This is a genomic window from Taibaiella koreensis, from assembly GCF_003545715.1.
In the GTDB taxonomy this organism is placed as follows: Bacteria; Bacteroidota; Bacteroidia; order Chitinophagales; family Chitinophagaceae; genus Taibaiella; species Taibaiella koreensis.
This window is the reverse complement of record NZ_QVNU01000008.1, coordinates 114,174-171,844: the sequence shown is the minus strand read 5'-3', so window position 1 is coordinate 171,844 and position 57,671 is coordinate 114,174. Positions and strand designations below refer to the sequence as shown.

Here is a 57,671-nt window from a genome sequence, read left to right as displayed (position 1 = left end):
CAAGCGCAAAACAGTAAAGGCGGCCTGGACATCAGCTCCAATATTTATTATTTCCAGGGTGCGCTCTGGCGCAATATCCTACGGCATGAGCAGCCCAATGCAAAGCCGGTAGCCGGCGCCACGGACGGCGCGCATACCCAGATCAAACTCATCACTACCTCCGACCGCAATATGGGCAGCAGCGGCGGAACGCAGGTGATACAGATCACGCAGCAGATCGACGGCGGTATCGAATATACCCTGGCCGGTTATTCTTACGATCATATGGGCCGCCTGGTCACCAAGCAGACGCCCGCGGGCAATACGCTGCAGGAGTATAATGTACGTGGCTTCCTCAACCATATCGATGTGGCCAATGCCAATAACGATCCGGACAGTACGCACTTATTCGAAGAAAACCTATACTATGATCAGGGATTTGCCAACCGGCTGTTTAACGGCAATATTGCGGGCATCACCTGGCGCAAGGCAGGCAATAATGCACCTGTAGAGGCTTACGGTTACAGCTACGATAACCTGAACCGGCTCAGCCATGCCGAATACCGGCAAAAAAATACCCTGAACCAATGGTCCCATGCCGCCTACGATTATACCGCCTCCGGTATCGATTACGATGCCAATGGCAATATCCTGCACATGAACCAGCGGGGCATCGATCCGCCGGGGATCAATACCCCGATCGACATGGACCAACTGACCTATACTTATGCGCCGGCTAGCAATCGCCTGGTCAAAGTGCAGGATGCAGTGGCTCCATCTGCAACAGTGTCGCTGCCCGATTTCAAAGACAATGCCAACTCGAGCCAGGAGTATAGCTATGATCCCAACGGCAATATGCTCACCGATGCCAATAAAGGCATCGCCAGCCCGATCACTTACACCGATCAGAATAAGCCAGCTTTTATAGCATTGCCGCAGGGAGAAATAAGCAATGTTTACGATGCTGCAGGCAATCGCCTGAAAAAGCAGCTGAAGACCTACAGCACGGGTGTGAAGGACATGTATGATTATATTGGTAACTTCGTCTATAAGAACGATACCCTGCAGTATATCCTGAATGCCGAGGGCAGGGCACGGCCGGTAACCAACAGCTCAGGGGAAACCAAGTTTGTATACGATTATTTTGTAAAAGATCCCCTGGGCAATGTGCGCAGCACGGTTAATGCAACACCCATCGATGAAATTTACCTGGCCCGTCACGAAATAGCCCTGGCCGGTATCGAACAACTGGTCTTTGACAATATACCCACGGTGCGGGACAGTAAGCCCGGCAGCAATGATCCCGAAGACCGTATGGCCGCCAAACTGAACGGCAGCGATAAGCGGGTAGGGACGGCCATTGTGCTGAAGACCATGCCCGGCGATCGTTTTATCGTTAAATCGGATGCCTTTTATGAAGGTGATTTTGTCTCTGGAGGCGAAAGCGAACCCGAAGCATTGGTCGAATCGCTGATGAACGCCTTACTGGGCGGCAATACCTATGCCGGTGTACCAATAGCAGAGCTGCCCGAAAATGTACGGATCGTAAAAAATGCTTTGACAAATCCTTCCCTGATTGGTCAGCTCAAAAATCTGTCGGCCAACGACGATCCGGAGCGACCGAAGGCACATTTGAATGTACTGTTCTTTGACAACAAGCTGCAGCTGATGGACAAGAGTAGCAGCGTAACCCAGGTACCTTCCGGCAGCATCAACGGCTGGAATACCTTTGGGCCGATACCTGAATTTAATGGTCCCCCGGATATTGGTGTCGTAAGCAATGGTGAAGGCTATGTGCTAGTCTATGTCGACAACCAGAGCATCGGTAAAGATGTATGGTTCGACAACATCATGATTGAGCATTATACCGGAAAAGTATTGGAGGAGGATCACTATTATCCCTTCGGCCTGACGATAAATATAGACCGCGATGGGAACCATAAGGCGCAGCCGTATAAGTATAACGGTAAAGAATTGGAAAAGCATTTCGGATTGGAGCTGTATGACTATGGGGCGAGACCCTATGATCCGCAGATAGGTCGTTGGCTAAGTATCGATCCTTTGGCGGAATCTATGAGACGGTATTCTCCCTATAACTATGCGTTTAATAACCCGGTTAGGTTTATTGATCCCGATGGGATGTTAGCTACGGAGTATTTCAATAATACAGGTAAAAAGCTAGGCGAAGATGAGAATGGGAAAGACGGTAACGTACATATTGTTACGGACGACAAAGAGATAGACATGATAACGGATAATAACAGCAGTAAGGCGTCAACGAAATCCGATCTGGTGCGTTCGGGCGTTAAAACTACAAAAACTGTTTTAAAGGAATCTTTGGATGTCTTGGATAGAACAAATAAAAACGGAGGGACAGCCGAGGAAATATCGATGGTAAAAGCAGATGGAACAATCATAAGAGGAGCTAGTGGAGAAAGACAGACCAAGCCCGATGGAACAATTATATCCAGATCCAAACTTCCGGCTATAATAGACGATGAGAATAATGTTGGCATTCACTCACATGAAACGCATATCGAAGTTCCTGGACCAGGAAAATATGAAAATGTTTCACTTGCTACTGAACCAGGTACTGATGATCCAATTTTATTTAGAGCACAAAAGATAAATATTATTGTGGGAAATTTGGAAGCACCATTCCAAAGAACAAATGGTAGCACTGGAGCCAAAGAAGATGTGATGCCTAAGCAAGGCGCGGTATTTTATAGTAATGTTGGCACCCAATTACTGATAATGGAAAAGAGCGCCCTAAAAAAGATGGTAAAATAACCTAATTATGGCTAGATACGCAGTTTTTCTACTATTGCTCTTCTGCTGCCGCGCTTCGGCTCAGAATAGTTGCAATTATGTGAGTTTCATTATATCAATAGATGGTGAGATAGCTACGTATTCGCACATCAGCAAATCGATTATCATTGTAAAAGATACAATTGATAGCCAGGCCAGAGTAGACACGATCAATTTTACTTATAACACTGGAGTAGCTGTATTTGATGACAACAATTTTTCGAAATTTAAAAACTTGGGTAAGTCCAAAATTGTATCGGTAAAATTCATCTATCGCCCGGGTTCATTGCCTAACAGGGAATATGCGTATGAATTTGACATCATGGCTAAATGGCTTGACCACGGATTCTTGATTTTAAGGGTATATAATTTCGAAAACAAGAAGAATTGGGCTGAATTTGAACAACGGAAGGGATATGGGATCGAATGGCAGGCATCTGAGCGCTTAAGCATACTTACGCGTAGGCCAAGACGCGAGTAAGCTTCTCGTTGATGCAGATAAAACTGTGATGGCAGAGATTCGTCTTTAAAAACATCAATAAATTCTCATGAGATCAAAGGGTATATTACCTATCTGTATGCTCCTTGCTTTACTTAACTCTTGTGAGTACAAAGAAAAATTTGATAAAGTACTATGGAATGCCAGTACAGATCTAGCATTTCCGCTCCTAACCGAAAAAAAATGTTAGATGATCTGATGAAAAATCATAAATTAATTGGGTTAAAATACAATCAACTAATAGATTCTTTAGGTGAACCAAATTACTTGGAGGATTCAATAATATCCTATAGAATCACAGAAGATTATGGAAGCGATATAGATCCGGTCTATGTTAAAACACTACAATTTTCAATTTCAAGAGACTCAATTGTAACTTCATTTAAAATAAAAGAGTGGAAAAAGTAGTTGGGAATTCCGCATATATAATATTATTTCAAAAGTGATGTAAATGATAGAAATCGGGGTTGAGTACTCCGATTTTTATCATTTTAAAAAGGAGGAATACCAACAAGCCAACCATTGGTACAAGATAAAAAGACTAAATCTAAAGACAAAGTCTATTTAACGAGAGATGGTGAATATACTGTTCAGGATGCCAAGAACGACGAAAGTCATCAGGGTGCGCCACATTGGGAAGCAGGGAAGACTAAAAAAGATGCGAGTCAACCTGATGGATTAAATAGAAGTGGAAATAACAATAAGCCTCAGATGCAACAACCCAAAGGGAAGGCATATTATGAAACCAACTAATTAACAACTCAAATGAATAAGCCATTAAAAAGATTATTAAGAAAAAATAAGGGAAAGGCAATGTTGTCATCTTATGAAGTATTATTTATTGAATCTGGTTTTAAAAAACAGGACTTAAACCATGTCAATCTTGATGCTTCAGATGAAATTATTCAGAAGGTCCGGGCATTAATTCCAAAATTCAAATATGATAGTGAACAAATATCTGGTAAAGCTGAAAGTTTTCTTGCATCTACATTACTTAAAGCGGTTTATGATAAATATAAAAATTCAGACTGCTACATATATACAGATGCACATGAGTATTGTGGAATGTATAACGTTAGTACTGAATCTACTTTTGAATTTGCGTTCAACGTTGCTTTAAAAGATAGTCAGCACACTTGTTTTTTAATCGATAAGGAATTTAATTACACTTTTACATTAAATTACTACGATAATAGTCATAACGATAGCCCGGATACATTTGATATTCAAAGAAGGATGATAATTGATAAACAATAGATTTATGTATTGTCAAAGCCAACAATTTGATACTCCAAAACGCGGGAAAATAGTGTCTAAAATAAAGCAGCCACCAAGTAAGAACTTGTGGCCTTGGTCGAATCGCTGATGAACGCCTTGCTGGGCGGCAATACCTATGCCGGTGTACAATAGGTGCTAAAGAAGTGAATGAAGTTATTCGCTATCCTTTACGTGGAAAAGTCAGTCAATATTGGGAGAAAGGAATTCCGACAAATGGAGGAAGAGGCAGAGTTATAAATAACTCTGGATGGTCAATTGTAGATCTGAAAAAGTGAGAGGTTACAGGAATCGACTCGATCAAAAAATTAAATATATTATATGTTGATATTTAAATATGAAAACAAGAAAAAAGATAAGATTATGAGATTGACGATTTATACATCAATTATACTCTTCTTAAGTTTTACGGGATGTTATGGCCAAACCAAGTATTTCGAAGTAACAGATATTATTGATAAGACTGAAGAGCTTGCGAAGAAAGTAGAATGGACGCTCCTAAAAGACAAAGAAAGAATAGATGGCTATACAAGAGTTGGAGATTCAATTTTTGGCGGTGAAATCGCCTGTAATATATCTCCGATTAAGAATGCTGATGCCCCAACTTTTGCAGTCTATCCAGGAAGCAAATATGCAAGGGATAAAAATCGTGTTTACTATCCGATCTTGGTAAAATGCGTTGATTATGAAGATTGTGGTGTCTGCTATTATGAAAAAGTAATAGTCGAAAAGGCGAATCCATCAAATTTTCAATATTTAGGAAAAGATTATGCAAGAGATAATCAACATGCATATTTTCGAGGACAACTTATAAAAGGTGCAGACGGCAATACGTTTAAACTAGTTGAAGGACCAGAGTACTTATATTTTGCAACAGATAAGAATAGTGTTTATAGTCACAACAAAGTTTTCGAAGATGCAGACCCTTCAACCTTTTACTACAAAAAGGATAGCCGAGGAAATAATCCGTCTGAGGCCGATAGCAAATACATAATTGGCGATAAAAACACTAAATGGGAACACATCCCCCCAGACCAAATTAAAAAGCTGTGAAAGAGCAATAGAGCAATTAAGCTAATTCCCGGTATTTACTCTCTCCTAAGGCAATATCTATGCCGGTGTACCGATAGCAGAGTTGCCCGAAAATGTACGGATCGTAAAAAATGCTTTGACAAATCCTTCCCTGATTGGTCAGCTCAAAAATCTGTCGGCCAACGACGATCCGGAGCGACCGAAGGCACATTTGAATGTACTGTTCTTTGACAATAAGCTGCAGCCGGTAATGAAAATAAACCAGTATGGATATATTTATAAATAATGAAGTAAATGACCTGGTCCAGACTTTGGAGGAAGAAGCAGCACTAGAATTTGGCGCGCTCTATAAAGATAAGAATGGCAATCAATATCAATTGACAAGATATTGGTCTGATACGTTAGAAAAGGAGCTGTGTTTATTAGAGAAACTCCCTCGAAAGGAAATCCCAGACCTAATATCGATCATCTTCGATATAGATGATATTGAGAAGGTAACAGCTATTTGCTGTGAAATAGCTGATCGCAATTTTGACAGCAATAAGGAATATAGATTAGATTTTATTGAAAAGCTTGAACGGGCTTATTCAAGTGATGTAGGAGATGCCGATAAAGTAAGAATATGCATCGGAGAAACGATGCTATTTGATGCTACGAATAAAGATCCAATAGTAGGAAAATCGTATGAACAAATCGGAAATGACGCAAAATTTTACAGAGATATATCCGATAGAGCAAAGGAAATTTTAGATGCCTGTGAAAAAAAGAATAAAAAGTGATGATACCAATTGAATTTCTTTATGAGATGGGACAAATAGTATGAGCAAAAAAATAATAACTCTAAAGTGGCTGCGGATAATGCCATTTGTCATTCTGGGTGTATTGCTGATCATTTGCTGGTTTAACCTGCTAAAGAATAATATTACGCCTACGATACAGCATGATGCGGCATTGGTCTTATTCTTTCTGAACCTATTGATTTATTTTATCCGGTTCAGGCCAGGTCTTTTGCTCACCGGTATCCTGTTGCTTTTAGCAACCTTGAATATTGTAAACATTTTTGCCGAAACACTGACCGATAGTCTTTTCATTGGTCTTGGCAGACAGAAATTGGTAATGCCGCCAATAAACGGCAACTGTTTTTTACTATTGCTGGCTTATATCATAATTAACTATAGATTTTTCAAAGATCAGATAAAAACGGATAAGGCCAGGGGGCAAAAAGAAATACAATGATGCAACGGACAATTTGACCAATCTGGATGTTCTGAAAATTAATCTTGTTGAGGCCTTAAATAAAGTGAAATGAAAATGTGTTGCCAAAATTTTAAAGAGCTAATGCTAAATGCAGGTGAAAAAGGCTTTAGTGCTGTACCTCTGCATGAAAATGATTTTTTATTTTTTCTTCTTCAATATAGAAGCGAGAATGTTAAGGTAAAAGAGGGAATAATTAAAATAGCTGACATAGGCATCAAGTACTGTCCCTTTTGTGGAACGGAATTAGCGGAGATAATAAGCAACAACCAAGCCTATGTTGCTCACCTGGCTAAAAAGAATAGAAGTCTGATTCATTGACCTGTGTTGTTTTCGTTTGGCATTTACGCGGATGTAGGCTCTAACAAACTGCTGATTTCTTTTTTGTCCTATAATGTTCTGCATTATGTTACAATAGCCGCCCTTTTAAAGTTTTTTTCTGTCCCTGTGCGGTGGCCAATGCGTGAGGGATAGTAGCGGTTACCCCACAGCGAGGCACGAGCGAGGAGTAATAGCGGATAGCCCGACCACTGCCCTGCACCTACGTACATTTTTGCAGAAAGGAGCAGGGCAGGGGACACGCCCAAATGATAAACAATGTGCGCCACCACAATATGCCTAACCCAATAAAGAACCCAAAGACGACGACCATAACAACAAGCCACTGAACGGTGGGGTGGTGGGTGGGCCTGAGTTAACGGCGGAGATATATTTTATTAAATCATACTTATAATGCGTTACAAAATATAGTCTCAATCTAGTTTCTACTTTACAAATTTCATAGCATCCTTATATTTCGAATCAGAAGCAATGTTCTGTAAAGAACGCGAGGGAAATGAGATAATTAGATCTAAAACATTTGTAATGTGAGGGTCTTTTGTTTTTGATTTAAGGAAACTAGCAAGTTGTTTTAGACGTTTCTCCGGTTTGAGATAATTGAAGTCTGTAACAAATTCTGAATCGGTAAATAATTGCAGAAAATCTTTTACTTCGGCAACGGTAAATGCTTCTATGAATTTATTGTAAAATACTACGGCATTTTCATCAATGCCATCTCTGTAACCTTTACCATTACCGACATAGCATATACAAATAACTTTTACAAATAATTTTCTAACGCCGGTTGGTAATCCATTTGCAGGAATTGACTCAGAAATTGATTTTGCATGATAATATTCGTTGTAAAAGTTATTCCATTCGAAATGTACAGTTTTTAGGTTTTGAAGTTTTTCAAGCAACTCTGCTGCTAAACTATCTTCATCTTTGTATTGTTGTCCATTAACCGTTTCAAGGAATTTTTGAACTGCCTCTTTTCTATCAACATCTCCATTTTTTCTATATATCCCAAACTTAGTACCTATAGCAAATTTTGTATCTTCCGAAACAGCTGCCCAAATGTTAGGTGTAAGTCTATCTATATTTTTTCGAATGGGGGCACTTGTTCTTGGATCAATATAAATTCCAAATATCGACAACAGAAAGTCATCAATTCTTTCCTGTGGCTGTTTTACCAGGTCGGAGCCAATTATAGGGAAATCCTCAAGTGGAATTTCTTTAGTTCTAATATTGTCGAAGAGCTGTTTAAGTTGAATTACTGAATGGTCAGGTTTTGCAATGATTGCATATTTAAGACAGCTTTCAAGCAACCCTAACATTTCAATTCCTGAAATAGAATTGTCGTTAGGATGTGCTGCACTTGCATGATTTCGTAAATAATTTACATTCTCAAGCCTTTTGTAATTAATATCGCTAATTAGGCCAATTCTCCTGCTAATCTCAAGAAGATCATGATCGCTAATAGCTTCCATATCTTCAAGTGATACAAGATTTCTGTACTTATTATTTTGATTTTGAGCAATGTTTAAAAAGTATTGCAAGTCAAAATTTGCTGCTAATCTGCGTAACGCTTTAATTGTTTCGTCCCAAAGAAAATTCAATGCTCCGTCAAATAATCCAACTGATACAGCAACAGTAAATTTTGACAAATATGTCGATTTTAATCTTTCTTCAATTGGTAGAATCTCAATTGTACTTTCTAATGCAAAAATGATTTTGCGTCTTTCTTCAATTGGTGAAAGTATATTTTCAGTTGGGAGCCCAATATGAGTAAGTAAATTGGCTAATGGTTGATTAAATGCCGCTATCGAATTTTCTATATTTTCATGGGTTTCATTTTTAGGGATAAGAACTATTGGTTTTACTCCTGTTACTAATTTATCATCACTCATGGGGATATTGTTTTAGTCTGATTATTGATAGTGCGCGTCTAAAAAAAGTTTGAAACAAATCTATTGCTTCTCAATCAGCTTCTCCAACCTTGTCATCATCTCATCCTTCTCCTTCAGCATCCGCTCGTACAAGGTAATCTTCTCCTCATGCAACTTCCTTAATTCTTCAATGGGATTAATATTGAAAGTGGGAGTATGACCAGTATTCAAAAAAGCACCATTATCAAAAGTATTGGAGATAATATTCACCGCCTGCTCCTCATCAAAGTTTTGAAAAGCTTCAACCGGTATTTTCAGCACGGAGGATATTTGTTGCAATAGGGGAGCGTCAATAGTTTCTTTTTGCTCCAAGAGGGAGATTTTTTGTTGATTCCAATCGTCGCCCAGGTCGGCGGCGAGGGCATCTTGCTTAATGCCCAGCATTTCGCGAAAACGTTTTATGTTGCGGCCTTCGTGTATTTTAGGGGGCATAGTGTTTTGTGTCATAGGGCAAATTTAATTTTTTTCGACAAAGTAATTTACTCATTTCCGAGAATAAGTATTTGCCGCAAAAGCTTTGCCCAGCGCAACAACTGTTATGTATTCTTTCCCGAGATACACCTTAGCGGCAAATGGCTTGAATAAAAGAAAATAAATTTGAGGATGATTGAAACTTCATTGCAAGACTGAACCTGCTTGCTGATGGGTAAATTTTGTTCTTTTGCATTTGGGCAAAAGAACAAACAGACAACGTTCGCGCAGCGCCAGCCCGGAAAATCAGCTATTTAGGCTTTAGCCCGTAGCGAAGCGGAGACATAACGTCTAATTATAGGACAAAACGGGTTTGCAGGAACCGACCGACTTATTGTAGAGAGATTTCCGTAGATGAATTCTTTTTAGTTACCCGCAGGGCAAGCGACGCAGGAGCGCAGACATAATGTGATTATAGGAAAAAACGGTGTCTTGACAGCCAATCGTTTATGCAGAAGCTTTAACCGTTTTGTCCTATAATGGTCAAGCATTATGTTAAATATGCCGCCCTTTAAAATTTTGCTGGCTTATATGTGGGCGCGTGAGGGATAGAAGCGGAAAGCCCGCAGCGAGGAACGAGCGAGGACTTGTAGCGAATAGCCCGACCCATGCCCGCATTTATAACGCTTCCAAAATTTTACCGAAGAACAGTAGGGCAGGGGGCACGCCCAAATCATCAACAATGTGCGCCACAATGTGTCTGAACAGTGAAATGTTACCCAACCCAGCAATATACATGGGTGGCGGGCGGGCGATGAGACCACTTACGGTTACTTCTTAATGAATTTCATATCACCCGTAGCAACATCTTTCAGTATAGCTTTGGTAATTTTTTCACTATCTGTTACCCATACAAATTTCTCAACCAGGGTATCATAAACCATATGAACCCCAATAATTTTTACGCTTCCGAAATTCTCGCTTTTTATATACCCGTTCTCAAACATGTGGACATACTTATTGTCAATTAAATTATTTTCGTCGTATGGCAAGCCATCTTGCAACTGCTGAAAATTCTTTAGCCCTTCTCCCTTATCATCATAAACCCATATTTCGTAGTTCATGCCCGAAATAACAACCTTGATCGAATCTAATTTGTCTTCTGGGATATTGGCCTTGCACCATTCATAGTCTAATTCAACAGACCATTTCTTTACATTAAATCCTATTGTTTGGACGTTGGTTTTAAGCACCTTCAATCGGCCTTGCCAATCTTCGGCTTTCGGCTCTCTCAGCTCGACGAGGTTTATTCCGTAGAAGTTGGCAAATTCCTTGGCGCCTTTCTGGAAACCAACCTTGGTAACAATAATGCCGTTTGTATTTCCAATGTCGTTTAGTATACTGTTAAACGATGCAATTATGTTTTTGGAAATCCGCTTGTTATAATTTTTGCATTCTATGGCCACTTTGTGCTTTATGCCTGCAATAGCGTATTCCCAATAAATATCAACCTGATGGGTTGTAGATTTTCCCTTAACTTTTACATTATGCCTTACTTGGGTAGTCAGTCCTTCTTCTTTCAACAAACCCTGATAAATTTCTTGTGTCAGTTTCTCGTATTCGATGCCGTTGTTCATTGGTGTAGCATTGGTAAGTAAAGGGTAGAAAATTGGTGGCTTTGGTAGTACGGTTTCACTTTTTTCGTTTCCTGCTTTGTTTCTTTTTCTCTTTCAGGTATTCTTCAAACTGTTGTTTTGCATGCTGCTCTATTCTGGAATATCCTTTCCAATAGGCTTCAGAAACCTCGCCATAAAGTTTGGGCAAAAAGGGAAGGTCTTTCGATTGGCTTTCGCTTAAATCGTCAAAACTCTCGCGTAGCAAAAAACCTTTTTCTTCGGTTTCCTTATATATTCCCCGGATGATATTTATATAATAGTACTTCTCGGTGTCTTCAAACAGAACCTTGACTTCTGGGTTTAACCTTCGTTCTTTCGGTGCATAGTTTTTTATCAGATATACTGTTTCATCTAAAGGGTTTTCAATCGGCCTTCCCCAACCATTGGTTGAGAAGGGCGACTGGTACCTATGGATTTTAATCCTTACTTCCTTTTTGCCGTTTCCCGTATCGGCGGTAAATGAATAACCTTTAAATCTGCCTTCTATCTCGCGGTTCAGTTCGTAATGCTCATAGCCGGCAGTAAACTTTATAAGGATATCTTCTTCAAAGCGAATAACGAATATTGGCGACTGAATTTTTTGGCTTTTTAATATCGCTTCGACATCTGCTATATCGCCCAGCCGGTTAAGGGTAATAGTAAGCTCATATTCAATCATAGCATTAGTTAGTTCTAGTTAGCCTTTTGTCAACCAGCGCTAAATATTTCATGCCCGATTGATCAAAAGTGCTTTCTGGTTTTTCAATCTGTAGGGCCGAATGTATTGCGTTAGCAAAGCCAGGAAGTGCCAAAGCAGCCCCACCTAAAGTGCCAGCGGTTGCCAATCCAACTGAAGCCCCTACAATTCCGCAGGCAGTGCCAAAGAAAATCTTACCAAGCTTTTTTTCATTCATTTTCGCCGATAATTCTTCTTTTCTTAGCTTAAGCTCGTTTATTGTCTCTATAAACAGAGGAGTATTTTCCTCGATGCTGGAGTTCAATACAATTAATTCAATCTTGTTCTTAAAAGCCTTAAGCAAGTCGGCATGTTTATCTTTAAATTTTCTAAGTTTGGTAAGGTCTATTTCTTCGGGAAAGGGGATAAGCTCATTTAAAACCAACTCTCTTTTTTTGTTGAGCATTTTATACTCGTGAAAATCTTTTTTTGTTTCCTTAAACCTGAACCTTTTTCTTTCCTGATCAGTTGTAGGCTGATAATTGAGTTTTCCTCCTATTACTGATGCAAGAAAAGTCATAAGATCGTTGGCGGTTTGTTGCTCTACTAAAAACCATTGATCATCTTGCCGAATAGCAAGTCCCATTTGCTCTAATTGATAAAATATCTCTCCATCAAATTTATCAACATGAATTCTTGGCCCCCTTATTTCAGACTTGTCTTGATGTATTCTCCCAGATCTGCCGTTTCGAAAAAAAGCTCTTCTTTTCTTCAGTTTAAATTCCTTACTGTTTAGGTATTCGATAAATTGATGTGATACTTCCCAAGGATTATTAAGAACATGTACGGGGTTTATTGCCTCTACAAGTCCTTTGTCAATAATCTCTTTCATAAAGGGATCATACTCACCATAGGAAAAACGACATATTGACAATCAATCATTTGTATTTGCGCACACTTCGTTTTGTCCTATAATTTATATTAGTGTTAAATAAAGGTTAATTTAATCTTCAGTGAATTTTACGCAGTCGGCCATATCTTTTGAATCCTTACTAAGATAAATAATTATACCGTCAGTATCAGGAAAGGACTTCCTTGCCCTGGTTATAAGCTTTTGAATAACCTTATCATCTGAATCGCTGTCTTCCATGACAACTTTCATAAAGCCACTACCGGCTTTAACCTGTCCTAAAAACTTGTATTCATGCTTAGGAGTAACACCCCTAAAAATATAAATACCTTGTATCTGATCAACTACCGCATCGCCTTTGCCTGGTTTACAATCTTGTTTTTGGGAGTAAGAGAGTAGGGGAGAAAAGCAAAGTAATAGGAAAAATATCCTTTTCATTGTGTTAAAGTTTGTGTTTGGTAATGCAATGATAATAATTAAAAAGATAAAAAAAAAATTATCCGAAAAGGCCCGCCCAAAGCGGGCGGGCCTTAATTTAAGAAAGCCGAGGAGGAATAAAAGCATTGCGATAACATCTACCGAGATAACGCCCGGAACGCCGAGCATAAACATTAAAATATGTCCAATTTGAATACATAGACGACCGGGAAAGCCATTGAGAACAAGCATAAAGACTATGCACGTAAACCATCATACCAAGCCGATTCGATCCGGCCCAAATGACGATAGTGAAATCATTCTTATTCTTAAACTCCATTACCTACGCCTTTTTGAACGCCTTTTGTTTTTACTACCAGAACTCGCAAGCATATAAACACCACCACCAGCCAATGCCAGGATAAGCCAGGGCGACATGCCGGCAGTTTTTGGACTAGTGGCTACAATGTCCGTATTGCCTAAAGAAATAGGATTGTCACTGCTTCCAATTCCCGACATAAAACCCCCGTCTGGTGAAGTAATAGCATTTGCCTGACCAGCGGTAGCTGCAATCTTGTTCAATTTATCATTAAACGGCGCTTTCCGTATAGCCTCCGCCGCCTTCAACCTTTCATACTCCGCCATTTCGGCATCAGTAAGCGGAGGGCCACCCAAAACGGTAGCTTTAAGCTTTCGGCCCAACTCAAGATAACGCTGATTAGTATCTTTCAACATAGACTGAAAGGTTTCACCATATTGCTGCACAACATAAGCCTGTTGTGCTCGCGCAGCGGAATCTTGTGCAACCTTTGCCGCGTCTGACTTACTTTTATTGCTGAAAATGCCGCCGATAATTTTTACAATGCCCTCTGCAACCGGGGCAATCCATGATAAAGCCATATATTTTTGTATTAGATGAGTTCAAGAAAAAATACTTCAAGATGTACCCCTGGGTAACTATGATCACCAGGATTATACGGCATTGGCGAAATGTCTACATCGCCAGTAATATGAAACCCCGAAAAATCAACTGAAGAGGAATCAAATTGAAGCATCATTGAAACAAAACTTGGTGGCGATAAACGCTCACTACCCTTAAAGGGTGAAACCTGAACTATATCACCCGGCCGGTACCATAACCCATTAAGTTCAAAGGCCACCATAGGAGTACAAGAAAGGTAGATAGACGGTCTCCGAAGTTGTATAGAAGGCAGGGGAGGTGGCGCTTGACCTTCCCCGGCACCAGGGTAGACAACCGGATAACCAACAACGCGATATTTTGGATTACATGCCATTACCGAAGGTTTGAAAGAATAAGAGACTTAATCCTATTCCGGTCACTACCGGAAAGGTATTTGTTTACATCAGAAGCGAGACCAGAGCCAGAAACTGTCTTGTAAAAATCACTAGCAACTTCCGCCTGTGTTGCGGTCTGCAAACGGTTAAGCTGAGTGATAACGGTGTCTTCATCTTCTGTTGATCCACCAAACCAACTGAATTGCCAAAAGCCCGTCACATTCATAGCTGAGTAGGTCTGCGTAGCAACATCGCGGCAAAGGGTTACCTCATCAGTTGAAAGGCCCGTAGATTGCTTAATAACAGCGTTCTCCGATTGGGTAGCTATTACATTGCCAACGCTACCAGTAGCAGCTGCAAGGGGCTTTATAAGCTTAAAGCCGAGGTATACGCCGACCCCGATAACACCCCACTTTAAATAATTGTCTTTGTCTTTCTTTGTCATAAAATTGTGTTTTAAGAAATAACGCCGCCATACTGTTTAAACCATGCCTTACACTGATCATAAGAGCGGGTAGGCTGACCATATGTAGAGCCAGGAAGTGAAGCCCATTCATCATTACAACGATCAAGGGCTAGCCGCAAATCGCCAGAAAGTATAGCATCATAAGCGCCACGATTCTTTATAAGTTGAACTGCTGCCTTATCCTGGGATTCGGGAGAAAAGTCCGGTAAAGCAATCTGCTTTTTCACAACGTCCCATGTCCTAGTGAGAATTTGATAGGCACCCGCTGCGGAAGAACTGTAACCAGATTTAGTAATAACTTTCCTGGGATGATCAGCAAAGGAAGAAAACAAAGAGCCACCAAAATGCATACGATAACCATTAGGGCCAGCTGTACCTTCGCAATGCCGAATAGTCATGAGAAATGCCTTCACATTAGTGGGAGCATTGATAGTAGGAAACATATTGATACCGATTTTTGAAAGCAGACCGTAAAAAAGATTATTGACCTGGCTGATTAGTGTTATCATTTGACGAGCGTTTAAGATCGTTAATTTGACGCTGCAAATCCAGGAGATCGGATGTGTCGCCTTTACGCTTCCGATCGTTATCACGGTTCCACCTAATGATAAGAAATTGCAGAATCATAGTAGCGAGACCAACAATAGCAGCCAAAAGGCTATCCTGGTGCATAGGGCTGGTTAGTGCCGGTATCGATGTGATACCGGCAAAACCACTACCCAAACCTGAAACATACGTCGCCGTATCAGAGAGATTGATCTTCGCCATTGCCTTCCGAAACGTTTACAGGTTTGAAATCTCCGTTTACTATTTGCTCGTGCCTTTCTTTTGCCAGCTCGATAAGCTCTAAGGCAACGACAGCGTAAAGGAGTATTTTTGACAGCTTGCCGATACCACCGACAAGTGAAGGTGAAAAAGTAGCCATAGTGTTTAGCGTTTTTTACCGAAACGGCCGCAGTAGCCACCGTTAGCAGCTTTGGGGTTAATAACGATGCCCAACTCACTAATCACAACCTTTTGAGAGGTTCGATCATACAGGCAAGAACATAGGCGTGAATTGCCATCACCAAAGGTGATTTTGCATGTCCAATTTTCCCAATCCCGGCCGCTGCCCGAAGTAGTGACATGGGTACCCTTATTAGGACCACAGATATAGGTTATGAGACCATAACGACGAGTAGCACGCCAGCCACGAACATACGGACGGGTGTTGTCTCCCTTTGAATACCCGAATTTCGCGCCACTACGCTTTTTCTGTTGACGTTGCTCATACTGCTGGTTATAGCCACCGCCTGACGACTGACGCCACCGACCGTACCCAAAACCACGACCCCAATTATTATTATTCTGGTACATAGAAAGTGATTTTAGTAGGCCCTGCGCTTAGTGCCTTTGTTAAAGATGAATTTCCTTGCGACCAGGACGGCAACGCCGCCCAAAATCACAATAGGAGCATACGTTTTAACCGCATTCAATACCGCGGTACCCGTTACACCTGTTTTGAAAGAATCTGCCATGTTGGTAGAATTTGAAGAATTAGAAGATGAATTTTGAAACGCTTCCGCAGCGCTACCCGCTGCCTGAGCCATACGGTTTAAATATTCCTCGTTAGTTTCCCCTTCCTTTAGCTTCATAGTACCGGTACCAAAATGACCGCCTGTAAGACTAGAAACAGCATCGCGGATGGCATTCCCAACCACGGTACCGCCCGGTTTGGGATCAAAAAGACCAGATACAGAGGGGGCAGGGGAGACCGGAATATTAATTACAGGTACAGGAGTTACAATGGGATTCTTTTTGACGGCAACGCCCTTTATATTGTTGACAGCCGTTAAGAGTTGTGGAGGCATAAAACGAAATTTAAAAGTAGCGTTACGGCGCTACCATGTTGAACTACACAAAGGCAACCTGAGACAAAAGGTAATAGCTGGACTTCGAAGTAAGCAGCAATTCACCGCGATATGCTTGGTTTACATCGATAGCGTTCCAGTTCACCGAACGGTACATCCGGCCATCAAGATCATGTATGAAATCAGATGTGGCCAACTGCATATTAGCAATGTCATTAGTCTTCAACTCCAAGCTATCGCCAGCTTTAGAATCGAGCCTAACCTTATCAGTGGCAGCAGGCAAAACGAGCATGTAATTACGCTCACAATCGAAAGCAGTCGTTTGGTTTTCCTGAGCGCTCAGGGTATCAATACGAATGCATTCGCTATAGGCCATGTATGACCCTATAGAATCAATAGTAGTCTTGGTAACTACATTGCTGGCGGGGTTGGTGTATTCAAAAACAACAAACTCGCTTTTGTCAGCGCGAACAGCGCCGGCGTTGCTCAGGGTAAGAACGAAAGTACTCGCATACCTGAGACTGGCCTCAGTAGGCCCGGAAATACGCCGATGATAAACATAAGACTTACCGAAGGCTGAAATTTCCATAAGCGCAGACATCGGAACATTGGAAACGATATTAGTCTGACCGCTTTTAGAATAGCGGGTAACACTGACAAGACCGGGAAGGCTCGAAAGAATGGCGGCCAGAACGTCACGATCTTGCAAATCGCTAGGGTAGCCGCTCTCTGGCTTTTGATGGGTCGTTTCTATGGTAAGAACCAAACAACTCGTATTTGTCTGAACCTCGACACGTTGGGGTGTTCCATCAGCGTTAAAACTTTTCAGAAACATAATTGCTTTTTTTAGGTTAGAAATAATTGCGAGAACAAAGATTGCACAGCGCATAACCCACACTTATTAACTTTTGTGAACAATTGTTATTAATTGTGAATTTTTGTTACTTTTGATAAACCTTTAGCGATTAATTTCGTCTACAGTAAAGCCGTTCAATTGACAAAACAGCGCGACCGTGATCCGCTGAATACCGGACGACTTTCGATCTTTTTTAATGTATGTGCATGCCGTGTTATAATGCACTTTTAATATTTGGGCATAATCCTTAGCCCGTAAAATCGTAGTGGGAGTGTACATTATCTGCAATTGAGGGGTTAGTTTTTAAATAGGAGAATCTGTTGGCCAAGAACAGTCTCGGGAGGCCGGTAATCGGGTAGTATGTGTTGTGGATACTTTCGCGAAAACCACAGATGCAGATAATGTACATGAACCATCTCAGATAAAAAGTAATTCAACCCCTCATACATCCTTTCCTTTTCCTCAGCATTCATCGATCCAAGACGCTTTACAATACGCTTTATTTGGGATTTCGTATGTATGTGCGAATCCTTTTTATCACTTAATTCTTGTTGAATAAATGCATTTTCAGCAAGATTGAACAGCCGCACAGGAGTACACCGCTGGAGACGTGAATTATCATTCTCAACTACACGGAAATGCCGCAGGTAGTAAGAACGAAAAACTCGCTGGAGATTGTCAGCATCCAGCAATGAGAGATCGGTCTTATTGATAACCTCGCCGGTCTGATGGTCGATAAAATCCTCCTTAAGCTTAATAGAAAATTCAAGCCGGTAAACATCCTGCGACGTGTCAAAATTGACAATATCCCAAGCCTGCTTTATATATGGCTTAAATTTGCGCTGCCGCATTTCCATGCTTTTATTATACATGACGATGTACACCGGCGACCTGCGGGAGCCGAAAGTAAGCTGGCGAATCTTACGACCACGCGAAACGACATCTTGATCATCACGGAAAGGGCTTCCTACCTGCTTATGAGACCTCATTTTAAACGATCGCGTAGCGATTTTTTCGAAAAAATCGTGTGGTGCCATATCAGGCCGCATAGCAAAGCGTTGAAAATCCAAAGCGAGATCAAGACGGCTCACGTACCGAAACGTAAGGTCCAACTCATTTAGAAGCGTCTCAACATAGTACTTCAACTCCTTAGAGTAAAGAAATCTGTTGGCGATCTTAACAATGACAGTACCAGGAGGGATAAATTTAGGACGTGGTTCCGCTTGAACCTCTGCAAACACCTCGTCAAGTTGTTCAATGTGACGAACACGGTAGAGTTTATTAAAACGCTGGGTACCATGTTCGGCTTGCTCAAGCGTAAGCAGAAATTTAGGAGTGTCGACAAAGTTACGGCGAGCCAGGGCCGTGAAGGAAAGCCAATCGCAATTTATCAAGTGGCTTTGGCCTGGTGGTAACTTTGTGTCCCTTATAGTTAAGGGACACTTTCTCCCATATTGAGGGAAATAGAGAGGTTGGGTAATCATGTTGTGAATGATTGATCTCAGTACGAACCGGCCAAGGAATCGCAATGAGAGGATAAAAAAATCAACGTAAACGACGAACGACCATAAAATTTTTCTTCCTAAAATAAAGATTGACATAACCGCGATGATTTCGCGCTGAACGACTTCGACGAAATAAACGAACCATCATCATCAGACTATGGTAGTGATCACGCTCTAAAAAAACATGCCTAAGACAGTGGCGGCGAAACGGTCGCAAAAAAAGTGGTCTACTCATATTTGGGTGTATTTAAAAGTGAATCTTTAACCTTAGTGATTGCACGCAAAACAGCAACGTTGCGCCGAATCAACATAGAACGCAAGCGGCCCGGCATATGCCCAGGCATCATGGATTGCATCCGGTCAACGCGTCGAGAAATCGATCCTTCATACTTTTGTAACTTTTCAAGGATTACACGCTCATCCGTTTTATTCCAAGAATTAACTCTTGCATCATTTTTTTTCATCATATAGAACATTAAGGATTTATATTATTCAACAAACGTAATTAACACGCTGTTTTCAACTAAAGCAAATGTAATGTCCTATAATTTATATTATGTTAAGTAAAAATTCTACGCAATCACTTTAAACCCTATCTTCATTATTCAATCCAACTTTGTAAATCAACTTCCACTCATGAAAAGAATCATCTTAGCGGCTGCCCTGCTCAGCTTCTCCCTCGGTGTACAGGCCGAAGGCTTTTTTCACCTGGTCAAAAAGAACGGCAGCGCCAACGGCTTCAACAAGATCGATCAGCTGACTGATGCCAAAGGCAATACCGAAATGACCTGTAACGAACCGGGAGCTATGCCAGCCGAGTTCGTCAAGGCGCCAAATTCCAACGATAATACGGACTACAATAAGATTATCCATTACGTGGACGATGCGATCACTGCGGGCAAGAGTTCAGGCAAAACGACTGTCGAAGGTCGTATGGTACAATGGAAAGGTTCGGACGCTTATAACTACGAGCTTACTGTTGCCGCACTAAAAAAATAAAGAGATTACGCCCTATTATAGAGAGCGACCGCCCTGCTTCCAGCGGCGGTCACTTTATTTTAAACGCTTGCCCAATCGATGCGGGCTGCGCCCGATTACCCGGCTGTCTTGCTGCTCTAAACACCCCAAATACCGCCTGTGTTCTACAGCAGCGCTCAAGACCTTTCCTGATCCTGATAAGATCGCACGGATGTTGCGCTATCATGATCTGCGCCATGCCGCCGGCCGGCACTTTCGCCTGGTGACAGAAGGCTCCCTCTCCGCCAGAACGATTACTGAATGTGGATTCTTTATCCTTCAGTTGGGTCCTCATACGGAAAAATGCTGTCTTGCCTCCGCCGTCTCACGGCGCAACCCGTGCTTACCTTTGCCTTTCCAAACAACCAAACACCTTAACTATGATCACTTTATGCTCTATTGCAGCGCTTAAGGCCTATACTGGTCCCGATGAGATCGTCCGGGTGATGGGCTACCATTGCCTTAACGACGGCGGCGGCGGTACTTTTGTCTGGCGACGGAGGACTTCCCTTCCTACCGGCGCAATTACTGATGAGGGCATCTTCTTTTCTTCTTCCGGTAAGACTTCAAATAACTCACTTAATCAAGGGCTTTGGGAACGTCTAGACCAGGACCAGGTGAGTGCAAAGTGGTATGGCGCCCGGGGCGATGGGATTGCTGATGATAACTCTGCGATACAATCGGCTCTGAACTGCGGCGCCTTGCGGATCTACCTGCCTTATACGCCGGATGGCTATTGTATCAGCGGCCTTACGCTGCCCGCCGGCGTTTCCCTCATTGGTACGGACAGCCGGCGGCTAAGGACCGGCCTAGCCCGGTACCCTGTGCTAAAAATCATTCCTGGCCAGGGCAATTATGGTATCCGTAGTTTGCCCGATGCCACCGGCGGCTCACTGGAACAGCTTGTGATCGCAGGCACAACCGGCCTTGCTTTCGGACTGGCCGCCACGGCTGCTGATTTTCGGACCGTGGACGTCTCGATCTATGGCTTCAGAGATGCGCCCGGCCTGCTGATCGACCGGGGCCGGCGATCGGTGCATACCCGCCTGCATATCTATGACTGCTGCTGCGGACTGCAGTTTACAGGCCGGCCGGAAATGGGCTCCGATACTGTTTTCAATAGCCTCCGGCATATGCTTCGTGCTCCGCCATCATCTCCCCCGTCTTCCCATGAAATTAAAAAGGGTCTTTGGCGATCCTCGGCATCGGCCACCGGTCTAAAGCGGACTAGCCGGCGTCGTTATAAGGATGATAAAGTTTTATTTGATCAAATATAGAATAGCAATATTTAGCTTTTAAAATACTGGTTTAAAAGTTATAGTGAAATATACTTGAACCTTTTTAATAATTATTGTTTCTACCCTCCTACCCTTTTTCATAGCTAACCAATTGATAATTAATGTTATGCGAAAATTGATCTATTTTAAACTCCAAACTAAAAGAAACTTTATAATTTTAATTTTGTGATTAATAATATATTATAGTTATTATTGAAACAAAAAAATAGATACTTTCTATAATTAAAGTCTGATACTGCTTCGCTTTTGTAGACCAGCGGTTAGGAATAAAAAGGACTGACTATACCGATATAGAAAACATTGGTCAAATTCGTCTTGATAACGGTTGCTGAGCGCGTCGAAGCACCATTTATAGCTGTCCTTTGCCTTCGGTGAGATAAGTTCGACATGCTTAAGGACCGGAGATAGTTTTGTTTCCCATATTTGGATAGCCACGCAAAAAAATTCCGGCACAATAGGCCGGAATTTTTTAATAGGAAAATTAACTTAATAGGACATTCATCGCTGAATCTCCAGTTTTCTGGCTACCCGTCCTTTATCGGTATTGATCTCGATGGTATACAATCCACCCGCAAATCCGCCGAGTGACAGCATATGTTTGTCCTTACTGTCGGCGGCGGCCTGATATACCAGTTGTCCCAGTACATTATACACCGCGATATGCTCCATTTTCAGGCTTCCTTTATTCAGGATCGTAGCGCTGGTTTTTGCAGGATTGGGATAAACGCTCAGCTCATCGTTACTTACTGTCAGCGGCTTGATGCCTACGATATTGGCCGAGGTAGAATCAACCAGGAAGCCACAGCTGCTACTAAGCTTGAGCACTACAATATAGCTGGCCGGATTAACATCGTAACTATGTGTGGGTGATTGCTGGTAGCTGGGTGGCGAGCCATCCCCGAAATCCCAGATATAACCGATTACATTTTGCGGATTCACCGCGGTAAATTTGAAGGTATTGATCCCGTTGTTGGAAATGTTTATCCCGTCTACGTGCGGCAGCTCGCCTGCCGTATTGACCTGGATCGTGTCCGATTTGATACAGCCCAGGTTATTGGTCACAAATACAGCGTAGGCGCCTGCTCCGCTTACCGTGAGCAACTGGGTGGTAGCACCGGTATTCCAGAAGTAGCTGATGCCATCGGGGCCGCCATTAAGCGTCAGTGAAGCGCCGTTGCAGATCGAAGTATCATTGCCCAGGTTCACGATGGGATTATCGCGTAGAATGACGTTAATGGTATCAAAACCCACACAGGTAAACTCGTTGGTCACCTTCACGTAATAGGTGCCGCTTTCTTTTACGCCTCTTACCTGGCTGATGCTGCCATTGTCCCATACGTATTGCGGGCTGTGCGGGAGCACGCCGGCGTCGAGCACCAATTGTGCTCCTGTATCCACGCATTCGTTAATGTCGTTGCCCAAGTCTACGGGCAAGGGCAGTACATTGACGGCGATCACGTTTGTCGTGTCTTTTTCCCCGCTGTTGGCGCAGGTAACAACGCAGCGGTATTGCAGGTTTTGTATTACCGGTTGTGAGGCCTGCGTCGATGCATTGCCGCCAAAATCGGTCCAGACGCCATTGAGCCCGTATTGCCATTGATAATTGATGCCAAGGCCTATGGTGCTGCCCGTTATGGTCATCATCGTCGTCTGGTTACATTCGACCACAGGCATGGCGGCCGCGAGGTTGCCTGCCGTAGGCGTACCGGCGCATTGCGGACTGATGGTAAGCTCTCCGAGCTCCAGGGGAAGGTCTTCCTGGTCTGCCGTCTGGAAAAAATAAGTTTGCCCCGGCACGGCATTTGCAGTGGGTTTGATCACCCATTCCATTTCGGTTTTTTCGCCGTCATTCAACGACATCGGCGTTAGGGAAGGCGTCGTGACAATGCGCCCCGGCACAAAGGTGCCTGCAGTCCCTGGTGGCATCTGGAGGGTCGTAGCCGCGCCATTGTTCACAAAAGTGCTCGTGGTATAGGCAAAGGCATTGGTGGGCGCTCCGTTGATGGTGGTCCAGGTAATGCCATCGATAGAATATTGGAGGTTTTCGGAAAGCACCGAACTGAATGCAGCACCATTGTCATTGTCAAACTCCAGGCGCAGCCGGACCGATGTGGTGGTGCTGAGGATGGTGACAGGCGTATTCTGCGGAGCCATCCAGGTAGCGGTGGTTTCATTACCGTCGTCATTGCGCCAGCGGTACTTGGTTTGCCGCAAAGAGGCATGCAGCTCGGCAACACTAACCAGAAGCAGACAGAAAAGTAGCAGTTTTTTCATGGGCTGTTTTTGTGTGGTGAAACAATCGTTTAGCAATGAAAAATACCAGGCCTATCCAGGCGAGGCAAATGATCCATGGTTTGAAATCCGAGTAGAAGGTAGTAAAATTATTTCCATTTAACAAAACCTTCGATACATACCCGCCTGAATATGCGGGTAACTGCTCTACCTGTCCCGAGGCGTCTACTTTACCCGATATGCCCATATTGCTGTTAACCGCCATATCTTTGCGTACCTCTACAGCACGTAAGCGTGCATTGTAAAAATGCTGATTGACCAGGTACGGGATCCCGCTGAACCATCCATCGTTGCTGATGTTCACCAGGAACGTGGCGCCATTGTGTATCAGGTCAATAGCGGCATCATCTACAGTAGCTTCGTTACATATTAAGACACCGGCTTTCCCCTTATTCGTTGGCAAAGGCAGAGCTTCTTCTCCCTCCCGGGCATAAAAGCCGTCGGTACTGAGAAAAGGCAGCGCATAGGTACCCAATGGCCGCTCTACCAGGGCAAGGAGAAAGCGCTTGTCGTAACGTCCTGCCACCTTTCCATCGGGCTGAAGGCAATAGGCCGAATTGAACACGACTTCATCTTTATAATCGGTATTGATGCCTATGATATGGGTAATACCCAAGGGCGAAGAGGTTTTGATCACTTCTTTGACAAAGGGATCATCCGGCGAATAGGTCCAGGGCACTGCCGATTCTGTCCATACGGCGATATCGGGTTTGAGCGCTGTCATACGGGCATTCAGCGCCAGCATCTGCCGCGCCATGAAGTCCCCGTTTGCCTGGTCCCATTTTACGTCGGGCGGCGTATTCTCACACAACAGGGCTACGGAAAAAGGCACTGTGCTGTTCCCCTTCTCTTTTTCGGTGAACCGGTAGTAGATACCGTAGCCGGCCAGCTGATAAGCCAGGATCAGCAATGCCGGTAGGGCCAATCGTTTCCATTGTTCTGTCCTGATAAAATGTGCGGCCAGGAAATTGACCAGCACCACAAAAAAGCTCATCAGCAATACACCGCCGAGCGCAGCAAATTGTATCGCGTAAAGATCGCGCGACAGCATGTTACCGGTATGAAAGCCGAACCAGGGCATGCCTTTGAAGGTAGACAGGATCCATTCGCCGCAGATCCAAACGGTCGCTGCCAGCAATGCCTGCGCCCAGCCCTGCCCCAGCCCCTTTTTCAAGGTAACCAGTAACAGTATCAGGATACCGAAATACAAGGCGGTAAACAAAAGCGCCACCAGGTAGGCGGCGATGCCAAACAGCATAGACCCACCCGTAAACTGCGCCACTACGCCAGGCATCCAGTAGCATAGCAAAGCCCCGGCCACCAGTCCGAAGAGTGCGCCGTCGGCAAAAGCCTGCCTGCCTTTACGCCCGTCGAGTGCATAGAAGAGCGGGATAAGACATATCCAGGCCAGGTAGAACTGAACAAAGATGATAGCAACAGCAAACAATACGGCGGAAAGAAGCATCCATAAACGGGGCTTATTGGCATAATGAGGCATAAGCAAATATATAAGGAATTTGCTTTAGTCCGAAGCCACTACACCACAAGCCGCTATACCTTATTGAAACTGATGATCCGGCAGGCTTAAGCTATGGTCTGTTCGGCTGCTACCGCCTGCGCCACCGCAGCCAGCCATTGCTGGTGAAGGCGGTCTTCAATAGCACAAATATCATCGGCAATAGGCTGCCACCCGGGATCAAAAGCTTCCAGCATACGTGTCATCTCTTCCAGGTGGCCGGCTTCCTCGAGAATAATGGATTTGACATTCACCCTGGAACCTGCCGTAGTTAAGGCTTGCTGATACATATCATATAGCTCATCGGCCCGCACTTCAATGGCATAAGTGACCAGGATGTAAGCGGCATCGTGAAGTGCACGGCCTTTTTTGCCCGTAGCCGCCAGGTAGCGGCAGGTTTCGAGGTCAAGCTGCCGCAGGTAATGATAGCTGTGCGCCGGCGCCAGCAGGAAAGGAAAGCTGTAGTCGGGACATAAGTCATCGCCCAGCTTTGTGATCTGTTTTTTCAGATAATAGGCATGCCTGGCCTCTTCCGCAGCATGCTTTAATACGGTGAGGCTTGTGTATACCGGATGTTCGTACCGCGCTATTTTACGTGCGCCTGTATTCTCCATCAGAGACAGGGAGTTGAGCCAGCGGGCATGCAGGTTATCGTCCGATACGATCTGCGCCAGCAGATCGGGAAAAGAAATTGGCATTGTAGATATGATCTTTATAAAACAGCGAACAGTCCGTCAATCGCTTCATAGACTTGTTCCAACTGTTCCGGAGTGATACAATAAGGTGGTAGTAAATAGAGCACATTTCCCAGGGGACGCAGGAGTATTTTCCGTTCCAGGAAAAAGTGGTACATAAAATCCCGGCGTTGGTCGAGGTAGCCGCCCGCAGCACCGGTATCCAGCTCCAGCGCCAATATGGTGCCACATTGCCGTATATCCCTGAGCGCGCCTCGGTCCTGCCATCGCTTTGCGACTGCGCGATGTGCCCCTGCGATGGCGTCGATCTGCTTGCGGCATGCCGGCGCCAGCAACAGATCGAGGCTGGCAAGGCCCGCGGCGCAGGCAATGGGGTTGGCGGTAAAGGAATGTCCGTGGTACAGCGTATGCCGGTGATCGTCGCTGAGGAATGCCTCATATATTTCCTGCGTACAGGCCGTGACACCCAGCGGTACCGTGCCGCCGGTAAGGCCTTTGGAGAGGCAAACGATATCGGGGGCAACACCGGGCGCCTGATCGCAGGCAAACCAGGTACCGGTACGGCCAAAGCCGGTCATGACCTCGTCGGCGATTGCCAGACAACCATATGTATGACAAAGGCGGATCATTTGCTCCAGGACAGCGGGAGCATACATCCGCATGCCCGCTGCACCCTGCACCAGGGGCTCGATAATAAGCGCCGCCGCATCTTCCTGCTGCAACAGGGTTTCCAGCGCTTGTAAGGTATCCTCTTCCCTGCCAGGATGGGGAAAGGGAATAAAGGAAACATCGAACAGCAGCGCATCGAATGGCCGGGTAAAAAGACTACGGCCGCTTACCGACATGGCGCCGAAGGTATCGCCGTGATAAGCGCCTTCCAGCGCGATCAGGCGACGTCTGCCGGCTTGCCGGTTATCGTGGTATTGCCAGGCCATTTTGAGGGCTACTTCCACTGCGGTAGAGCCATTGTCGGAATAAAAGATCCTGGCCATATTGCCGGGTAGCAGCGGCAGCAACCTTTCGGCCAATGCTACAGCAGGCTCGTGGGTAAAGCCGGCAAATATGCAATGCTCCAGCGTTAACAGTTGCTTGCTTAAATATTGCGCGATATAGGGATGACTATGTCCGTGCAGGTTGACCCACCAGGAAGCGATGGCGTCGATATAGCGGTTACTGGCTTCGTCGATAAGAAAGACGCCCTCCCCTTTTACAATCCCTATGGCTCCCGGCGCCAGCTGCATTTGCGTATAGGGATGCCAGATAACGGCGCTATCCCTTTGGCTGATATTGTTCATATAAAAACGATAAAGGTGAAACAGCTTTTAGCCATTGCGCCGCAAGGCTTATCTGTTCCGGTGTAAGTTCATTCAGCTGCTCTGTATAGATCACCGGGCTGCTACCCGCATAAGGGACTATAAATGCTTCCGAAGCCTCGTCCCTGGGACCGTTCACCACCAGGCAAAGCAAAGGGATACCCCGTTGCTTCATGAGCTCCAGGCACAGCAAGGTATGGTTGATGCTGCCCAGGTAGTGCCGGGTGACGAGGATCGCCGGCATCTGGTGGTATTGAATGAAATCAGCCACGGTATGCCTGGCGTCTACAGGCGACATGAGGCCGCCTGCGGTTTCCACCAGCAGCAGATTATCTGTAAGGGGAAATTGGAATTCCCGGCAATCGTATGTTTTGTTTTCACAAGCTGCCGCATGATGCGGCGATGCCGCGAGCTTAAGACGTATGGCCTCAGGGTGGCACCGGCTTACCGGGTTGCTCACCAATTGCTGTACGGTCATCAGGTCGGTTTGATCGGGTGCACCGGCCTGTACCGGCTTCCAATAATCGGCCTGCAGTGCCTCTGTCAATATCGCGGCCACGATCGTCTTGCCGATATCGGTGTGTATCCCCGCTATAGCGATGGGTTGGATTGCAGCCATTGTTCCAGTGTATGATGTAGCATTAATATATCGTTTTCCGTATTGAAAGCATGCAGGCAAATTCTTATCCGCGCCGTACCCGCAGGAACGGTAGGCGGCAATATCGCTGCTGCTTTTATGTTGTGATTGCTTAGATGGTGAGCAATGTTACGCGCCTGTCCGTTGTCGCCCAGCACAAGTCCCTGGATGGCTGTCTCGCTGTGTATCCAGCGGATGCCCGGGCCTTCTTTACACTGTTTCCTGAAAAAAGTGATACGATCGTGCAGCTGCTGTCGTACACCGTCATTCTGCTCCAGCCACTCATAGGCATGCCGTATCGTCATCACCGCCTGTACCGGCAGTGCCGTTGTATAAATAAAAGACCGCGCATGGTTGACCAGGTAGTCGCGGAGCAGTACGCTTCCCAGAACAACAGCGCCATGACAGCCCATGGCTTTGCCGAAAGTATGGACGCGGGCAAATACCTGCTCCTCCAGGCCTAAAGCGGCGACGAGTCCTGCGCCTTTGGGGCCGGTAACACCGGTGCTGTGCGCTTCATCTACGATCAGCGCCGCATCGTACCCTGCGGTCAGGGAGGCTAGTGCTTCGAGGGGTGCAGTATCGCCTTCCATGGAATAAACAGCCTCTGCGATAACGATCAGCGGACCCGTTCCGGAATACTTCTGCAGCTTTTGCTCCAGGTCATGCATATCATTGTGGCGGAACCGGAATGCCTGGCGGGCATGGCTTAGCCTGATGCCATCGATGATGCTGGCATGTACATATTCATCGTACAGGATCGTCGTATGGCGATGGGCCAAAGCCGTAATAAGGCCCAGGTTGGCATCATAGCCCGAGTTGAAGAGCAAAGCCGTCTGTGCCCCATGGTAAGCTGCCAGGTATTGCTCCAGCGCTCCGGCCTCATTACTGTTGCCAGAAAGCAATCGTGAGCCCGTAGCGCCGTAGGCGTAATGCCTGCCGTCCTTGTCCAGGACCCTGTTTGTCGCTATTCCCAGGTAATCGTTGGAAAAAAAATCGATCCCGCTACTCCTTACAGACAAGCTACGTAAGGCACCCGCTGCCTCGCGCTGCTGCAATTGCCGGTTCAGATAGGCTTCGAGCAGCTCAGGCATGGATCGCGTCCTTTTCTTTGGGTCTCATTTCCGGCTTGTCGGCAAAGGCCGCTTTAGGTTTTAGTCCCAGTATACCGAACATCTCAAGATCACTGTTGAACTCGGGATTAGGTGTGGTCAGCAGTTTATCGCCTGCAAAAATCGAATTGGCTCCGGCGAGAAAGCACATTCCCTGTTCGGCCAGCGACAGCTCCAGGCGACCAGCCGAAAGCCTGGCGGCAGCCGCAGGCATTACCAGCCTCACTGTGGCGATCATGCGCACAAGATCGTAAAAAGGTATTCTTTGCGATTCGCCCAGCGGTGTACCTTCAACCGGCACCAGGGCATTAATGGGAACCGATTCCGGGTGCTTGGGCAAAGTAGCCAGGGTATGCAGCATCGCAATACGGTCCTCGTCCGTCTCCCCCATCCCGATAATGCCACCACTGCACACCGTAATACCGGCTTTGCGTACATGAGATAACGTGTCGATACGGTCGCCGAACTGCCGTGTTTGTATAATATTATTATAGTAGTCTTCCGATGTATCGATATTATGATTGTAAGCGTACAAGCCTGCTTCGGCCAGGCGGGCGGCCTGGCTTTCGGTAAGCATACCCAGGGTGCAGCATACTTCCATATCCAGCTCGTTCACGGCCTTTACCATTTCCAGCACACGGTCAAAGTCGCGGTTGTCCCTCACCTCGCGCCAGGCGGCGCCCATGCAAAACCGGGAAGCGCCACCGTCTTTGGCTTCCTGCGCTTTTTCAACCACTTCTGCTATTTTCATCAACGCTTGGACCTTTACCCCGGTATGATAACGGGCGGCCTGGGGACAATAAGCACAATCTTCGGAGCAACCTCCTGTTTTGATCGACAGCAGGCTGCTCACCTGCACTTCGCCGAAAGTATGGTGCCGGCGGTGCATATCGGCCGCCTCAAGTACCAGCTGCAGTAGCGGCCGGTGGTAAATATCGCTGATCTCTTCCCTGGTCCAGTTGTTACGGATATCGTTCATTGTGTTGTTGTTAAAAAAACCGCTAAGGTAACCGATATTACTACTATGGATCAACTACATGTACTGGGAGAATTGCCAATTAGTGTTAAATTATCAGTAAAAACAGATCCTAAACGGCCCATGCTAATTGAAGACAATGCCGGAAATGTTATTGTCCTATTTTGTTTATCAAAATATAAGCACTTTTGTCCGCGGCGTATCCCTTAAACATTCCTGCTCCCAACCGCGATTTCTTGCCTTTTTCGTTAAAGAAAAGTAGAGCTAAGAAAGCAATCGTGTGAATATCGTAACTTGATCCTATGCTGAACCACCGACCAACGCCGCTATTACAATGGCTGCTCTTGCCATTGTTTATGATAGCGCCGTGTTTACTGTCTGCGCAAACAGGAAATACAGTAAATACGCCCGACAGTCTGAACCGGCTGCTACAGGCCAATCCTGGTCCTGCCGTACAAATGAAGTTATTGCACGGATTATCGGATTACTGGCGATCGCGGGATGCCCGCAAGGCCATAACCTACGCCCGCCAGCTCCGGAACCTGGCACAAGACCAACACAACAAGCTCTATATTGCTATCGCTTTCATGCTGGAAGGCAATGCACGGAACGGTCTTGACCAACTGGATAGCGCAGAGGAGCAATACGGGCAGGCACTTGCACTGCTGACACCCCTTAAAGACCGGGAGGCGTTGCGTTACCAGGCAAGGGTATGGAACAACAAAGGCATTATCCTGCAGAAGAAGGACAGCAATGAGCAATACCTGCGCGTGCTCCTGTACACAGTGATCCCCCTGGCGCAAAAGATAGCGGACAGCCCAATGCTGGCGCATACCTATGCCAATGTGACCTCGCTAATGGTCAATTCGGGGCAGCATGACCAGGCGCTGCCTTATTTCGATGCTATCGTCAGTACTTACCGGAAATTTCTCACGCCGGAAATGGAGGCTTCAGCTTACCTCACCTTTATTCGTGGTACGCTATTCAGCACAGTGCCCGATATGCCTTCGGCGCGAAAGTATTTGTCGCAGGCGCGTGCTTTACTGGCCCGGGATACCACCTCGCGGGTATGGGTCGTTTACTATGGCATGGCGGGAAGTATCGCTTTCAACGACCTGAATTTTACCAAGGCCCTGCAATGCTTTGATTCCGGTCTGGTGCTGAATGCCCGTTGGAAAGTTGGATACGATGCGCTTACCCTTGTCTGGGGAAAGGCGGAGACCTATTATAAACTGAACCGGCTGAAAGAAGCGAAGGAAGCCATGTATGAGCTGGATAAATTTGTCAGTATTTATAATAGAAAAGCGGACCGCCTCGCCCTGTTACGAAAGCTTTCCATCCTTGAAGAAGCCACGGGCAACTATCCTGCAGCTTACAGGAAGCTGAAGGAATATGTGCTTCATATGGATACGGCCAATGTGTTAAAAGCAAATGTGGCGCTTCTCGATCTTGAGGAAAAATACCAGAATGTGCAAAAGGAGCATGAAATAGAACGGCTGCAAAGCACCGCCTTATTTAATCGTTACCTCACATTACTGTTCATTACCCTCACCCTGTTGCTCATATTACTGCTGTTCCAGTTTCGCTACCGCTACCGGGCACGTAAAAAGGCCGCGGAACAGGAAGCCTTGTTTCTACAGCAAAAAATAGCACAGCAGGAGCAGCGGCAGCAGTACGAAGTAGCCAAGGCCTTGCTGGAAGGAGAAGAACGTGAACGTCGCCGCCTCGCCGGCGATCTGCACGACGGACTGGGTGGCATGCTGGCAACTGCCCGCATGAACCTGACCGGTCTCGCTTTTCAGCAAGGCGAAACGTCGCCGGAGCTGGATAAAGTGATCGGTCAGCTGGACCAATCTGTAAGCGAGCTGCGGCGCATTGCCCGAAACATGATGCCCGAAGCGTTGCTCCGGTCGGGCCTGGAAGTGGCATTGACCGAGCTCTGTATGTCGCTCCCTTCCGATAGGATCCATGCAGACTACCAGATGATCGGCATTCCGGAAAAGTCGCCCGGACAACAGGAACTGATCCTCTATCGTATTGTGCAGGAACTGCTCGCCAATGTGCTCCGGCATGCCGAAGCCACCGAAGTATTTGTGCAGTGCAGCCAGCACAGCGATATCTTTCATGTTACCGTCGAAGACAATGGTAAAGGATGGGATAGCGCGCATCCCACACAACGCAGTGGGATCGGTCTTGATAATGTCCGCAACCGCGTGGAATTCCTGAGGGGAAAAATGGACATCAGGTCTACGCCCGGTAAGGGTACAGCTGTAGATGTCGAACTGAATTTGTCCTGAAAGCGGCGCCCTGCCCTGCCGGCGGAAATTCCCTCAAATTTCGGTACCTTTGCAGCCTTTAACTGAAGGGATGAAAAGTAGAACTATAAAGCAGAATAAAGTTAATATCATTACCCTGGGCTGCTCTAAAAACCTGGTGGACAGCGAGGTGCTGAGCGGGCAGCTGCGGGCCAACGAGATCGCAGTAGCGCACGAGAACGAGAAATTCGATCACAATATAGTGGTGGTCAATACCTGTGGCTTTATCGACAAAGCCAAGGAGGAGTCCATCAATACCATACTGGAGCAGGTGGCCTATAAAGAGGCCGGCCGGCTCGATAAGGTATATGTCACCGGTTGCCTGAGCGAACGCTACCGTGGCGATCTGGCCAAAGAAATACCGGAAGTGGACGCCTGGTTTGGCACATTGGAGTTGCCTTTCATTCTGAAAGAGCTGAATGCCGACTTCAAAAAAGAGCTGTTGGGCGAAAGAATGCTAAGCACGCCGAAGCATTATGCTTACCTGAAAATATCGGAAGGCTGCAACCGTACCTGCTCTTTCTGCGCTATTCCGCTGATGCGTGGCGGACATGTATCCAAGACCATAGAAGAGATCGTGACTGAAGCAAAACACCTGGTGCGGAACGGAGTGAAGGAGGTGATGCTGATCGCACAGGAGCTCACGTATTACGGACTGGATATTTATAAGAAAAGAATGCTGCCCGACTTGCTAAAGCATTTGTCGGATGTACCGGGTCTGGAATGGATCCGCCTGCATTATGCCTATCCGTCCAAATTTCCTATGGAGATATTGGATGTGATGAAGGAGCGCGACAACATTTGCAATTACCTGGATATGCCGCTGCAGCATTGCAGCGATGCAATGCTGAAAGCTATGAAGCGCCAGATCAGCAAGCAGGAGATGTACGATCTTATAGCAGCGATACGGGACAAAGTGCCTGGCATGGCTTTGCGCACCACTATGATCACAGGCTTCCCCGGCGAGACCCGCGACGATGTGGAAGAGCTGAAAGCTTTTCTTGAAGAGATCCGCTTCGAACGGGTGGGCATCTTCACTTATTCTCACGAAGAGAACACATCGGCTTACGATCTCGAGGATACCCTTTCGTCCGAAGAGAAAGAAGCAAGGGCGCAGGAGATCATGGAAGTGCAGCAAGAGATTTCCTACGAGAAGAACCAGGATCTGATCGGCCGTGAGTTTAAAGTGATCATTGATAAGATAGAGGCTGGCCGCTACATTGGCCGTACAGAGTACGACAGCGTAGAAGTAGACAACGAAGTGATCATTCACTCGGAGCAGGAGCTTCCCGTCGGCGATTTTGTGCAGGCCCGTATTACCAAAGCTTTTGACTACGATCTTGAAGCCGAAGTAATCTAATGAGAGGATTCAAAATAGTCGTTGGCTCGTGTCTCTTGTTTCTCCTGGGAACAGCGATCTACTTTCTGATCACTGACGGCTATACCGAGGCCAATATAAGTACAGCAAAAGGGATGAAAGAGGGACAGCGGCTAAATGGCGTAGCGATATTATATCTTTTCCTGGTCTTAGGCGGCATGTATCTTTATGCTATTTATACCGACAAGTACAAGGATAAGAAAACGAAATACAAAAAATAACCATTACGTATCAGATGATTCAACCAGGAAATTCAGAACTTTTGTTCTGGATTTTTTGGCTTTAAAATTTGAATTCTCGATTTTAGATTTTTGATTTTTGAATTTGAAATTTGTTTTTGACTATTGAATGTTGACTTATGGTTTATAAAGTAATCGGGTTGATGTCAGGAAGCTCGTTGGATGGGCTGGATATTGCCTATACGGAGCTGACAGAGATCAGCGGTAAGTGGCAATACGAGATCATGGCGGCCGAATGCCTGCCCTATCCCGCTGTGCTGGCCGCCGAGCTGAAGCGCGCGCATAGCCTTACCGTACCCGAATTCCTGCGGCTGCATACCAGCTATGGTCACTACCTGGGCGAGCAGGTCAACCACTTTATCAAGCGGCACAGCCTGCAACATAAAGTGCACTTTATTGCTTCGCACGGCCATACAGTATGGCATGAGCCTGCCGCCAGAACAACGGCGCAGATCGGCGATGGCGCTGCCATTGCCGGCTGGACCCTGCTCCCCGTGATCAGCGACCTGCGCCATATGGATGTCGCGCTGGGCGGACAAGGTGCGCCTATCGTACCTATAGCCGACAAGATGCTCTTTTCGGAGTACGACTTTTGCCTTAACCTCGGCGGCATTGCCAACGTTACGGTCAATGGCCCTGAGCCGCTGGCCTTCGATATATGTCCGGCCAACCAGCTGCTGAACCATTTTGCGCTCCGGCTGGAAAAGGAATTTGACGACAAAGGCGCTATGGCCCGGCTGGGCAGCAACAATGAAACCGTGCTGGAGAAGATCAACCAGGTAGCCTTTTACGACATGCGTACGCCGAAATCGCTGCACAATGGTTTTGTAACGGAAGAAGTGCTGCCGCATTTCGAGGTGCTGGACAACATGAACGATGCCTTGTATACTTCGACCCGCCATATCGCCACACAGATCGGCCGTGCCTTACTACCCTACCTCAATCCTTTGCAGGAGCAAACCATGCTCGTGACCGGTGGCGGCGCCTTCAACGATTTCCTGGTAGAGCTGATACAGGAAGAGCTGAACCGTAACGGGAATGTACGGGTAGTGATCCCCGGAGAAGCTACTATCATACACAAGGAAGCGGTGGCCATGGCCCTTATCGGTACCTTGCGCTGGCGCGAGGAGCACAATGTGTTGCATTCCGTTACCGGTGCAGCGCGCAGCAGCGTAGGCGGCGCACTATGGCTGCCTCCCGTTGATTGATAATTTAGGAACAGACACCGGGTTTCAGATATTTGCGTAATAATGTTTAGCTCATATGGTGCCTAAATCCTTATATCCTTATCCGTTGGTTCCGCGCCCTTCAATCTCCTAGCTAAATCTTTAAAGTCTAACGTCTATCCAGTGGAATATAATTTTCAGCAAATTGAGCAAAGCGCCAAAGCCTTCTGGGCGGCGCAGCAAGCTTACAAAGTAAAAAATGACAGTACCCGGCCCAAATATTATGTGCTGGATATGTTTCCCTACCCGAGCGGCGCCGGTCTCCATGTCGGTCATCCGCTGGGTTATATCGCCTCAGATATCTTTGCGCGCTACAAAGTAATGAAAGGCTTTAATGTGCTGCACCCGATGGGTTTCGATGCCTTTGGCCTGCCTGCAGAGCAATATGCGCTCGAGACCGGTCAGCACCCGGCAGTAACGACCGAGAAGAACATTAAACGTTATAAAGAGCAGCTGGACAATATCGGCTTCAACTACGACTGGAACCGCGAGGTGCGCACCAGCGATCCGCAATACTATCGCTGGACCCAATGGATCTTCCTGCAATTGTTCCAAAGCTGGTTCAATCGCGAGAGCCGTAAGGCTGAGCCACTGAGCACACTGACTGCCCGGCTGGAACAGGAAGGCAATAAAGGCTGCCCTGCGCCCGGCGATGAAACGCTGCGGTTTACGGCAGAGGAATGGAAAGCGATGAGCGAACCGGAGCAAAGGAGCGTGTTGATGCAGTATCGCCTGGCCTATCTCGATCATGCGGAAGTATGGTGGTGCGAGGCACTGGGCACCGTACTCGCCAATGACGAAGTAGTCAATGGTGTGAGTGAGCGTGGTGGTCATCCCGTAGAGCGCAAAAAAATGCGGCAATGGTTTTTGCGGATCACAGAGTACGCCGACCGGCTTATCGACAGCCTCGACAACCTGGAATGGAGTGAGGCCATGAAAGAGATGCAGCGCAACTGGATCGGCCGTAGCGAAGGCGCATCGGTACACTTTGCTGTAGAGAACCATAAAGGCAGCATCGAGGTGTTCACCACCCGGCCCGATACCATCTTCGGCGTGGACTTTATGGTGTTGGCCCCGGAGCATGCGCTCGTAGACCTGATCACTACTGATGTGCAAAAAGAAGCGGTGGTCCAATATGTGGGCTATGTGAAAAGCCGTAGCGAAAGAGAGCGTATGGCGGAGAAAAAGATTAGCGGTTGCTTTACCGGCGCTTATGCACTGCACCCTTTTAGCGGCAAACAGATACCGGTGTGGATATCGGAATATGTATTGGCCGGCTATGGCACCGGCGCCATTATGGCCGTGCCTTCAGGCGATGATCGCGACCATGCTTTTGCCCGTCACTTCGGCATCGAGATCACCAATATCTTCGGTGCGCAGTATACAGGCGAGAGCGCTGTGAGCGATAAGAATGTAACCATCGAGCAAAGCGGCTTTGTAAGCGGCAAGAGCGTGAAAGAAGCCGCAAGCCTGGTGCTGGAGGCGCTTGAAACCAAAGGGATCGGCGCCCGGAAGATCAACTATCGCTTGCGGGATGCGGGCTTTAGCCGCCAGCGCTATTGGGGTGAGCCCTTCCCTATCGTGTACAAGAACAATATTCCCTATGCGGTGAACGAGGCCGGCGCCAACCTGCCGGAAGCGTTGCAGCAACTGCCTGTCACGTTGCCGTACATCGAAAACTACAAGCCCGGACCCGAGGGGGAAGGCCCGCTGGCCAATATTGCCGAATGGGTAATGGTGCAAAACAACGATGGCGACTTGCTGAAGCGCGAAACCAATACCATGCCCGGCTATGCCGGCAGCAGCTGGTATTTCCTGCGGTATATGGACCCTGGCAATGCCGATGCCTTTGCCGATCCCAAAGCAACCGATTACTGGAAACAAGTAGACTTGTATATAGGCGGTACGGAGCATGCTGTAGGCCATTTGCTTTATAGCCGTATGTGGACCAAGGCCCTGCACGACCTGGGTTACCTCTCATTTGATGAGCCTTTCAAGAGGCTGGTAAATCAAGGAATGATTGGCGGCAGCTCGAGACTGGTCTATCGAATTAGTGGTACCAATCAATTTGTGTCAGCCGGTCTAAAAGATGCATACCAGACGGACGAGATACATGTCGACGTCAATATTGTAGATGGTGTTGAGCTGGATGTCGCACAGTTTAAGCAATGGAGGGAGGAATATTATAATGCCGAATTCATTCTTGAAGAAGGTAAATACATTTGCGGCGCCCAGTTGGAGAAAATGAGCAAGCGCTATCACAACGTGGTAAACCCCGATGATATTGTAAGACAATACGGCGCCGATACCTTCCGCATGTATGAAATGTTCCTTGGCCCTATCGAAATGAGCAAGCCCTGGGATACCAAAGGCATCGAAGGCGTACACCGTTTCCTGAAGAAGTTCTGGCGCTTGTTCTACGATGAGCAGCAGGGCTGGATTGTGACTGATGAAGCGCCTGCCGACGCAGAGCTGAAGGCATTGCACAAAACGATCAAAAAGATCGAAAGCGATACAGAACGCTTCTCCTTCAACACGGCCGTAAGCCAGTTCATGATCTGCCTGAATGAACTTACTGACCTGAATTGCCACAAACGGGCGATACTCGATCCGCTGGTGCGCTTACTCACGCCCTATGCACCGCATGTAGCAGAAACCTTGTGGAAACAGCTGGGACATGATGGCTCTGTGATCCATGCAGCCTATCCCGAATGGGAAGAAAAGTATACAGTGGACAACAGCAAGGTATACCCGGTAGCCGTTAACGGAAAGCCCCGCGTAGAACTGGAATTTGCGCTCGATGCGGAACAAGCCTTTATCGAAAAGGAAGTGCTGTCCAATGAAGTGATCCAAAAATGGCTCGAAGGCAAAGAGCCTAAAAAATTCATCTATGTCAAAGGACGGATGATCAATGTAGTGGTATAAATATTACAATATCGTCAGTATAAAGAAGTCAAGTTTTGAAAACTTGACTTCTTTGCTTTATCCCAGTCTGCCAGGCTGGTACTGTGTGCTTTTGAAATATTCTACCGCTTTTAGCAGCTGCTTCTTCTTTAAAGCCGTCTGTATCTTCGCAACGAGCGCTGTAATGGGAGAAAGCACGAATATAGCGGTGATGAGGATACGGCTGAACAGCTTGATCACGGGCTTTCTTTCCGCGGCGCCCGGGCCGCCCTTATCACGAGCCTTCTTCGCCCATTTAGGGAACTGGCTCACCCCTCTTTTCTCCAGCACGATCAGGTTGGGGCGCAGGTGTATGGCTCCTAGGTGCAGCAGGTCCTGTTGCAGCGCTTCGGTTTGCCCCTCTTTAATATGGCGCAGGATCGGCTTGCCATAGCGCTGCGTATCGCGTATATCCCGGTCCGATACACCGGCGTCGGGTAAACGTTTTGAGGCTTCTTTTTGTCCCTTGAACAACCAGCGGATAATCGTCAACGTGGAGGTCATGTTGCCGTGTTTATCTTCAAGCACAATATTGCCGATATGATTTGCGCCCAGGCGTTGCAACTGTGCTTTTACCTTTTCCTGCGCATTGAGCCACATATTACGGCAACCGATCACCGTGATCACCGGCTTGTCGCGCAGCGCCACGGCCCATTCACTTTGCAGGAAGCTATTGGCCGGTATGGAAGGATGAAGGAACCAGGGCTGATAGCCGAAGAGCACGAGATCATAATCTTTGTCCATGATTGCCGGCATAGGCTGTATTGCCGCCGGTACCTGAAGGACGCTTTCGGGCATAGCATCAAAAAAAGTAGCAGAACTCCAGGGAAAAGGGAACGGCTGAACGAGCCTGATCTCTGCAAAATCAATCTCCGCCTCCTGCTTCATATCCTGTACTATATTATCGAGAATGCCTTTCAGCTGGCCGCTCTGTGTAAAATACACGACTAAGATCTTCATGAGCCAAAGATAATCGTATTACGCAACATACCGTAGCCGTTCTGCATGCCAGTGTTAAGAAATGGGTATGTTATACAAGCTGTTAAAAAAAGAATCATGTCCGAAAAATCCCTTTTTTTCTCCATTATGTCCTATCGGCGGGAAGTGCAGTAAGGATACTTTTGTCAAAACAAATAACAAATGAAGAGACCAATTATTCTAACAAGCGTTGTGCTATGCGGCATGTATCTTATCCTGGGCAGCAATGCGGCAGGACCTGCAACCGCCGGCAACGGTATCCGTAACGGCGGCCCCGGCAGCAGCGGTACCTGTGCCTCCTGCCACGGTGGCGGCAGCGGCACGACTACGGCAGCGATTACCCTGAAAGTAAAAGCAACCGGTGCGGCCGTGACCGGCAGCTATGTACCAGGCACCGTATATACCCTTACCCTTACCGGCAACAACCCCGGCCTGGACTTCTTCGGCTTCCAGGTCACTGCCAGCAAAGGTACCAGCCAGGCCGGCAGCTTCAGCAACCTGGGCAGCGACAAGCACGCAGCCAGTATCGGTGGCCTCCAGGTGATCGAGCACAGCACTTCACTGGCCAAATCAGGCGGCGTATACACGGTCAGCTTCGACTGGACCGCACCTGCGGCTGGAACCGGAACTGTCACCTTCAACGGTATTATCAATGGCGTTAATCATGACGGCGGAACCAGTGGCGATAAGACAAGCGATGTGGTAACGGTTAACCTTACCGAAACACCATCGGTGGGTATCGCGGAGGAAGGTATCTGGAAGAACCTGAACATGTCGCCCGTACCGGCTTCCGATATGCTGAACATTAGCGGTGAAGGAATTACCCCCGGCAGCTATCAGCTCACTGTATTTGACCTCAATGGTAAAGCACTGTGGCAATCTACCGTTAATAATCAAAGTGGTAAACTGCAGGCAAGCGTTCCCGTACATCAGCTTGCAAGCGGCACCTATTTCCTTAACATTAAGGGTAAGAGTCAGGTAAGCCGTATGTTCATCAAACAATAACCATTGTAACAACCAATAAGACCAGCCATACAGATGCACGAATGTATTTTTTTCTAAAGACGAAAGGCAATGCTACGGGACTTTATTCCTGATCTCCCGTTGTGCCTGTCGTTCCAACAATGTTTTGACGTCAAACAGTATATTTTCCTAACTACTAAACATTAAAAATTATGAGAAAAAAATCAGTTCGTTTCTTGTTGGCCGGAATGTCTTTGTTTATGCCCGTTGCCGGTATTCTGCTCTCGCCAACCGGCGTTTCGGCGCAAGCGCAGCAAGCACCTTCTGCGTCGTATAATGCGACAGCACAAGCCATCGAAATCAGCTTCCCGTATCAACCAGCCTATGGTGCTGCCGCAGCCAAGGTGAAGGTTACGGGGTCTGATGGTACCGTACATGCCAGCATGACAAGGTTTATTGCGCCTGCCGGTCCGAATCATTTCTTTGTAAAGAAATTTCCGATGCAGAATTTCCCGAGCGGTGTCTATACGGTAAGTGTCAGGACAACTAATAACATCGACATATTAATGACGACTGTTATTGTTCCTTAAACATAGCAATGATTTCCCGGGCTGTCCTGTTTTTACAGGGCAGCCTCTTTTTAAACAGTATGATGTCTTGCAAATAATGTCTTAAACGTTAAGCGTAAACGGGAAAAGGAAAATCGAACCAATCTTTGTAAAAAAGGGCTGTCCATAGTTTTTGGACAGCCCTTCCTGTATTCGGTTACCTGTCGGAGAGCCAGGTGTATTCATTTGCTTTTGGACATCTCCTTTTTGTCTTTCCCGGCATTTCCGGGAATATTCATTCTTTACTATTTCCTGACCTCGAATTTCCGGGTGATAATGCCCTTATCTGTAAGGATCCTTATCGTATACATTCCCGAAGCCAATTGCGTTACCGGTAATTGATGGTTCCTGTCGCTGGTCGTCTTTTGGGAATAAACCAGCTTACCCAATGTATTGTATACGCTCACCTGCTCCATCTGGATCTTATCGCTCTTGTTATCGATCGTAATATAATCCCTGGAAGGATTGGGGAAAAGCACAACATCGGCCATCTGAAGGTCTGGTGTAACAACGCCCGTCGTCAGATCTACATTGATGGTCTGGCTGATCGAGAAATCACCACAGCCATTGGATACCTTCAGCGTGACTGTGAAGAATCCTCCCATAGTGTAAATATGAGTTGGATTTACCTCAGTGCTCCTGGGACTACCATCGCCAAAATCCCATTCGTAAGCCTGGACATGTTCCGGCTGCAGCGCGGTGAAGCTCACTTTTCCGAGATTTTCATAGAATAAAGGAATAAAGTTAAAGCCCTCCACCGCGGGTGCAGGCAGATAAGCGATATGCTTGCTATCGGTGAATTTGCAGCCGTAAGGCGAAGTAATGGCTACGGAATAGGTGCCTGAATCAGCGGCATTGATCGTTTGCGTAGTCGCACCGCTGTTCCAGAGATAAGTGCTACCGGTATTACCGGCATCCAACACGATAGTTGCGCCGTTACAGATACTGGTATCGTTGCCCAGCGCTGCCACAGGCAGAGGCCGCATCACAACATCGGTGCTGCTGTTGATCTTGCAACCATTGATACTTATGACCGATACGGCATACGTGCCGCCGGCGGTAACGGCGATCGTTTGCGTAGTGGCACCACCAGGCGTCCAGCTGAAAGTGCTGCCGGCATTGCCTGCATTAAGTGTAGCAGTAGCGCCGGAACAGAGATCAAGCGTTGCCGGAAGTGTATTTACCGGGACAATACCCATGGTGATGTTGATGGCATCGGAGCCACTACAGCTATGAGCGTCGGTTACCGCCACAGAGTAGGTTCCCGCTGTGTTAACGGTAATAACCGATGTGCTGGCGCCGGTATTCCATGCGTACGTAGCACCGGGGTTACCGGCATTAAGCGTGTAGGTAATGCCCGGGCAAATGGTGGTATCGTTGCCGATGTTTACCACAGGAACGGCAGCAATGGTGGCAACGATGGGCTGGCGCGGGCTTTCACAATTACCTGCTGCCGCTGCAATATAATAGGTTGTACTGGCCGTAAGTGAACCTGTTGTATACACATTACCGGTATATAGCGCGGTGCCACCGGTAGATGCCGCATACCATTTGATGCTGCCGCCTGCAGATGCCGCTGCTTTCAGCACTACAGCGCCTTGCCCGCAATGGAAACTATCTGTCGTGGAGACAATTGTTGGTGCAGTGACACAAGCGGTAGCAAAATTGGTTACCGGCGACCAAACGCTGGTATCGCCGGCGCCGCATATGGTACGAACATAATAATCATAAGAGGTAGCGGGTGTCAGCGAGCCTAAGGCGTAAGGTTTTGAATTGGTATAGATGCCGGTTCCGGCGGTATTTACATTAAAGCCGGCGGGACCATATTTGATCTGCCATTGTGCTGTTGTACCTGCCTGTACCCAGTCGAGCGACGCCGTGGTCGTTGTGATGCTTGTTACTGTAGGATTTGTGGGGGCTACGCAGGGTGGCGGACCGGTAATATTGAGGTTATCGATACCGATGTCGGTAGAGCCATAGTCGGCCCTGGCCCTGAAGCGGATGATCGCGTTGGGCGCAAAAGCCGTTGTGCTCAATGATACCGGGCTCCAGGCGGCGGCCAGGGCTTTGCTGCCCAATAAGGTCCATGTAGCGCCGCCGTCTGCAGAAAGTTCTACGAACAAGCTGTCGGTACCGCTGGTATTGATATAGTCGAAGGCGATCTGTTTGGTACCATTGGATCCCAGGTTGATATAAAGATCCATGATGCCGAGCAAACCATCGGTGCTATAGCCGGAGTGGAAGCGGGCCGAATGGCTGCCTGCCGTGAACACAGGTGTATAAACATAATTAGTCACATTACCCCAGCTCGCCGAAGCGCCCTGGTCGTCGCGGCGCCAGGAATTGTTGCCGTTGGCAGGGAAGGTAAGCCAGCTGGCGCCCGCCCGGTCGGTAGTCGAGCAGCCATTGATCCAGGTCTCGAAGGACTCGGTATAAGGAAGCGTCGCAACTGTCGGGGTTGGCCCGGTTACAGTGATGGTTACGGTATTGCTGGTGGCCGTTTGCGCAGAAGCGGTACAGGTTACCTTGGCCCGGTAAGAGACTGTTGACGAGAGATTGGGTGTAATATAGGTTGCAGCAGTGGCGCCGGCTACCGGCGACCAGGTGGTACCATTGGCCGATGATTCCCATTGGATCGTAACGCCGCCCGCAACCGTATAGCCGCTGAGGCTCAGCGTGTCGGTACCGCTGCAAATGCTGGTCGCAGTGGCAGTTGCCGTTCCGGCGACAGGCGTACCCGTACAAGGACCACTAACATTGAGGTTGTCGATACCAATGTCGGTAGAACCATAATCGGCCCTGGCCCTGAAGCGGATGATCGCATTCGCTGCAGTGGATGCCGTGCTGAATGCCACTGGTGTCCAAGCCGCCGCCAGTGCCTTGTTACCCAATTGGGTCCAGGTGGTACCGCCATCAGCCGAAAGCTCAACATACAGGCTGTCGCTGCCGCTGGTATTGATATAGTCGAAGGCGATTTGCTTGGCGCCGGCAGGGCTCAGGTCTATGTAAAGATCCATAATGCCGAGCAAACCATCGGTGCTATAGCCGGAGTGGAAGCGGGCCGAGTGGCTGCCGGTTGTGAACACGGGCGAATAAATATAATCGGTCACATTGCCCCAACTGGCCGAAGCACCCTGGTCGTCGCGGCGCCAGGAATTGTTGCCGTTGGCAGGGAAGCTAAGCCAGCTGACGCCCGGCCGGTCGGTAGTTGAGCAGCTGTTGATCCAGGTCTCGAAAGACTCGGTATAAGGAAGCGTCGCAACTGTCGGCGTTGGCGCCGTAACGGTGATCGTTATGACATTGCTGGTGGCCGTTTGCGCAGAAGCGGTACAAGTTACCTTGGCCCGGTAAGAGACCGTTGATGAAAGATTAGGGGTGATATAGGTCGCATCAGTGGCGCCGCTTACCGGCGACCAGGTGGTACCATTGGCCGATGATTCCCATTGGATCGTAACACCGCCTGCAACTGTATAGCCACTGAGGCTCAGCGTGTCGGTACCGCTGCAAATGCTGGTCGCAGTAGCCGCTGCCGTTCCGGCGACAGGCGTACCTGTACAAGGACCACTAACATTGAGGTTATCGATACCGATGTCGGTAGCGCCGTAATCGGCCCTGGCCCTGAAGCGGATGATCGCATTCGCTGCGGTGGATGCCGTGCTGAAAGCCACTGGCGTCCATGCCGCCGCCAGCGCTTTGCTGCCTAGTTGTGTCCAGGTGGTACCACCATCAGCCGAAAGCTCAACATACAGGCTGTCGCTGCCGCTGGTATTGATATAGTCGAAGGCGATTTGCTTGGCGCCGGCAGGGCTCAGGTCGATATAAAGATCCATAATGCCCAGCAGACCATTGGTGCTATAGCCAGAATGGAATCGGGCCGAATGGCTGCCGGTTGTAAACACGGGCGAATAAATATAATCGGCCACATTGCCCCAGCTCGCCGAAGCGCCCTGGTCGTCGCGGCGCCAGGAATTGTTGCCGTTGGCAGGGAAGCTAAGCCAGCTGACGCCCGGCCGGTCGGTAGTTGAGCAGCTATTGATCCAGGTCTCGAAAGATTCGGTATAAGGAAGTGTCGCGACCGTCGGCGTTGGTGCGGTCAAAGTGATCGTTACCGCATTACTGGTGGCTGTTTGCGCAGAAGCGGTACAGGTTACTTTAGCCCGGTAAGAGACCGTTGATGAAAGATTAGGGGTAATATAGGTGGCAGCAGTGGCGCCGGCTACCGGCGACCAGGTGGTGCCGTTGACCGAAGATTCCCACTGGATCGTAAGACCACTGGCATTACTATAACCGGTAAGGTTAAGGGTATCTGCGCCGCTGCAAATGCTGGTAGCAGTGGCCGCTGCCGTACCGGCTACCGGTGTCCCGCTGCAGGGCACAGGCGGTGTAAACTTATAGACCTGATCAGTAGCGGGCTTGGCGTCTATGCCTGTCGTGAATGTGGTGGATGAAGGCGACGGGGCCGCAGTAGCATTGTTCAGACTAAGATAGCCCGATATGCCCTGCCCGTCGCCGATGGCGATGGTAGCGCCGGGTGTGCCATTGATCTGCGCTGTTTCCCGCTTGTATCTGAACTCGATCACATTGGTCGTTTCGTAGAGCTTGACCTGGAACGAAATAACGGGATCGGATGCATTGTAATTCCATTTCCAGTTTTTCCATTCCATCGTGAATATCCTGTTGGGCGCCGCACCCTCCGTAAGATAGGTAGCCGTACCGCCTGCACCGCTAAGATCATCCCATAGCGCCATCAGTCCGGGCTTAAGCCCATCGTTAAGATTGCCCAGATCGTTGCCGGCGTAAGTGCTGGTACCCGCGGTATTAAAGGATAGCCATCCATTGGAAGAAACATTGGCCTGTGTATAATTAACGCCGCAGTATTGAAACGTAAAACCGATGGGTACGATGTCGACCTCATCATCGTCTTGTATAGCGGTCACAGCAGTACCGCCTGTAATGCCGGTATAAGTACCCGTAAGTGCCGAGAAGCTGTAAGAAGGTGCGGTTTGTGCAAAAGTCTCAGCCTTTTGTAAGCTCAGGAATAAGAGTGTAAGTGCAAGAGAAATGATGTGCCTGCCGAAGGGATGAAGCAATCCGGATGTCTTTTCCATTAACGATCTGATAATTCTTTGTTGTCAATTAAGGGTTTCGAAATTACCGCATATTTTAACGCAACAATTGACGTTCGTTATGTTTTCTCCAGTATTTTTTATGCTAAAGTATAAACCAAGATGCCTTTGTCTGGTATAGATGTATCATATACGCTATATCCATTGTATCATCCTAAATGTTGCTCATTTTTTTATGACATTAAAACATACTTATATGCAATAAGGCGCATAGTGTCCACCCTGGCCTGCCTTTCTTGCCTGTATCGCTGTCTGCAGGCAAAAGCTTTTTACAGATCAACAGGATAAAGGCAGGGACATAGCAATATCGCCGATGTGAGCCCGATGGGTTAGGCAATGAGGAAAATAAAGTGGTGGGTGGTTTGTGTGTGATGATCAGTTCAGCTCCTTATGCCACAGCAGGCATCCATCGCCATAGCTGAGAAACCGGAAGCCCTGCTCCAGCGCATAATCGTAAATATCGCGCCAGGCTGTTCCTACCAGGGCAGATACCAGCAGTAATAAGGTCGATTGGGGCTGATGAAAATTAGTAATAAGACCCTTGATCACTCTGAACCGGTAACCCGGAGCAATGATGATGCGCGTACGGGTCACCAGCTTATTGGTCTTATGGCGGTGAAGATAATCCGACAGGGCTTCCAGGGCCGTAATAGGATCAGTAATGGTCTCCTGCTCATAGGGATACCATTGCGGCACGGCTACACCGGCTGAGGGTACAAAATCCGGGTTCTGCAGCAGCTGTACACCTATCCAGTACAGGCTTTCCAATGTACGGGCCGAAGTGGTGCCTACGGCTACCACCGGTAAGCCCCGCCTGAGCCGGTCGATCAACTGCTGCAATACCAGCGGATCTGCCTCTATCCATTCTGCATGCATATCGTGCCCTTCCATAGTATCGCTCTTCACCGGCTTAAAAGTGCCGGCGCCAACGTGCAGGGTCACCAGGCCCGTATCGATATTCCGCCCCGGCAGTTCCGCCAGTATAGCTTCCGTAAAATGCAGCGCGGCCGTAGGCGCCGCCACACTACCCTCTTCTTTGGCAAATATAGTCTGGTACCGCTGCTCGTCGCTTTCTTCTGCTTCCCGGTTCAGGTAAGGAGGCAATGGCACACGACCGGCCAGCTGCAAGGCTTCGGCAAAGGTCATGGCCGGTTCCCAACTCAGCTCCAGGATAAAGTAACCTTCTCTTTTTTCCGCTACCGCAGCCTTCATGGCAAGCTGTTCGTTTACCTCAAGCGAAAGGACTTGTCCCTCCTTCCATTTGGCTGCACCGCCCACCAGGCATTTCCAGTATACCGATCCTTTCTGCAGCATAGCCTGCTGCACTTCAGCATAGCGTTCATCGGGTTCCAGGCAAAAAACTTCTATGCGGCCGCCGGTAGGCTTTTGGAACAGCAAACGCGCATAGATCACCTTGGTCTGGTTAAAGATCAACAGTGTACCGGCAGGCAATTGCTGCGCAATATCCCGGTACCGGCTCTCGCTAAGTTGCCCGTCGCGGAATACCAATAGCCGTGATTGGTCCCGTTGGGGCAAAGGATAGCGGGCAATGCGGTCCTCGGGTAGTTCGTAGGTAAAATCTTTTATCTGTAGCCGGGAAGGGTGCATGCTGGGTAAAGAATTGTTGTTGCCGCACGCAAGGCATGTTCCGATGCGGGTGCAGCGATAATTTCAGGCAAAGACCTGACTTGCCTTTATTGGTTCAGGAAAAAACAGAATACTTCTTTGGGACCATGCACACCGGTAACCAGGGTCTTCTCTATATCGGCCGTACGGCTGGGGCCGGTATTGAGGCTGATCATCGAGGGTAGCTGGTCATTGTATTTTTGTCTGAGCAATTTTAGACCGTCGGCAATATCCGGCACTACCTGGTGTGGCTGTACCACGATAATATGTATGGGAAAATAGACCGGGGCAACCCTGCCATGGTTCTGCCTGCTGCTGAACAGGAAGCTGCCCGTACGGGCCACTGCTGCTTCACAGTCGGTAATGCATACCTGGGCTTGCTCATGACTGGGATTGAATTCCCTAACAAAAGAGAGCTTATTGTTGACCAGGAAAGAAAACAATGATTTGTGGGCGCACAGTACTTCGGTCCAGCCCCTGCTCTCGGCCAGCAGCTTCAGATTGGCCAGCAGCTCATCCTGGTTGTTGCAAAAAACGAAGTGTCCCCCGATATGGGAAAATTCTGCGGCAAAGGTTTCCTCCGGTGTACCTTCCGATAGCGCGCTGAATACCGAAGATACCGCTACTTTCTCTGCTTCCGGAAACGGCATGGGAACGGCCTCTTCCTGCAGGGCCATCCTGATCTTCCTCAGGACGTTTTCCCTGGCCTTTGATGTCTTATATGTCTGCATAATGATCTTCCTGCAATTCGATGGCGAAGGTACAGAAGTTATCGGTTATGGAAGCGTGGGTGGTATTTTTCCAGGGTCTGCCTCAGGAAGCCCCTGTCGAGGTGCGTATAGATCTCGGTAGTGGTAATGCTTTCGTGGCCCAGCATTTCCTGCACGGCTCTCAGATCGGCGCCGCCTTCCACCAGGTGCGTGGCAAAGCTATGCCGCAACGTATGCGGGTGGATATTTTTGGTAATACCGGCACGCTGCGCCGCTTCCTTAATGATATAAAATATCATGACACGGGAAAGCCCGCTGCCTCTCCGGTTGAGGAACAGGATGTTTTCCTGTCCCTTTTTGGGTACAATGTGATTGCGGATGTGCTCCCGGTAAAGTTCGATATACTTTACGGCTTCGTCGCCTATGGGTACCAGGCGTTCCTTGTTCCCTTTCCCGATCACGCGAATAAAGCCTACATCGAGATAAAGATTGGTAAGCTCCAGGGCAATCAGCTCGCTGACGCGCAGGCCTGAGCTGTACATGGTTTCCAGTATTGCGCGGTTGCGCTGCCCTTCGGGCGTGCTGTGGTCGAGGCCGCTAAAGAGCTGCTCTACCTCGGTAACCCCCAGCACATCAGGCAGCTTTCGCTTCAGCTTAGGGGCTTCCAGCAGTTCCGTGGGGTTTTGTGCGATCACCTCTTCAGCAATCAGGTAATGAAAAAAGGCTTTTACCCCCGAGATGATCCTGGCCTGGGAAGCCGCAGCCAGCTCCTGCTCATGTATCGATTGGAGAAATTGCTGCAGGTGTTGCAGTTTGATGTCCTCAAAAGCAATGGCCGCATGGTGTTGCTCCAGGAAGCGCGCCAGCAGCTGCACATCGTGCAGGTACGCGTCGACCGAATGCCGGGACAATGATTTCTCCAGCTGTAAAAAGGCCTTAAAGCCTTTGATATAGGCACTCCACATATTAAGTTTGGAAAAAGGGGCAAGGTTAGTCTTTATCGCAGCCACAGCCGGGCTCCTGCTCCCTGATCTTATCCAGCCAGTCGCCCATCAGCCTTGCTTCCTCTTCATTCATGGCACAGGCCATTTGCTTATAAGCATCAATAGCCATGGTGTCGGTACTGTTGACCAGGTCGAGTCCTTCGCTCGTAAGCCGTACGTCGATCATACGCCGGTTAACCGGGCTGCTCTCGCGGGTAACTAGGTTCTTCTCTACCAATTTTTCCAGGATGCGGGTTACATTGGAGGTGCGGTGGATCATCCGTTCCTGTATCGCGAAAGCGCTCATGGGCTTTCCTTTCTGACCTCTTAAAATGCGTAAAACGTTGAATTGGGGCGTGGTGATGTTGTAATGCTTCAATCGCTGTTGCATGGAGGTCTCCATCCAGCTGGCCGTAAAAATAATGTTTAAATAGGCTCTTTGGAAATTATCCGTAAATTGTTGCATTTTTAATTCGTCTTCAAGTCTCATGGCAGGCGTTTATAATAAACAGTACATAGGTATGTGATCGGGGCTTAAATGATCGCCTGGCCGGTGGCCTGCCAGACCATAGGCTCGTTAGCGCCAGGCGGCTGATGCCGCTAATCATTTTATTTGTATGGCAACGAAAGTAAAACAAATTAGCAATAAATATTGGAGAATTTTGGTGGATGCAGCAACCGGTTTTGCTGACGATAAAGGCATGAAGCTCAGCTCAGCACTGGCCTACAGCACCATTTTTTCGCTCCCCCCCATGCTGTTGCTCATCATCATTTTCGGTGGCGCTGTTTATGGGCAGGATGCTATACAGGGCCGTATTTTTACCGAGCTAAAAGATGTGCTGGGCCAGGCGACAGCCAAGCAGGTACAGGATGTGATCAGGGCATTGCAATCGCAAAAGAACAGCCTGACGGCTACCATTATCGGCGCGATAGCGCTGGTGATCGGCGCTACGGGTATTTTCGTGGAAATACAGGATTCCCTCAACATGATATGGGGCGTACGCCCCAGAGCCAAGAAGGGCTTTATCAAGCTACTGCTCAACCGGGCGCTTTCTTTTTCGATGATCATAGGGCTGGGTTTTCTATTGATCGTTTCGCTCATTGTCAACGCGTTGCTGATCGCCATGAGCACTTACCTGCTCCGGCTGCTGCCCGATCTGCCGATCAATGTACTAAGCCTGATCAATACCACCGTAATCTTTTTCGTGATCAGCTTCCTGTTTTCGGTCATTTTTAAAATGCTGCCCGACGTGCGTATCCGCTGGAAACAGGTATGGCCGGGTGCCTTCGTTACTTCTGCCTTGTTCATGATCGGCAAGTTCCTCATCGGCCTATACATCAGCAAAACCAATACGGTAAGCCTTTATGGGGCAGCCAGCTCTGTTATCGTGCTGCTGCTATGGATCTATTTTTCTGCTGCTATTCTCTACTTCGGCGCCGAGTTTACCCGGGCTTATATTGAATACCACGGCAAACGTATTATTCCCAGCAGCTATGCCGAGTACAGTGACAAACGGTTGCTCAAACACCTGAAGGAAGAACATAAATTATAGGTAATCCACTAAGTCGCTACACCGGGCAGGGCGCATAAAGGGTAGCAACCCGTCTTTATGCCTGATACAAAACAGACAATAAAGTCCGGAATATCATGCTTATCGACCCGGTGATTCGAGCAAGGACAGGCTGCAGTTGTATGCCAGATCAGCCTGATATTGCGGCTAATATTTAATTGGATGATTGTACTTAAATTACGCATAGCGTATGGTTCGTTTTAGCTTATTTAGGATGTAATTTTACCGAAGCTTATTTCAACCAATTACGCGTTTCTTTTGACCCCGGACCTGGCGTTCAATCATTGCTAACAATTTATTGCCCCCGATTTTTGTTATTCACGATTGTAAAACCAAAACCAATTTTATGAAAAAGAAAACTGCTAAAAAGCTGATGCTTTCGAAATCAACCATATCTCCTCTGCAACCAGACGCTCAAAAAGCGGTGCAAGGCGGAGAAAGTTTTTTGGGCATCGCCTGCATTACTAACGGGGCTTGCCACACCCGTACGCCCATCTGTATCGGTGTACTGTCTGTTGTTGTCTGCATCACCACCATTACCCAGGGAGGCTAGCACCAAGCCTTAAAAAGCAACCAGTGTTCTTAGGTTCGGGGCTTTTTTAATCAACATACCTGTTTCGTATTTGTAGAATAAGCTAATGGATTAAAGGAGATCATTAAAGCATTTGTATTATCCTTTACGCCATAAATGAATAGAAAGCTATTTTCCTTTTTGGAAGATAGCTTTCTTTTTGTCCGGTGGCTAAATTTGGGCTACAGGCATTTTGCTCCTACGGAGCAATTACAAGGTTGCTTGTATTTGTCTACAAACATTTTGCTCCTACGGAGCAATGGCAAGGTTGCTTGTATTTGTCTACAGACATTTTGCTCCTACGGAGCAATTGCAAGGTTGCTTGTATTTGTCTACAGACATGTTGCTCCTACGGAGCAATTGCAAGTTGCTTGTATTTGTCTACAGACATGTTGCTCCTACGGAGCAATGTCAGGCATGCTTTATGGAATTCCGGTACCGCGAAGTCTCATGATAAAGCAAAGATTATGGCAGAGCTATTGATCACTGCCGGACGGGGACGCCGGCAAAGAAGCAATCCGCGTATCGATCTCACCCCTATGGTAGACCTGGGCTTTCTCCTCATCACTTTCTTTATGCTGACAACGACTATGACAAAGCCCAAAGCTATGGATATCCAGATGCCCTTTACGCCGGCAAAGAGCACCACGGCTTTCTACGAGTCATCGGCGATTACCCTGATGCCCGCCAAGGACCACCGGATCTATTATTATGAGGGGCTATTTCAACCGGGAACGCCCCTTAAAGAAGTACATACTGAGGCCACCTTGCGCTCACTGCTCCAGCATAAGCAACAGGCGCTCCGTACCAGACCCGTAGCAAGCGAACGGCAGCTACAGGTCCTGATCAAGGCGCATAGCACGGCCACGGTAGCCGATATTATAGGTTTATTCGACGAAATGAATATCCTTGGGGTACGGCAGGTAGGAATGGTCGATATCGGCCCCGAAGAAGCCGCGGTAATCAATACAGCGCTCCGGTAACATGGTTGCGCATCTTATTTTTTACCCAGGAATACTGGCATCACACCCAGCAGCATACCCGAGCCCACGAGTATGGAAAAGGATTTGAAAATGCCGCTCCAGCCATTGTTACGGAGGATTACCTCGTTTACCCCTTCAAGGCTCCAGTGCAAAGGAGAAAACAACGCAATCTTCTTCATCGCCTCCGGCAATATCTCGATAGGTACCCATACGCCGCCGATAGCAGAGAACAGCACGATGGAAATGGCGCCGAAGGGCATGGCCTGGTTGGCCGTTTTGAAAATGCTGCCGATAAAATAGCCATAGTTCACGGCAGCAAAAGATATGGCAAAGGCCATCGGGATCAGGTTGAGTGCATGTTGCCCCAGCGTAAGCCGCTGCAGGCCGAAGAATGGCAGAATAAAGATGCCTACCAGCATCATGACGAAAAACTGGAGCATGCACACCAGGATGTAAAAGACGATCTTGCCCAGCCCTACTCTTTTATTGGCCGTGGGTATAAGCCGTATGCGCAGGGCGCTGCCCTCATCCCGCTCACGGATCATATTGCCCGAAATAGGCACTACGATGAGGAACATACCAAAGATAGCCCAGGCCGGCACATTGTGCTGGGTCGAGTTCATGGAAGGATTGACCGCAGGGCCATCGTCCAGGCTTTTTTCGGCTACGGCCAGCACGTTCATACTTTCCAGGTCGATATGCTTGTCGCCGGTACCGCCATTGACCCGGCTCAGCCGCTGCAGCAGGATCTCAGTCTTCACCTGCGTCAGGTACTGGTTAAGGGCAAAGCCAAGAGCGCTGCGGAACGAAGGCTTTACCACGGGATCAAACAGCAGCTGGATCGCAGCGCTGTCCTGGCGCTCCTGCACCGGCAATCCTGCGGGAAGACCCATGGCGCCGGCCATTTCGTTGGCCAGCTTATTGGAAGTATTGACCAGGGAAGCGGTGGCCTCTTTCGGGATCACAATGCCCATCTTGTATTTTCCGTTGCGCAGGGCGGCTTTAAGCTGCATATCGCTTACTGCCCTGCCGTCCAGCCTGTCGACGACAATAAAGCTTTTATTCTTCTTCAAACCTTCAATAAGCCGCGTGCCTGTATTTCCCTTATCCTTGTTGGCCACCAGTATCTCAAACTTCATTTCCTGGTAATCCCGGTATGGCGCATCCTGCACCACAGCCATAACAATGATAAGCGCCGCCGGCATCAATACCAGCAGGAGCAGACCGCCCGGGTCGCGCAGGAGTAACAAAAGTTCTTTTCGAAGGGTAGCAAACACGATTTTCCGGTTGAAGTGACCCACACCTGGCGATTTGCCTGGCTGATCATAAAAAAAAGAGTGGTGGCAAAGATACCACCACTCTTTTGAAAAAATGATATATGCTTCATAAACATCCGCATATAGGAAACCAATTATTTCCGGCCCTTGAGCCTGTCGAAAGGGCAACAATGCAATGATGCCTTGACAGGCTCAGCAACCGCAAAGAAAGGCAGGCTGATCCAATGTTTCCTATATACGGACAGTCAGCTCTGCTTATTTAAACTCGCTTTCTTTCACGCCGCTGTTGGCTTTTGCAGTCGCTACCTTTTCGCCGCCGCCGGTCAGGCTCTTGGTTTCAAAAGGAATTTTGAAGCCGTTGCCATTTTTTACCTCGCGGTAATCGGAAAGGACCTTGATCTCCACTTTGGACTTAACGCCTTCGTTAGTACTTACCACTTCTTTGAACAGTAATCCTGTAGCGGCATCGTAGGACTGTACCGTCTTTTTGTGTCCGTCATTTTCGATACGCTCTACACTGTAGGCTTCTTTGCCATCGACCATTTCCTTACCTAGCAGGGTAAAAGAAACGCCAAGTTGCGTGGGATGCAGCAGCATTTGCAGATCAGCATCGGGCTTGAATTCCTTTATGGCTTCTGCAGGAAGATTTTGCCTTTGGCCGCCGCCTTCCACATATCCACTCTCGCCATTGATCACCGCTTTCTGCATCACCTGTCCATCAACCGACATAGTTTGCTTGATACGGCCGGGAGAAAGCACCACTACACTCTGGGTATATTCCCGTCCGCCATCGTTAACGGCCGAAACCACAGAGAGGTCTTTCAGGCCTTCGATGGCCGCTTTACCACCAATTGCGTTGATGTATTTGTCCAGCACCTGGTCGATGCCCACGCCGTCGATCACTTTGGACTCGGTAACGGTAGTGGGATTGCCGTAATTGTCATAGAATTTTACTTCACCAAATTTCTTCAGCTTGGGTATTTCGCTTTTATTACCCACCACAACAATATGTGCATTCCCGGGCTTCAGGTATTTCTGGGCGGTTGTCTGTATATCGCCTGTAGTGGTGGCGCTCACGTTCTTCAGGTAATTCTTGTAGTAATCCTTCGGCATTTTATAGCGCTCGATATTGATCGCGTACTGGGCTATGGTCTGCGGATTTTCCAGGCCGAGGGCAAATACGCCGCTGATGAAGTTAACGGCACCTTGCAGCTCGTCCTGCGTCAGTGGTGTGCTGCGCATGGTCTCCATCTCTTTCATCATCTCAACAATTGAGCTGTCGGTTACTTCATTACGGCATTGTACATTCACATCTACATTACCCACAATGTCGTCGGATGAGATCGACGAATTGGAGCCATAGGTCCAGGCGTGGGTTTCGCGCAGGTTGTGGTCGAGGCGCTGGAAGCTGCCGCCAAGCACCTGGTTCATTACACGGGTCTTGATCACATCGGGTGTGCCTATCATAAGGTCGACCGGGTAAGTAATGCTTACAGTGCTCTGAACGGCGCCGTCGCGGGGTACGAAGTCTACCTGGGTTTTGGCCGGCGCTGTAACAGATGGATATTCGCTGCGGGGCACCTCACCTTTCTGCCATTTACTAAAATATTTCTCGGCCATTTCCTTTGCTTTCGCCAGGTTGATATCGCCTACGATAGCCATGTAAGCCACATTGGGCCTGAAATATTTCTTATAATAGCCGTTGCAGTCGGCCAGCGTAATGTTGTTGATCGTTTCTTCGGTAGTCACCTGTCCGTAAGGATGGTTGGTACCGTAATTCACCACGCTGCTTACATTGTGTAGCATATCATCGGGATCGGTCTTGCTTACGTCCAGGCCTGAAAGCGCCCTTTTTTTAAGGTTCTCCAGCTCTTTCTGCTGAAAATTGGCATTCAGCAGGGCATCGCTCATAAGGTCCAGCATCTGGTCCTGGTATTTGGTGAGCGAGCGGCCATAGATGCTTTCGTTGCTGGCGCCGATGTTGGCGCTGATCATATCGGTCTCTTCGTCAAACTTGTCTTTGGAACGGCCCTGGGTGCCGCTGGTGATCAGCTCACCCACCATATCATGCATGCCGCTTTTATTTCCTTCAGACTCGGGATGTATGTCAAGGATGATGGAATAGGTAACAGCGGGCAGCTTATGGTTTTCTACCACAAATACTTTCAGCCCGTTGTCCAGGGTAAACGTTTCCGCGTCGCCCAGCTTGATCTCCGGTGCGATGCCCGGCTTCGGGCGAATGCTTCTGTCCAGCTTCTGCGCCTGCACGGCAGTGAACAGCGATAAAGCGGCTATAGAGAAAAATATCTTTTTCATTTTTAAAGGATCATTTTTTAAAATATAAGGGAAGGATGCATTCCTGTTTTCCCCCTGATTCTGATATATCGGTTGCTTATCGCGCTTACTGTCCTTTCGGCACATATTGAAGCACCACGCAATTATCTTTGGTTAAGTATTTTCCCGCTACCCTCTTCAGGTCCTCGCGCGTGATCTTCTGATAACGGCCCAACTCGGTATTGATAAGATTGGCATCGTGGAAATAAGTATAATTGGTGGCCAGCGATTCGGCAATGCCGGAGATGCGGGCATTCTGCGATACAAAGCCGTTTTCGGCCTGGTTCTGCAGCTTCTTGAATTCCGCTTCGCTGATCAGGTTTTCCCTTACTTTATCGATCTCGTTTTTCATCGCCTTTTCCAGGTCGGAGGCGTCTACGCCCTGCGCGGCGATGCCCAGGGTAATCACCAGGCCCGGATCTTCCAGCGGGAAGTTAAAGGCAGCCACCTGTACAGCTTTGTGATCCTTATCTACTACCTGTTTCTGCAGACGGGAGCTGGCGCCCTGCGACAGCAATTGGTTCAGCAGCTCGAGCGCATACATATCGTCTGTGCCCATTTTAGGAGCGTGGTAAGCCAGCACCACCATCGGCAACTGTACATTGGCATTGTAACGCACACGCTTCTCCTTGGTCTGCTGCGGTTCCACTGCGGTGGGACGGGGTATGGTACCGGTGCCTTTGGGAATATCGCTGAAGTATTTACCGATCCATTCTTTGGCCTGCTCGGGCTTAATGTCGCCGGCAATTACCAGTACGGCATTATTGGGTACATAAAACGTTTTATAGAAATCCATGAACTCGCTGGCCTTCGCCTGGTCGATGTATTGCTCCTTGCCTATGGGTGTCCAGCGGTAGGGATGCTTGGTATAAGCGTTCTCGAATATCAGCGATTGCCACATACCGTACGGGCTGTTGTCGTAGCGCATCTTTTTTTCCTCTTTCACTACTTTACGTTGCGTCTCGATGCCGGTGCTGTCGATCTTGGCATGCAGCATACGCTCCGATTCCATCCACAGGCCCAGCTCCAGCTGGTTGGAAGGCAACACTTCGAAGTAGTAGGTCCTGTCCTGGGAAGTATTGGCGTTCAGTACCCCGCCGTTGTTCTGGACCAGCTTGCTGTATTCTCCCCGCTGTATGTTTTCGGAGCCCTCAAAAAGCAGGTGCTCAAAAAAGTGGGCGAACCCGGTACGGGAAGGGTCTTCGTTCTTGGAGCCTACGTGGTACATCACCGATACCGATACAATGGGCACCGTATGATCCTCGTGCAGGATCACGTGCAGCCCGTTGGGCAGATCGTACTCGGTGAACTTGATATTCCCCTCTTGCGCAGAGGCCGAGAACGTGCCGGCCGCGAGAAGAACAGCACTGAAGAAAAAACGTTTCATGTAATTTGATTTTGTTTTAATTCACGCAAAGATAACAGAATAAGGAAATTAAGCTTCACACCGTTTTATTGAATTCAAGGGTGTAGGATTCTTTATTTGCACTAATTAACAAATTGGCCGTAATACAATGAAAAATGCTGCTTTCCCTAACGGAAAACAGCATCAGCTTCTTTAGTATTGTACAGACAGGGTATGGTATAAACGTTACTTGACGGAAAGCAACGATACAAATGACTGGATCCTTTCGGGACATCCGTATTTATTGCGGGAGGAAGCGCAGGATTGCATCATCAAACATAACAGGGCACCCACTATGGCCGCGCTCCAGAATTTGTTCATTTTTTTCATTTCCAGAATAATTTTATATAAAATTGTTGTTGGTACTTTGCTGCAATAATAAATAAAAATCCCGTTTAGGTAAACGGTTATTATTTTTGCACG

54 protein-coding genes (1 of these 54 only partly in view) are annotated in these 57,671 nt (G+C 47.6%); 22 read left to right on the top strand and 32 right to left on the bottom strand.

Features of this window, described 5'->3' with window-relative positions:
* From DZK30_RS22955 to DZK30_RS22910, 10 genes are all read left to right on the top strand, one after another.
* A protein-coding gene (locus tag DZK30_RS22955; protein WP_205529542.1) for a DUF6443 domain-containing protein crosses the window boundary here: on the top strand, positions 1-2,769 show its 3' portion. It extends 1,500 nt beyond the left edge of the window; 2,769 of the gene's 4,269 nt are visible here — the last part of the coding sequence; its start codon lies beyond the left edge, outside the window; it ends in the stop codon at positions 2,767-2,769.
* A gap of 7 nt (positions 2,770-2,776) precedes the next feature.
* On the top strand, positions 2,777-3,268 hold the full coding sequence (locus tag DZK30_RS22950) for a hypothetical protein (RefSeq protein WP_162903364.1): 492 nt from the start codon (positions 2,777-2,779) through the stop codon (positions 3,266-3,268).
* A 201-nt stretch (positions 3,269-3,469) separates the two neighbouring features.
* Positions 3,470-3,694 carry a hypothetical protein gene (locus DZK30_RS22945; RefSeq protein WP_118976528.1) on the top strand — a complete coding sequence of 75 codons (225 nt, stop codon included), beginning with the start codon at positions 3,470-3,472 and terminating at the stop codon, positions 3,692-3,694.
* 114 nt (positions 3,695-3,808) lie between these two features.
* Complete coding sequence (locus DZK30_RS22940; protein WP_118976527.1) at positions 3,809-4,039, top strand: hypothetical protein; 231 nt, start codon at positions 3,809-3,811, stop codon at positions 4,037-4,039.
* A gap of 12 nt (positions 4,040-4,051) precedes the next feature.
* Positions 4,052-4,543, top strand: a complete 492-nt coding sequence (locus DZK30_RS22935; RefSeq protein WP_118976526.1) for a hypothetical protein — start codon at positions 4,052-4,054, stop codon at positions 4,541-4,543.
* Between the two features lie 339 nt (positions 4,544-4,882).
* Positions 4,883-5,614 (top strand): DKNYY domain-containing protein, encoded by a 732-nt coding sequence (locus DZK30_RS22930; protein ID WP_118976525.1) that lies wholly within the window; start codon positions 4,883-4,885, stop codon positions 5,612-5,614.
* 115 nt (positions 5,615-5,729) lie between these two features.
* Positions 5,730-5,879, top strand: a complete 150-nt coding sequence (locus tag DZK30_RS22925) for a hypothetical protein (RefSeq protein ID WP_162903362.1) — start codon at positions 5,730-5,732, stop codon at positions 5,877-5,879.
* Positions 5,860-6,372: a hypothetical protein gene (locus tag DZK30_RS22920; protein ID WP_118976523.1), complete on the top strand. Its 513-nt coding sequence runs from the start codon at positions 5,860-5,862 to the stop codon at positions 6,370-6,372. The genes DZK30_RS22925 and DZK30_RS22920 overlap by 20 nt, the downstream gene beginning before the upstream one ends.
* A gap of 79 nt (positions 6,373-6,451) precedes the next feature.
* Entirely contained in the window at positions 6,452-6,829 is a 378-nt protein-coding gene (locus DZK30_RS22915; RefSeq protein WP_162903361.1) for a hypothetical protein, read from the top strand.
* A gap of 69 nt (positions 6,830-6,898) precedes the next feature.
* The gene (locus tag DZK30_RS22910; RefSeq protein ID WP_118976521.1) at positions 6,899-7,168 is read left to right on the top strand and encodes a hypothetical protein; all 270 of its coding nucleotides are present in this window, start codon (positions 6,899-6,901) and stop codon (positions 7,166-7,168) included.
* Positions 7,169-7,611: 443 nt separating this feature from the next.
* On the opposite strand, the gene DZK30_RS22905 is transcribed toward DZK30_RS22910, so the two are convergent.
* The 16 genes from DZK30_RS22905 to DZK30_RS22830 form a co-directional block, all read right to left on the bottom strand.
* Positions 7,612-9,075 carry a hypothetical protein gene (locus DZK30_RS22905; protein WP_118976520.1) on the bottom strand — a complete coding sequence of 488 codons (1,464 nt, stop codon included), beginning with the start codon at positions 9,073-9,075 and terminating at the stop codon, positions 7,612-7,614.
* 60 nt (positions 9,076-9,135) lie between these two features.
* Positions 9,136-9,561: a helix-turn-helix domain-containing protein gene (locus tag DZK30_RS22900; protein WP_240432976.1), complete on the bottom strand. Its 426-nt coding sequence runs from the start codon at positions 9,559-9,561 to the stop codon at positions 9,136-9,138.
* Between the two features lie 794 nt (positions 9,562-10,355).
* Positions 10,356-11,162 carry a restriction endonuclease gene (locus tag DZK30_RS22895; protein WP_118976519.1) on the bottom strand — a complete coding sequence of 269 codons (807 nt, stop codon included), beginning with the start codon at positions 11,160-11,162 and terminating at the stop codon, positions 10,356-10,358.
* A gap of 55 nt (positions 11,163-11,217) precedes the next feature.
* Positions 11,218-11,859, bottom strand: coding sequence for a hypothetical protein (locus tag DZK30_RS22890; RefSeq protein ID WP_118976518.1), 642 nt, complete (start codon positions 11,857-11,859; stop codon positions 11,218-11,220).
* 4 nt (positions 11,860-11,863) lie between these two features.
* Positions 11,864-12,748 (bottom strand): kinase, encoded by an 885-nt coding sequence (locus DZK30_RS22885; protein ID WP_118976517.1) that lies wholly within the window; start codon positions 12,746-12,748, stop codon positions 11,864-11,866.
* Between the two features lie 111 nt (positions 12,749-12,859).
* On the bottom strand, positions 12,860-13,435 hold the full coding sequence (locus DZK30_RS26095) for a hypothetical protein (protein ID WP_162903360.1): 576 nt from the start codon (positions 13,433-13,435) through the stop codon (positions 12,860-12,862).
* An 87-nt stretch (positions 13,436-13,522) separates the two neighbouring features.
* Positions 13,523-14,083, bottom strand: coding sequence for a hypothetical protein (locus DZK30_RS22870; RefSeq protein ID WP_118976514.1), 561 nt, complete (start codon positions 14,081-14,083; stop codon positions 13,523-13,525).
* An 11-nt stretch (positions 14,084-14,094) separates the two neighbouring features.
* Positions 14,095-14,478 carry a hypothetical protein gene (locus tag DZK30_RS26090; protein WP_162903359.1) on the bottom strand — a complete coding sequence of 128 codons (384 nt, stop codon included), beginning with the start codon at positions 14,476-14,478 and terminating at the stop codon, positions 14,095-14,097.
* Entirely contained in the window at positions 14,478-14,924 is a 447-nt protein-coding gene (locus tag DZK30_RS22865; RefSeq protein WP_118976513.1) for a hypothetical protein, read from the bottom strand. Before DZK30_RS22865 ends, DZK30_RS26090 begins: the two co-directional genes overlap by 1 nt.
* A gap of 11 nt (positions 14,925-14,935) precedes the next feature.
* Positions 14,936-15,454 carry a glycoside hydrolase family 24 protein gene (locus DZK30_RS22860; RefSeq protein WP_205529541.1) on the bottom strand — a complete coding sequence of 173 codons (519 nt, stop codon included), beginning with the start codon at positions 15,452-15,454 and terminating at the stop codon, positions 14,936-14,938.
* 236 nt (positions 15,455-15,690) lie between these two features.
* A complete protein-coding gene (locus DZK30_RS22850; protein WP_118976511.1) occupies positions 15,691-15,870 on the bottom strand; it encodes a hypothetical protein in 180 nt (59 codons plus the stop codon).
* Positions 15,871-15,875: 5 nt separating this feature from the next.
* On the bottom strand, positions 15,876-16,301 hold the full coding sequence (locus tag DZK30_RS26085; RefSeq protein WP_162903357.1) for a hypothetical protein: 426 nt from the start codon (positions 16,299-16,301) through the stop codon (positions 15,876-15,878).
* 11 nt (positions 16,302-16,312) lie between these two features.
* Positions 16,313-16,795, bottom strand: coding sequence for a hypothetical protein (locus tag DZK30_RS22845; RefSeq protein WP_118976510.1), 483 nt, complete (start codon positions 16,793-16,795; stop codon positions 16,313-16,315).
* A 43-nt stretch (positions 16,796-16,838) separates the two neighbouring features.
* Positions 16,839-17,684: a hypothetical protein gene (locus DZK30_RS22840; protein WP_118976509.1), complete on the bottom strand. Its 846-nt coding sequence runs from the start codon at positions 17,682-17,684 to the stop codon at positions 16,839-16,841.
* Between the two features lie 263 nt (positions 17,685-17,947).
* Positions 17,948-19,135 carry a hypothetical protein gene (locus tag DZK30_RS22835; RefSeq protein ID WP_162903356.1) on the bottom strand — a complete coding sequence of 396 codons (1,188 nt, stop codon included), beginning with the start codon at positions 19,133-19,135 and terminating at the stop codon, positions 17,948-17,950.
* 248 nt (positions 19,136-19,383) lie between these two features.
* Entirely contained in the window at positions 19,384-19,623 is a 240-nt protein-coding gene (locus DZK30_RS22830) for a hypothetical protein (RefSeq protein WP_162903355.1), read from the bottom strand.
* 169 nt (positions 19,624-19,792) lie between these two features.
* Here DZK30_RS22830 and DZK30_RS22825 point away from each other — a divergent pair, with 169 nt between their 5' ends.
* The gene (locus tag DZK30_RS22825; RefSeq protein ID WP_118976506.1) at positions 19,793-20,155 is read left to right on the top strand and encodes a hypothetical protein; all 363 of its coding nucleotides are present in this window, start codon (positions 19,793-19,795) and stop codon (positions 20,153-20,155) included.
* A gap of 398 nt (positions 20,156-20,553) precedes the next feature.
* The gene (locus DZK30_RS22815) at positions 20,554-21,450 is read left to right on the top strand and encodes a hypothetical protein (RefSeq protein WP_118976504.1); all 897 of its coding nucleotides are present in this window, start codon (positions 20,554-20,556) and stop codon (positions 21,448-21,450) included.
* A gap of 519 nt (positions 21,451-21,969) precedes the next feature.
* Here DZK30_RS22815 and DZK30_RS22810 read toward each other — a convergent pair.
* The 7 genes from DZK30_RS22810 to bioB form a co-directional block, all read right to left on the bottom strand.
* Positions 21,970-23,745 carry a T9SS type A sorting domain-containing protein gene (locus DZK30_RS22810; RefSeq protein ID WP_118976503.1) on the bottom strand — a complete coding sequence of 592 codons (1,776 nt, stop codon included), beginning with the start codon at positions 23,743-23,745 and terminating at the stop codon, positions 21,970-21,972.
* On the bottom strand, positions 23,708-25,261 hold the full coding sequence (gene lnt, locus DZK30_RS22805; RefSeq protein WP_118976502.1) for an apolipoprotein N-acyltransferase: 1,554 nt from the start codon (positions 25,259-25,261) through the stop codon (positions 23,708-23,710). The genes DZK30_RS22810 and lnt overlap by 38 nt, the downstream gene beginning before the upstream one ends.
* An 86-nt stretch (positions 25,262-25,347) precedes the next feature.
* Positions 25,348-25,977 (bottom strand): hypothetical protein, encoded by a 630-nt coding sequence (locus DZK30_RS22800; RefSeq protein ID WP_118976501.1) that lies wholly within the window; start codon positions 25,975-25,977, stop codon positions 25,348-25,350.
* A gap of 14 nt (positions 25,978-25,991) precedes the next feature.
* The gene (locus tag DZK30_RS22795) at positions 25,992-27,269 is read right to left on the bottom strand and encodes an adenosylmethionine--8-amino-7-oxononanoate transaminase (protein WP_118976500.1); all 1,278 of its coding nucleotides are present in this window, start codon (positions 27,267-27,269) and stop codon (positions 25,992-25,994) included.
* Positions 27,244-27,906: a dethiobiotin synthase gene (gene bioD, locus DZK30_RS22790; RefSeq protein WP_205529540.1), complete on the bottom strand. Its 663-nt coding sequence runs from the start codon at positions 27,904-27,906 to the stop codon at positions 27,244-27,246. The genes DZK30_RS22795 and bioD overlap by 26 nt, the downstream gene beginning before the upstream one ends.
* Entirely contained in the window at positions 27,879-29,018 is a 1,140-nt protein-coding gene (locus tag DZK30_RS22785; RefSeq protein WP_118976499.1) for an aminotransferase class I/II-fold pyridoxal phosphate-dependent enzyme, read from the bottom strand. Before DZK30_RS22785 ends, bioD begins: the two co-directional genes overlap by 28 nt.
* Complete coding sequence (bioB, locus tag DZK30_RS22780) at positions 29,011-30,015, bottom strand: biotin synthase BioB (protein ID WP_118976498.1); 1,005 nt, start codon at positions 30,013-30,015, stop codon at positions 29,011-29,013. The genes DZK30_RS22785 and bioB overlap by 8 nt, the downstream gene beginning before the upstream one ends.
* A gap of 299 nt (positions 30,016-30,314) precedes the next feature.
* Between bioB and DZK30_RS22775 the strand changes: the two genes are divergently transcribed.
* The 5 genes from DZK30_RS22775 (at position 30,315) to leuS (ending at position 38,095) form a co-directional block, all read left to right on the top strand.
* The gene (locus DZK30_RS22775; protein WP_118976497.1) at positions 30,315-32,309 is read left to right on the top strand and encodes a sensor histidine kinase; all 1,995 of its coding nucleotides are present in this window, start codon (positions 30,315-30,317) and stop codon (positions 32,307-32,309) included.
* A 70-nt stretch (positions 32,310-32,379) separates the two neighbouring features.
* Positions 32,380-33,687, top strand: coding sequence for a 30S ribosomal protein S12 methylthiotransferase RimO (rimO, locus tag DZK30_RS22770; RefSeq protein ID WP_118976496.1), 1,308 nt, complete (start codon positions 32,380-32,382; stop codon positions 33,685-33,687).
* Positions 33,687-33,926 carry a hypothetical protein gene (locus tag DZK30_RS22765; RefSeq protein ID WP_118976495.1) on the top strand — a complete coding sequence of 80 codons (240 nt, stop codon included), beginning with the start codon at positions 33,687-33,689 and terminating at the stop codon, positions 33,924-33,926. Before rimO ends, DZK30_RS22765 begins: the two co-directional genes overlap by 1 nt.
* A gap of 137 nt (positions 33,927-34,063) precedes the next feature.
* On the top strand, positions 34,064-35,152 hold the full coding sequence (locus DZK30_RS22760) for an anhydro-N-acetylmuramic acid kinase (RefSeq protein WP_118976494.1): 1,089 nt from the start codon (positions 34,064-34,066) through the stop codon (positions 35,150-35,152).
* Between the two features lie 141 nt (positions 35,153-35,293).
* A complete protein-coding gene (gene leuS, locus DZK30_RS22755) occupies positions 35,294-38,095 on the top strand; it encodes a leucine--tRNA ligase (RefSeq protein ID WP_118976493.1) in 2,802 nt (933 codons plus the stop codon).
* 57 nt (positions 38,096-38,152) lie between these two features.
* Here leuS and DZK30_RS22750 read toward each other — a convergent pair whose 3' ends face one another.
* Positions 38,153-39,073, bottom strand: a complete 921-nt coding sequence (locus DZK30_RS22750; RefSeq protein WP_118976492.1) for an NADPH-dependent FMN reductase family protein — start codon at positions 39,071-39,073, stop codon at positions 38,153-38,155.
* A 180-nt stretch (positions 39,074-39,253) separates the two neighbouring features.
* Between DZK30_RS22750 and DZK30_RS22745 the strand changes: the two genes are divergently transcribed.
* Positions 39,254-40,096 (top strand): choice-of-anchor V domain-containing protein, encoded by an 843-nt coding sequence (locus DZK30_RS22745; RefSeq protein WP_118976491.1) that lies wholly within the window; start codon positions 39,254-39,256, stop codon positions 40,094-40,096.
* A 170-nt stretch (positions 40,097-40,266) separates the two neighbouring features.
* On the top strand, positions 40,267-40,644 hold the full coding sequence (locus tag DZK30_RS22740) for a hypothetical protein (RefSeq protein WP_162903354.1): 378 nt from the start codon (positions 40,267-40,269) through the stop codon (positions 40,642-40,644).
* Positions 40,645-40,907: 263 nt separating this feature from the next.
* Here DZK30_RS22740 and DZK30_RS22735 read toward each other — a convergent pair whose 3' ends face one another.
* The 5 genes from DZK30_RS22735 to DZK30_RS22715 form a co-directional block, all read right to left on the bottom strand.
* Positions 40,908-45,770 (bottom strand): Ig-like domain-containing protein, encoded by a 4,863-nt coding sequence (locus DZK30_RS22735; protein ID WP_118976489.1) that lies wholly within the window; start codon positions 45,768-45,770, stop codon positions 40,908-40,910.
* A gap of 393 nt (positions 45,771-46,163) precedes the next feature.
* Positions 46,164-47,396 (bottom strand): S-adenosylmethionine:tRNA ribosyltransferase-isomerase, encoded by a 1,233-nt coding sequence (locus DZK30_RS22730; RefSeq protein WP_118976488.1) that lies wholly within the window; start codon positions 47,394-47,396, stop codon positions 46,164-46,166.
* Positions 47,397-47,482: 86 nt separating this feature from the next.
* Entirely contained in the window at positions 47,483-48,145 is a 663-nt protein-coding gene (locus DZK30_RS22725; RefSeq protein ID WP_118976487.1) for a LutC/YkgG family protein, read from the bottom strand.
* Positions 48,146-48,183: 38 nt separating this feature from the next.
* Positions 48,184-49,089, bottom strand: coding sequence for a site-specific tyrosine recombinase XerD (xerD, locus tag DZK30_RS22720; protein ID WP_118976486.1), 906 nt, complete (start codon positions 49,087-49,089; stop codon positions 48,184-48,186).
* Between the two features lie 25 nt (positions 49,090-49,114).
* On the bottom strand, positions 49,115-49,597 hold the full coding sequence (locus tag DZK30_RS22715) for a MarR family winged helix-turn-helix transcriptional regulator (RefSeq protein WP_118976485.1): 483 nt from the start codon (positions 49,595-49,597) through the stop codon (positions 49,115-49,117).
* 175 nt (positions 49,598-49,772) lie between these two features.
* On the opposite strand from DZK30_RS22715, the gene DZK30_RS22710 reads away from it, so the two are divergent.
* From DZK30_RS22710 to DZK30_RS22700, 3 genes are all read left to right on the top strand, one after another.
* The gene (locus DZK30_RS22710) at positions 49,773-50,660 is read left to right on the top strand and encodes a YihY/virulence factor BrkB family protein (protein WP_240432978.1); all 888 of its coding nucleotides are present in this window, start codon (positions 49,773-49,775) and stop codon (positions 50,658-50,660) included.
* Between the two features lie 364 nt (positions 50,661-51,024).
* On the top strand, positions 51,025-51,231 hold the full coding sequence (locus DZK30_RS22705) for a class I lanthipeptide (protein ID WP_118976483.1): 207 nt from the start codon (positions 51,025-51,027) through the stop codon (positions 51,229-51,231).
* Positions 51,232-51,716: 485 nt separating this feature from the next.
* Positions 51,717-52,232, top strand: coding sequence for an ExbD/TolR family protein (locus tag DZK30_RS22700; protein WP_162903353.1), 516 nt, complete (start codon positions 51,717-51,719; stop codon positions 52,230-52,232).
* Between the two features lie 14 nt (positions 52,233-52,246).
* Here DZK30_RS22700 and DZK30_RS22695 read toward each other — a convergent pair whose 3' ends face one another.
* The 3 genes from DZK30_RS22695 to DZK30_RS22685 all read right to left on the bottom strand — a co-directional run bounded on the left by DZK30_RS22695 (position 52,247) and on the right by DZK30_RS22685 (position 57,230).
* Positions 52,247-53,533 carry an ABC transporter permease gene (locus tag DZK30_RS22695; protein WP_162903352.1) on the bottom strand — a complete coding sequence of 429 codons (1,287 nt, stop codon included), beginning with the start codon at positions 53,531-53,533 and terminating at the stop codon, positions 52,247-52,249.
* A gap of 231 nt (positions 53,534-53,764) precedes the next feature.
* Positions 53,765-55,825, bottom strand: a complete 2,061-nt coding sequence (locus tag DZK30_RS22690) for a M16 family metallopeptidase (RefSeq protein ID WP_162903351.1) — start codon at positions 55,823-55,825, stop codon at positions 53,765-53,767.
* Between the two features lie 85 nt (positions 55,826-55,910).
* The gene (locus DZK30_RS22685) at positions 55,911-57,230 is read right to left on the bottom strand and encodes a M16 family metallopeptidase (RefSeq protein ID WP_118976479.1); all 1,320 of its coding nucleotides are present in this window, start codon (positions 57,228-57,230) and stop codon (positions 55,911-55,913) included.
* Between the last annotated feature and the right edge of the window lie 441 nt (positions 57,231-57,671).

Bases quoted from the DNA above. Each gene is read 5' to 3' on its own strand.
- DZK30_RS22950 (WP_162903364.1), top strand. From the start codon at position 2,777: ATGGCTAGATACGCAGTTTTTCTACTATTGCTCTTCTGCTGCCGCGCT.
- DZK30_RS22945 (WP_118976528.1), top strand. From the start codon at position 3,470: ATGTTAGATGATCTGATGAAAAATCATAAATTAATTGGGTTAAAATAC.
- DZK30_RS22935 (WP_118976526.1), top strand. From the start codon at position 4,052: ATGAATAAGCCATTAAAAAGATTATTAAGAAAAAATAAGGGAAAGGCA.
- DZK30_RS22930 (WP_118976525.1), top strand. From the start codon at position 4,883: ATGTTGATATTTAAATATGAAAACAAGAAAAAAGATAAGATTATGAGA.
- DZK30_RS22920 (WP_118976523.1), top strand. From the start codon at position 5,860: ATGGATATATTTATAAATAATGAAGTAAATGACCTGGTCCAGACTTTG.
- DZK30_RS22915 (WP_162903361.1), top strand. From the start codon at position 6,452: ATGCCATTTGTCATTCTGGGTGTATTGCTGATCATTTGCTGGTTTAAC.
- DZK30_RS22910 (WP_118976521.1), top strand. From the start codon at position 6,899: ATGAAAATGTGTTGCCAAAATTTTAAAGAGCTAATGCTAAATGCAGGT.
- DZK30_RS22905 (WP_118976520.1), bottom strand. From the start codon at position 9,075: ATGAGTGATGATAAATTAGTAACAGGAGTAAAACCAATAGTTCTTATC.
- DZK30_RS22900 (WP_240432976.1), bottom strand. From the start codon at position 9,561: ATGACACAAAACACTATGCCCCCTAAAATACACGAAGGCCGCAACATA.
- DZK30_RS22895 (WP_118976519.1), bottom strand. From the start codon at position 11,162: ATGAACAACGGCATCGAATACGAGAAACTGACACAAGAAATTTATCAG.
- DZK30_RS22890 (WP_118976518.1), bottom strand. From the start codon at position 11,859: ATGATTGAATATGAGCTTACTATTACCCTTAACCGGCTGGGCGATATA.
- DZK30_RS22885 (WP_118976517.1), bottom strand. From the start codon at position 12,748: ATGAAAGAGATTATTGACAAAGGACTTGTAGAGGCAATAAACCCCGTA.
- DZK30_RS26095 (WP_162903360.1), bottom strand. From the start codon at position 13,435: ATGCTTGTTCTCAATGGCTTTCCCGGTCGTCTATGTATTCAAATTGGA.
- DZK30_RS22870 (WP_118976514.1), bottom strand. From the start codon at position 14,083: ATGGCTTTATCATGGATTGCCCCGGTTGCAGAGGGCATTGTAAAAATT.
- DZK30_RS26090 (WP_162903359.1), bottom strand. From the start codon at position 14,478: ATGGCATGTAATCCAAAATATCGCGTTGTTGGTTATCCGGTTGTCTAC.
- DZK30_RS22865 (WP_118976513.1), bottom strand. From the start codon at position 14,924: ATGACAAAGAAAGACAAAGACAATTATTTAAAGTGGGGTGTTATCGGG.
- DZK30_RS22860 (WP_205529541.1), bottom strand. From the start codon at position 15,454: ATGATAACACTAATCAGCCAGGTCAATAATCTTTTTTACGGTCTGCTT.
- DZK30_RS22850 (WP_118976511.1), bottom strand. From the start codon at position 15,870: ATGGCTACTTTTTCACCTTCACTTGTCGGTGGTATCGGCAAGCTGTCA.
- DZK30_RS26085 (WP_162903357.1), bottom strand. From the start codon at position 16,301: ATGTACCAGAATAATAATAATTGGGGTCGTGGTTTTGGGTACGGTCGG.
- DZK30_RS22845 (WP_118976510.1), bottom strand. From the start codon at position 16,795: ATGCCTCCACAACTCTTAACGGCTGTCAACAATATAAAGGGCGTTGCC.
- DZK30_RS22840 (WP_118976509.1), bottom strand. From the start codon at position 17,684: ATGCGCTGTGCAATCTTTGTTCTCGCAATTATTTCTAACCTAAAAAAA.
- DZK30_RS22835 (WP_162903356.1), bottom strand. From the start codon at position 19,135: ATGATTACCCAACCTCTCTATTTCCCTCAATATGGGAGAAAGTGTCCC.
- DZK30_RS22830 (WP_162903355.1), bottom strand. From the start codon at position 19,623: ATGATGAAAAAAAATGATGCAAGAGTTAATTCTTGGAATAAAACGGAT.
- DZK30_RS22825 (WP_118976506.1), top strand. From the start codon at position 19,793: ATGAAAAGAATCATCTTAGCGGCTGCCCTGCTCAGCTTCTCCCTCGGT.
- DZK30_RS22815 (WP_118976504.1), top strand. From the start codon at position 20,554: ATGATCACTTTATGCTCTATTGCAGCGCTTAAGGCCTATACTGGTCCC.
- DZK30_RS22810 (WP_118976503.1), bottom strand. From the start codon at position 23,745: ATGAAAAAACTGCTACTTTTCTGTCTGCTTCTGGTTAGTGTTGCCGAG.
- lnt (WP_118976502.1), bottom strand. From the start codon at position 25,261: ATGCCTCATTATGCCAATAAGCCCCGTTTATGGATGCTTCTTTCCGCC.
- DZK30_RS22800 (WP_118976501.1), bottom strand. From the start codon at position 25,977: ATGCCAATTTCTTTTCCCGATCTGCTGGCGCAGATCGTATCGGACGAT.
- DZK30_RS22795 (WP_118976500.1), bottom strand. From the start codon at position 27,269: ATGAACAATATCAGCCAAAGGGATAGCGCCGTTATCTGGCATCCCTAT.
- bioD (WP_205529540.1), bottom strand. From the start codon at position 27,906: ATGGCTGCAATCCAACCCATCGCTATAGCGGGGATACACACCGATATC.
- DZK30_RS22785 (WP_118976499.1), bottom strand. From the start codon at position 29,018: ATGCCTGAGCTGCTCGAAGCCTATCTGAACCGGCAATTGCAGCAGCGC.
- bioB (WP_118976498.1), bottom strand. From the start codon at position 30,015: ATGAACGATATCCGTAACAACTGGACCAGGGAAGAGATCAGCGATATT.
- DZK30_RS22775 (WP_118976497.1), top strand. From the start codon at position 30,315: ATGCTGAACCACCGACCAACGCCGCTATTACAATGGCTGCTCTTGCCA.
- rimO (WP_118976496.1), top strand. From the start codon at position 32,380: ATGAAAAGTAGAACTATAAAGCAGAATAAAGTTAATATCATTACCCTG.
- DZK30_RS22765 (WP_118976495.1), top strand. From the start codon at position 33,687: ATGAGAGGATTCAAAATAGTCGTTGGCTCGTGTCTCTTGTTTCTCCTG.
- DZK30_RS22760 (WP_118976494.1), top strand. From the start codon at position 34,064: ATGGTTTATAAAGTAATCGGGTTGATGTCAGGAAGCTCGTTGGATGGG.
- DZK30_RS22750 (WP_118976492.1), bottom strand. From the start codon at position 39,073: ATGAAGATCTTAGTCGTGTATTTTACACAGAGCGGCCAGCTGAAAGGC.
- DZK30_RS22745 (WP_118976491.1), top strand. From the start codon at position 39,254: ATGAAGAGACCAATTATTCTAACAAGCGTTGTGCTATGCGGCATGTAT.
- DZK30_RS22740 (WP_162903354.1), top strand. From the start codon at position 40,267: ATGAGAAAAAAATCAGTTCGTTTCTTGTTGGCCGGAATGTCTTTGTTT.
- DZK30_RS22735 (WP_118976489.1), bottom strand. From the start codon at position 45,770: ATGGAAAAGACATCCGGATTGCTTCATCCCTTCGGCAGGCACATCATT.
- DZK30_RS22730 (WP_118976488.1), bottom strand. From the start codon at position 47,396: ATGCACCCTTCCCGGCTACAGATAAAAGATTTTACCTACGAACTACCC.
- DZK30_RS22725 (WP_118976487.1), bottom strand. From the start codon at position 48,145: ATGCAGACATATAAGACATCAAAGGCCAGGGAAAACGTCCTGAGGAAG.
- xerD (WP_118976486.1), bottom strand. From the start codon at position 49,089: ATGTGGAGTGCCTATATCAAAGGCTTTAAGGCCTTTTTACAGCTGGAG.
- DZK30_RS22715 (WP_118976485.1), bottom strand. From the start codon at position 49,597: ATGAGACTTGAAGACGAATTAAAAATGCAACAATTTACGGATAATTTC.
- DZK30_RS22705 (WP_118976483.1), top strand. From the start codon at position 51,025: ATGAAAAAGAAAACTGCTAAAAAGCTGATGCTTTCGAAATCAACCATA.
- DZK30_RS22700 (WP_162903353.1), top strand. From the start codon at position 51,717: ATGGCAGAGCTATTGATCACTGCCGGACGGGGACGCCGGCAAAGAAGC.
- DZK30_RS22690 (WP_162903351.1), bottom strand. From the start codon at position 55,825: ATGAAAAAGATATTTTTCTCTATAGCCGCTTTATCGCTGTTCACTGCC.
- DZK30_RS22685 (WP_118976479.1), bottom strand. From the start codon at position 57,230: ATGAAACGTTTTTTCTTCAGTGCTGTTCTTCTCGCGGCCGGCACGTTC.